This window comes from Cloacibacterium sp. TD35 (assembly GCF_028864635.1).
In the GTDB taxonomy this organism is placed as follows: domain Bacteria; phylum Bacteroidota; class Bacteroidia; order Flavobacteriales; family Weeksellaceae; genus Cloacibacterium.
Genome location: NZ_CP104850.1, coordinates 2,343,162 through 2,400,832 on the forward strand (window position 1 = coordinate 2,343,162; position 57,671 = coordinate 2,400,832).

General features: G+C 33.2%; 54 protein-coding genes (2 of these 54 cut by a window edge). 29 read left to right on the forward strand and 25 right to left on the reverse strand.

Annotated elements, in window-relative coordinates; translation table 11 throughout:
• On the forward strand, nt 1-1,260 hold the 3' portion of the coding sequence (locus N7277_RS10845) for an ArnT family glycosyltransferase (protein WP_274779558.1). It extends 411 nt beyond the left edge of the window; only the last 1,260 of its 1,671 coding nucleotides appear in the window; its start codon lies beyond the left edge, outside the window; the stop codon is at nt 1,258-1,260.
• Here the strand turns inward: N7277_RS10845 and N7277_RS10850 are convergent.
• Genes N7277_RS10850 through N7277_RS10860 form a run of 3 tightly spaced genes read right to left on the reverse strand, consistent with a single transcriptional unit; the run spans nt 1,257 to nt 4,039 of the window.
• Nucleotides 1,257-2,033: an alpha/beta fold hydrolase gene (locus N7277_RS10850; protein ID WP_274779559.1), complete on the reverse strand. Its 777-nt coding sequence runs from the start codon at nt 2,031-2,033 to the stop codon at nt 1,257-1,259. The genes N7277_RS10845 and N7277_RS10850 overlap by 4 nt on opposite strands.
• Nucleotides 2,027-2,746, reverse strand: coding sequence for a pyridoxine 5'-phosphate synthase (locus N7277_RS10855; RefSeq protein WP_274779560.1), 720 nt, complete (start codon nt 2,744-2,746; stop codon nt 2,027-2,029). The genes N7277_RS10850 and N7277_RS10855 overlap by 7 nt, the downstream gene beginning before the upstream one ends.
• Nucleotides 2,747-2,803: 57 nt before the next feature.
• Entirely contained in the window at nt 2,804-4,039 is a 1,236-nt protein-coding gene (locus N7277_RS10860) for a mechanosensitive ion channel family protein (RefSeq protein ID WP_274779561.1), read from the reverse strand.
• Between the two features lie 82 nt (nt 4,040-4,121).
• Here N7277_RS10860 and N7277_RS10865 point away from each other — a divergent pair, with 82 nt between their 5' ends.
• Together N7277_RS10865 and N7277_RS10870 are read left to right on the forward strand one after the other, a co-directional pair.
• Nucleotides 4,122-4,607: a DUF456 domain-containing protein gene (locus N7277_RS10865; RefSeq protein WP_274779562.1), complete on the forward strand. Its 486-nt coding sequence runs from the start codon at nt 4,122-4,124 to the stop codon at nt 4,605-4,607.
• Between the two features lie 3 nt (nt 4,608-4,610).
• Nucleotides 4,611-5,090 (forward strand): hypothetical protein, encoded by a 480-nt coding sequence (locus tag N7277_RS10870; protein ID WP_274779563.1) that lies wholly within the window; start codon nt 4,611-4,613, stop codon nt 5,088-5,090.
• A gap of 1 nt (nt 5,091) precedes the next feature.
• Here the strand turns inward: N7277_RS10870 and N7277_RS10875 are convergent, their stop codons facing one another.
• On the reverse strand, nt 5,092-5,733 hold the full coding sequence (locus N7277_RS10875; protein WP_274779564.1) for a uracil-DNA glycosylase: 642 nt from the start codon (nt 5,731-5,733) through the stop codon (nt 5,092-5,094).
• A gap of 90 nt (nt 5,734-5,823) precedes the next feature.
• Here N7277_RS10875 and N7277_RS10880 point away from each other — a divergent pair, with 90 nt between their 5' ends.
• The gene (locus N7277_RS10880) at nt 5,824-7,974 is read left to right on the forward strand and encodes an endonuclease MutS2 (protein WP_274779565.1); all 2,151 of its coding nucleotides are present in this window, start codon (nt 5,824-5,826) and stop codon (nt 7,972-7,974) included.
• A 10-nt stretch (nt 7,975-7,984) separates the two neighbouring features.
• Entirely contained in the window at nt 7,985-9,178 is a 1,194-nt protein-coding gene (locus tag N7277_RS10885; protein ID WP_274779566.1) for an MFS transporter, read from the forward strand.
• Between the two features lie 38 nt (nt 9,179-9,216).
• Here N7277_RS10885 and N7277_RS10890 read toward each other — a convergent pair whose 3' ends face one another.
• Together N7277_RS10890 and N7277_RS10895 are read right to left on the reverse strand one after the other, a co-directional pair.
• Nucleotides 9,217-10,164, reverse strand: a complete 948-nt coding sequence (locus N7277_RS10890) for an isopenicillin N synthase family dioxygenase (RefSeq protein WP_274779567.1) — start codon at nt 10,162-10,164, stop codon at nt 9,217-9,219.
• A 61-nt stretch (nt 10,165-10,225) separates the two neighbouring features.
• Complete coding sequence (locus tag N7277_RS10895; RefSeq protein ID WP_274779568.1) at nt 10,226-10,813, reverse strand: HD domain-containing protein; 588 nt, start codon at nt 10,811-10,813, stop codon at nt 10,226-10,228.
• Between the two features lie 169 nt (nt 10,814-10,982).
• Here N7277_RS10895 and sqr point away from each other — a divergent pair, with 169 nt between their 5' ends.
• From sqr to N7277_RS10910, 3 genes are all read left to right on the forward strand, one after another.
• On the forward strand, nt 10,983-12,230 hold the full coding sequence (sqr, locus tag N7277_RS10900; protein WP_274779569.1) for a type III sulfide quinone reductase, selenoprotein subtype: 1,248 nt from the start codon (nt 10,983-10,985) through the stop codon (nt 12,228-12,230).
• A gap of 80 nt (nt 12,231-12,310) precedes the next feature.
• On the forward strand, nt 12,311-12,619 hold the full coding sequence (locus tag N7277_RS10905) for a TusE/DsrC/DsvC family sulfur relay protein (RefSeq protein WP_274779570.1): 309 nt from the start codon (nt 12,311-12,313) through the stop codon (nt 12,617-12,619).
• 130 nt (nt 12,620-12,749) lie between these two features.
• On the forward strand, nt 12,750-13,268 hold the full coding sequence (locus tag N7277_RS10910) for a DsrE/DsrF/DrsH-like family protein (RefSeq protein WP_274779571.1): 519 nt from the start codon (nt 12,750-12,752) through the stop codon (nt 13,266-13,268).
• A 128-nt stretch (nt 13,269-13,396) separates the two neighbouring features.
• Here N7277_RS10910 and nifJ read toward each other — a convergent pair whose 3' ends face one another.
• The 3 genes from nifJ to N7277_RS10925 form a co-directional block, all read right to left on the reverse strand.
• A complete protein-coding gene (nifJ, locus tag N7277_RS10915; protein ID WP_274779572.1) occupies nt 13,397-16,972 on the reverse strand; it encodes a pyruvate:ferredoxin (flavodoxin) oxidoreductase in 3,576 nt (1,191 codons plus the stop codon).
• A 13-nt stretch (nt 16,973-16,985) separates the two neighbouring features.
• Nucleotides 16,986-18,623 carry an NAD(P)-binding protein gene (locus tag N7277_RS10920; RefSeq protein WP_274779573.1) on the reverse strand — a complete coding sequence of 546 codons (1,638 nt, stop codon included), beginning with the start codon at nt 18,621-18,623 and terminating at the stop codon, nt 16,986-16,988.
• A 174-nt stretch (nt 18,624-18,797) separates the two neighbouring features.
• Nucleotides 18,798-20,438, reverse strand: a complete 1,641-nt coding sequence (locus N7277_RS10925; RefSeq protein WP_274779574.1) for a CoA-disulfide reductase — start codon at nt 20,436-20,438, stop codon at nt 18,798-18,800.
• 300 nt (nt 20,439-20,738) lie between these two features.
• Between N7277_RS10925 and N7277_RS10930 the strand changes: the two genes are divergently transcribed.
• The 6 genes from N7277_RS10930 to N7277_RS10955 all read left to right on the forward strand — a co-directional run bounded on the left by N7277_RS10930 (nt 20,739) and on the right by N7277_RS10955 (nt 25,562).
• Complete coding sequence (locus N7277_RS10930) at nt 20,739-21,017, forward strand: PspC domain-containing protein (RefSeq protein WP_274779575.1); 279 nt, start codon at nt 20,739-20,741, stop codon at nt 21,015-21,017.
• A 129-nt stretch (nt 21,018-21,146) separates the two neighbouring features.
• Complete coding sequence (locus tag N7277_RS10935; protein WP_069797022.1) at nt 21,147-21,476, forward strand: PadR family transcriptional regulator; 330 nt, start codon at nt 21,147-21,149, stop codon at nt 21,474-21,476.
• Nucleotides 21,477-21,486: 10 nt separating this feature from the next.
• Nucleotides 21,487-23,223 carry a PspC domain-containing protein gene (locus N7277_RS10940; protein ID WP_274779576.1) on the forward strand — a complete coding sequence of 579 codons (1,737 nt, stop codon included), beginning with the start codon at nt 21,487-21,489 and terminating at the stop codon, nt 23,221-23,223.
• A 357-nt stretch (nt 23,224-23,580) separates the two neighbouring features.
• On the forward strand, nt 23,581-24,147 hold the full coding sequence (locus N7277_RS10945) for a 1-acyl-sn-glycerol-3-phosphate acyltransferase (RefSeq protein ID WP_274780833.1): 567 nt from the start codon (nt 23,581-23,583) through the stop codon (nt 24,145-24,147).
• An 18-nt stretch (nt 24,148-24,165) separates the two neighbouring features.
• Nucleotides 24,166-24,594 (forward strand): PaaI family thioesterase, encoded by a 429-nt coding sequence (locus tag N7277_RS10950; RefSeq protein WP_446715108.1) that lies wholly within the window; start codon nt 24,166-24,168, stop codon nt 24,592-24,594.
• Nucleotides 24,594-25,562: a chorismate-binding protein gene (locus N7277_RS10955; protein WP_274779577.1), complete on the forward strand. Its 969-nt coding sequence runs from the start codon at nt 24,594-24,596 to the stop codon at nt 25,560-25,562. Before N7277_RS10950 ends, N7277_RS10955 begins: the two co-directional genes overlap by 1 nt.
• A gap of 29 nt (nt 25,563-25,591) precedes the next feature.
• Here N7277_RS10955 and N7277_RS10960 read toward each other — a convergent pair whose 3' ends face one another.
• From N7277_RS10960 to N7277_RS11000, 9 genes are all read right to left on the reverse strand, one after another.
• Complete coding sequence (locus tag N7277_RS10960; protein WP_213195567.1) at nt 25,592-25,789, reverse strand: hypothetical protein; 198 nt, start codon at nt 25,787-25,789, stop codon at nt 25,592-25,594.
• A gap of 33 nt (nt 25,790-25,822) precedes the next feature.
• Nucleotides 25,823-26,419 (reverse strand): MarC family protein, encoded by a 597-nt coding sequence (locus N7277_RS10965; RefSeq protein ID WP_274779578.1) that lies wholly within the window; start codon nt 26,417-26,419, stop codon nt 25,823-25,825.
• 45 nt (nt 26,420-26,464) lie between these two features.
• A complete protein-coding gene (locus N7277_RS10970; RefSeq protein ID WP_274779579.1) occupies nt 26,465-28,177 on the reverse strand; it encodes a BatD family protein in 1,713 nt (570 codons plus the stop codon).
• 3 nt (nt 28,178-28,180) lie between these two features.
• On the reverse strand, nt 28,181-28,972 hold the full coding sequence (locus N7277_RS10975; RefSeq protein WP_274779580.1) for a tetratricopeptide repeat protein: 792 nt from the start codon (nt 28,970-28,972) through the stop codon (nt 28,181-28,183).
• A 123-nt stretch (nt 28,973-29,095) separates the two neighbouring features.
• The gene (locus N7277_RS10980) at nt 29,096-30,103 is read right to left on the reverse strand and encodes a vWA domain-containing protein (RefSeq protein ID WP_274779581.1); all 1,008 of its coding nucleotides are present in this window, start codon (nt 30,101-30,103) and stop codon (nt 29,096-29,098) included.
• Nucleotides 30,104-30,110: 7 nt separating this feature from the next.
• Complete coding sequence (locus tag N7277_RS10985; RefSeq protein ID WP_274779582.1) at nt 30,111-31,094, reverse strand: VWA domain-containing protein; 984 nt, start codon at nt 31,092-31,094, stop codon at nt 30,111-30,113.
• Between the two features lies 1 nt (nt 31,095).
• The gene (locus N7277_RS10990) at nt 31,096-31,995 is read right to left on the reverse strand and encodes a BatD family protein (RefSeq protein WP_446715141.1); all 900 of its coding nucleotides are present in this window, start codon (nt 31,993-31,995) and stop codon (nt 31,096-31,098) included.
• Between the two features lie 121 nt (nt 31,996-32,116).
• Complete coding sequence (locus N7277_RS10995; protein ID WP_213189630.1) at nt 32,117-32,980, reverse strand: DUF58 domain-containing protein; 864 nt, start codon at nt 32,978-32,980, stop codon at nt 32,117-32,119.
• A gap of 72 nt (nt 32,981-33,052) precedes the next feature.
• Nucleotides 33,053-34,057, reverse strand: a complete 1,005-nt coding sequence (locus tag N7277_RS11000) for an AAA family ATPase (RefSeq protein ID WP_213195561.1) — start codon at nt 34,055-34,057, stop codon at nt 33,053-33,055.
• Nucleotides 34,058-34,263: 206 nt separating this feature from the next.
• Between N7277_RS11000 and N7277_RS11005 the strand changes: the two genes are divergently transcribed.
• The 8 genes from N7277_RS11005 (at nt 34,264) to N7277_RS11040 (ending at nt 42,539) form a co-directional block, all read left to right on the forward strand.
• Nucleotides 34,264-34,734, forward strand: coding sequence for a DinB family protein (locus N7277_RS11005; protein WP_274779584.1), 471 nt, complete (start codon nt 34,264-34,266; stop codon nt 34,732-34,734).
• Between the two features lie 227 nt (nt 34,735-34,961).
• The gene (rlmB, locus tag N7277_RS11010) at nt 34,962-35,669 is read left to right on the forward strand and encodes a 23S rRNA (guanosine(2251)-2'-O)-methyltransferase RlmB (protein WP_446715142.1); all 708 of its coding nucleotides are present in this window, start codon (nt 34,962-34,964) and stop codon (nt 35,667-35,669) included.
• A gap of 211 nt (nt 35,670-35,880) precedes the next feature.
• Nucleotides 35,881-36,933: a DUF6263 family protein gene (locus tag N7277_RS11015; protein WP_274779585.1), complete on the forward strand. Its 1,053-nt coding sequence runs from the start codon at nt 35,881-35,883 to the stop codon at nt 36,931-36,933.
• 3 nt (nt 36,934-36,936) lie between these two features.
• Nucleotides 36,937-37,170: a hypothetical protein gene (locus tag N7277_RS11020; RefSeq protein ID WP_274779586.1), complete on the forward strand. Its 234-nt coding sequence runs from the start codon at nt 36,937-36,939 to the stop codon at nt 37,168-37,170.
• A gap of 69 nt (nt 37,171-37,239) precedes the next feature.
• A complete protein-coding gene (locus tag N7277_RS11025) occupies nt 37,240-39,780 on the forward strand; it encodes a YfhO family protein (protein ID WP_274779587.1) in 2,541 nt (846 codons plus the stop codon).
• Nucleotides 39,781-39,793: 13 nt separating this feature from the next.
• A complete protein-coding gene (locus N7277_RS11030; protein WP_274779588.1) occupies nt 39,794-41,128 on the forward strand; it encodes a glycosyl transferase family 1 in 1,335 nt (444 codons plus the stop codon).
• Between the two features lie 2 nt (nt 41,129-41,130).
• Nucleotides 41,131-41,724: a DUF2202 domain-containing protein gene (locus tag N7277_RS11035; protein WP_274779589.1), complete on the forward strand. Its 594-nt coding sequence runs from the start codon at nt 41,131-41,133 to the stop codon at nt 41,722-41,724.
• A 137-nt stretch (nt 41,725-41,861) separates the two neighbouring features.
• Nucleotides 41,862-42,539, forward strand: a complete 678-nt coding sequence (locus tag N7277_RS11040) for a DUF2202 domain-containing protein (protein ID WP_274779590.1) — start codon at nt 41,862-41,864, stop codon at nt 42,537-42,539.
• A gap of 140 nt (nt 42,540-42,679) precedes the next feature.
• On the opposite strand, the gene N7277_RS11045 is transcribed toward N7277_RS11040, so the two are convergent.
• Both N7277_RS11045 and N7277_RS11050 read right to left on the reverse strand, forming a co-directional pair.
• The gene (locus N7277_RS11045) at nt 42,680-43,663 is read right to left on the reverse strand and encodes a PLP-dependent cysteine synthase family protein (protein ID WP_274779591.1); all 984 of its coding nucleotides are present in this window, start codon (nt 43,661-43,663) and stop codon (nt 42,680-42,682) included.
• Nucleotides 43,664-43,761: 98 nt separating this feature from the next.
• Complete coding sequence (locus N7277_RS11050; protein ID WP_274779592.1) at nt 43,762-44,991, reverse strand: ABC transporter permease; 1,230 nt, start codon at nt 44,989-44,991, stop codon at nt 43,762-43,764.
• A 6-nt stretch (nt 44,992-44,997) separates the two neighbouring features.
• On the opposite strand from N7277_RS11050, the gene N7277_RS11055 reads away from it, so the two are divergent.
• On the forward strand, nt 44,998-46,257 hold the full coding sequence (locus N7277_RS11055; protein WP_274779593.1) for an exo-beta-N-acetylmuramidase NamZ family protein: 1,260 nt from the start codon (nt 44,998-45,000) through the stop codon (nt 46,255-46,257).
• 10 nt (nt 46,258-46,267) lie between these two features.
• The gene (locus N7277_RS11060; RefSeq protein ID WP_274779594.1) at nt 46,268-47,053 is read left to right on the forward strand and encodes a sulfite exporter TauE/SafE family protein; all 786 of its coding nucleotides are present in this window, start codon (nt 46,268-46,270) and stop codon (nt 47,051-47,053) included.
• Between the two features lies 1 nt (nt 47,054).
• Here N7277_RS11060 and N7277_RS11065 read toward each other — a convergent pair whose 3' ends face one another.
• Genes N7277_RS11065 through N7277_RS11075 form a run of 3 tightly spaced genes read right to left on the reverse strand, consistent with a single transcriptional unit; the run spans nt 47,055 to nt 49,006 of the window.
• Nucleotides 47,055-47,261, reverse strand: coding sequence for a hypothetical protein (locus N7277_RS11065; RefSeq protein WP_274779595.1), 207 nt, complete (start codon nt 47,259-47,261; stop codon nt 47,055-47,057).
• 1 nt (nt 47,262) lies between these two features.
• On the reverse strand, nt 47,263-47,829 hold the full coding sequence (locus N7277_RS11070) for a DUF3575 domain-containing protein (protein ID WP_274779596.1): 567 nt from the start codon (nt 47,827-47,829) through the stop codon (nt 47,263-47,265).
• Nucleotides 47,830-47,833: 4 nt separating this feature from the next.
• A complete protein-coding gene (locus N7277_RS11075; RefSeq protein ID WP_274779597.1) occupies nt 47,834-49,006 on the reverse strand; it encodes a thioredoxin family protein in 1,173 nt (390 codons plus the stop codon).
• 328 nt (nt 49,007-49,334) lie between these two features.
• Here N7277_RS11075 and N7277_RS11080 point away from each other — a divergent pair, with 328 nt between their 5' ends.
• From N7277_RS11080 to N7277_RS11105, 5 genes are all read left to right on the forward strand, one after another.
• Nucleotides 49,335-50,885 (forward strand): LuxR C-terminal-related transcriptional regulator, encoded by a 1,551-nt coding sequence (locus N7277_RS11080; protein ID WP_274779598.1) that lies wholly within the window; start codon nt 49,335-49,337, stop codon nt 50,883-50,885.
• Between the two features lie 139 nt (nt 50,886-51,024).
• Nucleotides 51,025-53,499 carry a cation-translocating P-type ATPase gene (locus N7277_RS11085; protein WP_274779599.1) on the forward strand — a complete coding sequence of 825 codons (2,475 nt, stop codon included), beginning with the start codon at nt 51,025-51,027 and terminating at the stop codon, nt 53,497-53,499.
• A gap of 105 nt (nt 53,500-53,604) precedes the next feature.
• The gene (locus N7277_RS11965; RefSeq protein ID WP_446715109.1) at nt 53,605-54,507 is read left to right on the forward strand and encodes a hypothetical protein; all 903 of its coding nucleotides are present in this window, start codon (nt 53,605-53,607) and stop codon (nt 54,505-54,507) included.
• The gene (locus tag N7277_RS11100; RefSeq protein ID WP_274779600.1) at nt 54,504-54,971 is read left to right on the forward strand and encodes a MarR family winged helix-turn-helix transcriptional regulator; all 468 of its coding nucleotides are present in this window, start codon (nt 54,504-54,506) and stop codon (nt 54,969-54,971) included. The genes N7277_RS11965 and N7277_RS11100 overlap by 4 nt, the downstream gene beginning before the upstream one ends.
• 820 nt (nt 54,972-55,791) lie before the next feature.
• Nucleotides 55,792-56,781 carry an IS110 family transposase gene (locus tag N7277_RS11105; RefSeq protein ID WP_274779601.1) on the forward strand — a complete coding sequence of 330 codons (990 nt, stop codon included), beginning with the start codon at nt 55,792-55,794 and terminating at the stop codon, nt 56,779-56,781.
• Here the strand turns inward: N7277_RS11105 and N7277_RS11110 are convergent.
• Both N7277_RS11110 and N7277_RS11115 read right to left on the reverse strand, forming a co-directional pair.
• Nucleotides 56,778-56,918: a hypothetical protein gene (locus N7277_RS11110; RefSeq protein ID WP_274779602.1), complete on the reverse strand. Its 141-nt coding sequence runs from the start codon at nt 56,916-56,918 to the stop codon at nt 56,778-56,780. The genes N7277_RS11105 and N7277_RS11110 overlap by 4 nt on opposite strands.
• Nucleotides 56,915-57,671: the 3' portion of a DNA cytosine methyltransferase gene (locus N7277_RS11115; protein ID WP_274779603.1), read on the reverse strand. It continues 458 nt past the right edge of the window; only the last 757 of its 1,215 coding nucleotides appear in the window; the start codon falls outside the window, past its right edge; its stop codon occupies nt 56,915-56,917. Before N7277_RS11115 ends, N7277_RS11110 begins: the two co-directional genes overlap by 4 nt.

Sequence of the window (57,671 nt, forward strand, 5' to 3'; positions counted from 1 at the left end):
TTATACCAAAGATTTACAGAAAAACAAAATTTCTGGAACGCAGTTTTATTAGGAGTTTCTGTAGCATTGCTTTTTTACAGTAAATACCAAGCGGTTTTATTGGTATTTTTCGTGGTGATTTCTAGCTTAAAAATGCTTACAAAACCTTACATTTATCTTGCAGGAATTGTAACTTCTTTATTGATGCTTCCTCATTTAATGTGGCATATTCAGCATGATTTCCCTACGTTTCAATATCATTTAGTAGACCGTTCAGAAAAGTTTAAAATCAAATATTTCCTAGAATATCTACCGAATCAGTTTGCGGTTTTCAATCCGTTTATATTAATTCCTTTTGTGATTTTACTTTTTAAAAATAAATACCAAAATCTTCAAGAAAAGGCATATTACTTTGTAAGCATAGGCTTCTTGGTTTTCTTTGCTTTAACAAGTCTTAGAGGACATGTAGAACCACATTGGACGGTTGTTGCATCTATTCCCATGGTAATTTTATTTTTACAATTTATCAAAGAAAAACCATCTTGGCAAAAATATGTGCGCACTATCGTTTTTGGCTCTTTGGTTTTGGTTTTCACCACCAGAGTTTTATTGCTCACAGATCTTTTACCAAAAAAACTAGAATTTACAGGTAAAGAACAAAAATACAAAGCTTTAGCTGAAAAAATAGGGAAAACTCCCGTTTTATTTACCGGTTCATTCCAATCGACTTCATTATACAATTATTTTACTGGAAATGAATCTTCAACTCTAGGTTCTTTAAATGTGAAAAAAACACAATTTGACATTTGGCAAAGAGAACAAAATTATTTTGGAAAAAGAGTTTTTGTAGAAAAACCAAACACTCCAAGATCACAAAAAATCATTGATGAAAACAATATTAATTTCAATGGTTTTTATGTAGAACATTTCCAAACGCCCAACCGATTAAAAATAGAATTTGATCTTCCTTCCGAACAACTCAAAAACAATCAAATTATTCCGATTACGATTTATAATCCTACTAAAAATACTGTAGATTTCAATCATCCTGAAATTCCAGTGACCATTACTGCTGTATTTTTGGCGCACAGAGAAACAACGGATATTCCTACAGAAATTGAAAAAATGCCAAGCATTTTAGAACCTGGAGAAAGTTTCAAAACTCAGATTAAAATCAACACGCAAAACCTAAAAGCTGGCGATTACAATTTCGGCATTACCACCAATTGTATTTTGGGGAATGCTTATAATTCGAAATTTGTAAAAGCATCACTGAATTAAGCTAAAAATTCTTTTACCGCTTGATTGAAATCTTTTGGGTTTTCGGCTTGAAGCCAGTGTCCTGCATTAGCAATAGAAACCAATTGATATTTCGGAAACTGTTGGTGCATTAATAATTCATCTTGCGGAAGAATATAATGAGATTTTGCACCTGCTAAAAACAAAGTTTCGCCCTCGAATTTTCCAAATTTTATGGCATTGGCAACAAAATCATTGTATTTTTCTGCCAAAGTATTGATGTTAAAACGCCAATTAAGTTTTTTATCTTCCGTCCAATACAAGTTTTTAGTCAAAAACTGAATCACAAATTTCTCTGGAATGAACTGAGCCAAAACATTTTCCACGTCTTGTCTTGATTTTACCTCATCGAAATTTACCGACTGAAGCGCTTTTATAATCCCTTGATGATGTGGAGGATACGCTTTAGGAGCAATGTCTGCAACAATCAGTTTTTCTACTTTTTCGGGATAAGAAATCGCAAAAGTCATCACCGCTTTTCCGCCGAGAGAATGCCCGAGAAGATTGGCTTTTTCGATGCCATGAAAATTCATATAATTCAGAATATCATCTGCCAAAACTTGATGATTCATCTCGTCTGAATGAAAACTTTTCCCGTGATTTCTTAAATCAAGCAAATGAGTTGGAAACAATTCGCCAAATTCTTTTCCGAAACTTCCCCAATTGTCTAACATTCCGAAAAGTCCATGAAAAACGAGCAATGGCGTTCCGTTTTTTTCTTGTCCGTATATTTTTGAGTGTAAAATTTCTACCATTTCGCTAATCTCTTTAAATATGCTTGAATGGTGTTTTCCAAACCAAGATACAATGCTTCAGAAATGAGAGCATGACCTATTGAAACTTCCAATAAATTAGGAATATTATCGGCGAAATATTTTAAATTATCAAGAGATAAATCGTGACCTGCATTAATGCCTAAACCATATTTTGTAGCTTCTACAGCAGTTTCATAATACGGTTTTATAGCTGCTTCTTTATCAGTTTCGTAATTTTTGGCGTAAGCTTCTGTGTACAATTCAATTCTGTCTGTTCCAGTTTCTGCTGCAAATTTCACCATTGCAGGATTCGGGTCAAGAAAAATAGACGTTCTAATACCTGCATTTTTAAATTCTGCAATCACAGATTTCAAAAAATCTAGATGTTTTTCGCAATCCCAACCTGCATTAGAAGTGATGGCATCATCTGCATCTGGAACCAAGGTAACTTGCTCTGGTTTTACTTCTAAAACCATATCAATAAACGGACGATGAGGATTTCCCTCGATGTTAAATTCTGTGTAAACCAAAGGTTTCAAATCATACACATCTTTTCTGGTGATGTGTCTTTCGTCTGGTCTTGGATGAATGGTAATTCCTTGTCCACCAAATTCCTGAATTTTAATCGCTGCTTCGGTTACACTTGGTGTATCTGCGCCTCTTGCATTTCTAATGGTCGCGATTTTATTGATATTTACTGATAATTTTGTCATTTTTTTTGTTGGTAATTTAATACTTGGTTCTTTTTACTTTCCAATTGACTCTTTTACTTACGCTTTTGCCACTTGCATTATTTCAAGATCAAATTCTTGTGCTGCGGTAAGAATATGGTCAAAAATATCCGCCTGAATTCTTTCATAATCTACCAATTCTGCTTTGTTGGCAAAACAATAGATTTCTAAAGGCATTCCTTGAGGTGAAATTTCTAACTGACGGACCAAAACGATTTCGTCTTGATCTACTTTTGGATTATTTTTGAGGTAATTCAATACATAATTTCTAAAAAGTCCGATGTTGGTTAACTGCTGACCATTGATAATTCTTTCAGCATTTTGAATATTCTTCTTGCTTTCCGTAATCTCACGAAGTTTTCTGTCTAGATATTCAGAAATCAAGTTGATGTCTTTTACTTTTTCATAAAATTCATCATCCACAAATTTGAAAGACTTGATATTAAAATAAATCGAACGCTTAATTCTTCGGCTGCTTCCTTCGTACATTACTTGGTGATTTCTGATTTCCGTAGAAAGCAAATCATAGGTAGGAATCGTGGAAATGGTTTTGTCAAAATTGACAATTTTTGTCGTCAATAAGTTGATATCTTGAATATTTCCTTCAATATTATACTTAGGAATTCCAATCCAATCGCCCACTTTCATATTTTTAGAAGTAGAAACGTGTACACCAGTTACAAATCCCAAAATGGTATCTCTAAATACCAATAGGATAACTGCTGTGATTGCTCCTAAAAAGGTAATTACCGTATTGAGACTAATTCCAAAAATTACAAAAATTCCGATAATGGCGAAAATGACCATTCCAAAAATTCTTAAACTTTCAGAAATTGCTTTAATTGCTGTAATCCTGTATCGATCTTCTTTGTGAGTGTAATAGGCCTCAAAAGTTTTAACAATTCTGTAAGTAAGCATCGCAAAAACTAAAACTTGCCCAAACATTAATAGTCTTTCAAAAAAAGTAAAACTTTTAGGATGTCGCCAAAAAATATCATCTATGAGCCAAAAACAAAATGCTAATGAAAATAAGTGTGCAATAGAACTTTGCACCTTGGACTTATAGGCAAACTTTATGAATTCATTTTTAGAAATTTTGACCAAAACTCTAGAGATGAGAGTAATAATCAATCTCAAAAGAATGTCAATCACGAAAAAAAACGCAAAAAGCAATAGCATTTTTAACCCAATTTGAAACGGTAAAATAAGGCTATCTGTGAAATTTTCTTTCACAAAAAAATGAATCTGCTCACTAAAACTTTTTAGAAATCCCATATTAGAAATTTACGCAAAAATAAAAAATATCATCGGGAATTTGCTTTTATTTATTACTTTTAACCAAACTAATTAAGGATTTATGGAGCAAAGTATTATTACTATTATATCTCTCATCATTATAGGAATAGGGATTTTAGGAACTTTCTTACCTGTTTTACCAGGATTAGCAGTTAGCTTTTTAGGATTAATTCTCTATAAATTCGTAGGAAATACAGATTTTTCTATTTGGTATATTGTCATTTTTGGAATATTAACACTCATTTCATTGGTGCTGAATTACATTATTCCTATCAAAACCACCGAGAAATATGGTGGCAGCAATTATGGAAAATATGGTGGTTTCATCGGGACGATTGTAGGTTTATTTTTTCCACCACTTGGTTTTTTAATTGGCATGTTATTAGGTGTTTTCTTAGGCGAACTTTTGCATGACAGAAACGACAAACAAAAAGCGCTCAAAGCGACCAAAGGTGCTTTCATTGGCTTTATCTATGGAACAGGCTTTAATCTTATGATTGGATTGGCAATGTTTTTGGTAGTAATTATAAATATCTTCAATTCTTAAAATATGAACACTAAATTCTTAATATTAGCCGCAGCTACCTTTGTGGTAACTCAATGCACTTGCCAACAAAAATCTACAGAAATGAAAATGCCTGTAACCAGCTCTCAAGAAGTAAATTCTACCTATCCTACAGAAAAACCAGAATCTGGCGTCACTCGTTTAATCGAAAAACAGAATATTTTTTTAGAAAAAGAAAAAGTAAACATAACCTTCAATAAAGTGACCGAAGACAACAGATGTCCTATGAACGCTCGTTGCGTTTGGGCTGGTTATGCTTCTGCAGAAATTGAAGTGATGAGTGTGGATTCTAGACCTAAAAAGTTCATTGTTTCCACTATAGATGACGCAGAAAAAAAACTCAAAAACTCTTTCGTTTTTGATGGTCACAAATACACGCTTGTTAATTTTTATCCCGCCAATTCTACAGACGTAACCTTTGAAAAACTGAAAGGAAAATACGTGGTAGATATTAAGGTAGAATAATTTACCAGTTTATGGGTTTCTTGTTTTTAGAAATCAGATATTCATTAATTTTAGAAAAAGGTCTGCTTCCGTAGAAACCTCTGTACACCGAAAACGGAGAAGGATGCGCCGACTGAATGATAAAATGCTTCGTTTCATCTATGAGCGAAGCTTTTTTTTGTGCAAAAGCGCCCCACAAAACAAAAACTACGTTTTCTTTCTTTTCGGAAATTTCTTTGATAATAAAATCTGTGAATTTTTCCCAGCCTAAATCTTTATGAGAATTCGGTTGATGCGCACGAACGGTAAGCGTAGCATTGAGCAATAAAACACCTTGTCTTGCCCAAAAATCGAGTTCATTACTGGTTTTTACAATTCCTAAATCGTCTTTGAGTTCTGTAAAAATATTCTTCAAAGAAGGTGGCGCAGAAACCTGATCAGAAACCGAAAAACATAAACCATTCGCCTGAAAATCATTATGATACGGATCTTGACCAATAATCACCACTTCTACCTCGTCAAAAGGAGTAAGTTCAATCGCTCTGAAAATTTGATTTTTCGGTGGGAAACATTTGGTGGTAGCATATTCATTTTTTACTTTTTGCCAAAGCTTCTCAAAATATTCTGTGTTTTTTATTGGGGCAAGAATTTCTGTCCAAGTCATGTTTAAAGTCTATTTTCCAAATTTACAAAAAACATTGGAACGATTATTTTGCATCTTTACAATTCAACGACTTTACATTATCTTTGCATTGTGCAAGTAACCAAAGAAAATTTACAAGAATTAGAATTCCCGAAATTACTCGCGGAAATTTCTCCTTATGCGTATTCGCCGAAAGTGGCAGAAAAAATTCTTCATCTGAAATTATTAAAAATAGATGAAGCGGAAATTACTTTGAAAAAAACTGCCGAATATCTCACAAGTTACGAGAGTTCAAACGCTATTCCATTTAGTGAATACGAAGATATAGAAGCAGAACTGAAGGTGATGCACATCGAAAATTTCAGGTTAGAAAACGCTGCTTTTATCAAGATTAAAAACCTGACCGAACAAATCGGGAAATTGCAGAAATTCTTTCCTGTACTTGCCGAAACCTTCCCTATTTTGCTGGAAGAAGTGATGCAATTGGATTTCAAGAAGGAAATTGTAGATAAAATAGACAAAGTTTTTAACCGTTTTGGCGAGGTAAAATCTGAAGCTTCACCCATTTTAAAATCTTTAAGAACCGAAATTCAGCACGCTAAAAAACATATTCAAGAGAATTTTAGTAAAACACTTTCTCACCTTTCTTCTACAGATTTTTTAGATGAAATTAAAGAAACGGTGATTGACGACCAAAGAGTTTTAGCAGTAAAATCTGGTTTCAAAAAACGTGTTCCCGGTAGAGTTTTAGGCGTTTCTAAAACAGGCTCTATCACTTACATTCAGCCAGAAAGTGTTTCTAGACATTACTTTAAACTTCGTGAAGCGGAGGAAGAAGAAAAGAAAGAAGTGGATAAAATTCTGCGAAAACTTACGGCAGAAATTGCCATTTTCGCGCCTGAATTAGAAGAATATCAAAAATATATATTCGATTTAGATATCACCAGAGCAAAAGCCAAATTTGCTGAAAAAATTGGCGGTGTTTTGCCAAAAATCAATCGTCATAAAACCATGAGATTGGTCAACGCATTTCACCCATTGCTTTTATTGAGAAACAAAGAAGAAAAAAAGGAAATCTATCCTCAAACTTTGACGTTGACGGAGCATAACCGAATTCTATGTATTTCTGGACCAAATGCTGGTGGAAAATCTATCACGCTGAAAACCGTTGGTTTACTTCAACTGATGATTCAGAGCGGAATTTTGGTGCCTGTTCATCCGAAATCAGAAATGTTCTTTTTCAAAAAAATCAGAACGGATATTGGTGACAATCAATCCATTGAAAATCATCTTTCTACTTACAGTTCTCGACTCAAAAAAATGTCTGGAATTATTCGTGAGGCAGATGATAATACTTTGCTTTTGATTGATGAATTCGGGACGGGTTCTGATCCAGAATTAGGAGGCGCTTTAGCAGAAAGTTTCTTGGAATTTTTCTACGAAAAAAAATCTTTTGCCATTATTACCACGCATTATACCAACATCAAACTGGTGGTAGAACAATTGCCAAATGCGACCAATGCAGCGATGCTTTTTGATGAATATTCATTGGAACCTTTGTATAAATTAGAAGTTGGACAAGCTGGAAGTTCTTTCACTTTTGAAGTGGCAGAAAAAAATAGAATTCCAAGATTTATCATTAAAAATGCACGTTCGAAAGTAGAAAAGGATGTCGTAAACTTAGATAAAACCATCGTAAAACTTCAGCAAGAAAAATTTGAAGTTGAAAAACTGAAATCCAACCTTGTTGAGCAAAAAGAATCGGTAGAAGATAAGCGTGAAAATCTGCAAAAACTGAACGAACAGCTTCAACAAAAGCTCTATAATTTTCAAAGATTATATGAAGAAGAACACCGTAAATTACAATTCGGGAATAAGATAGAAGCCTTTATTGATGGTTATTTGAAAGGAAAATCTAGAAAAGATATCGTGAAAGATTTTGTAAAAATTCTGGAGCAGGAAAAATTCCGAAAACTCGGTTCAGACAAAGCAGAATCTGAGAAACTGAAAGTTACCAAACGTAAAGTAGAACAACAACTGAAAAAAGAAAACATACAAGTTCAAATTGCGGAAACCAACCAAAAATTGGAAGAAAAAACCAAGAAAGAACGTGCAGTTTGGATGAAAGTTGGTCAACGTGTAAGAATAGCTGGTTCTACATCAGTAGGAACCATAGAAACCATTCACAAAAACGGAAAAGTTACCGTGAATTACGGACTTTTTAAAACGCAAATTTCTCAAGACGAACTAGAGAGAATTTAAAATTTAAACATTGAAACTTCTTCATAATCAAAATATTAAATCACGCGATTTACAAATTGCCATTGCTGTTTTTTTGGCGGGATTGTCATGTTTTGGGTTGTTGTATTATTATCAAGCGTTGCTTCCTGATTTGGTAGAATATTTCAAAATCAATAAAGCCAAAAGCAGTTTTGCAGTTTCTTCGGCGACTTTGGGAATGGCTCTTGGTTTAATCACTTCCACTTTCGTAGCAGACCGATACAGCCGAAAAAAAGTCATCGGATATTGTTTATTTGCATCTGCAATTTTAGCTTTTACCTCTTCATTTTCTGAAAATTTCAACATGTTAATTGCGCTCAATTTCTTGAAAGGATTTTTGCTTTCGGGTGCTACTTCTGTTTGTTTGGCTTACATCGCAGAAGAAGTTTCAGAAAACAGAAAATTGAGAATTACAGGGTTTTACATTGCAGGAAATGCAGTAGGCGGAATGGTAGGAAGAGTTATTTCATCTCAAATCTCTCATTATAAATCTTGGCAATTTGCTTCAGAATTTATTGGAATTTGGTGTCTTATTTTTGCAATTTTATTTTTTATACTCGCTCCTAAATCACAAAATTTCAAACCAAAGAAAGAATCATTTAAAACTTTAATAGAACCTAACTTCAAACTCATCACGCATCCAAAACTATTGCCTTATTATATTACAGGATTTCTTTTGCTGGGCACTTTTGTAAGTTTGTACAATTACATGGCTTTTTTCTTGGTCAAAGCGCCATTTAACATTTCCAGAAGTTGGATTTCTTATGTTTACGTACTTTATATTTCTGGAGTTTTTGGTTCTATGAATGTCAGTTTTTGGGAAAGAAAACTCAAAAATTCTGAAAATGTTTTAAAAACTATGAGTTTAGTAGGAATTCTAGGAATTCTCTTCTTTTTCTTGCAAAATACAATAGCTGTGATTGTAGGATTGGCGGTTTTTACATACAGCTTTTTCGTAGCGCATACAGTTTGCAGTAAATCAGTGGGGAATTTTTCAAAAGAAAAAAGAACGGTAACAATTGCGTTTTATTTGCTGCTCTATTACATTGGTGCAAGTACTTTAGGAAGTTTCAGCGGAGTAATTTTACAGAAATTAGATTGGCAAATTTTCTTAGTTTCTCTCACCTTTATCTTCGGAATTATTTATTTGATTTTTGCCTTTAAAAAAGAAAAAATCGAACCTTAAAAAAGTTCGATTTCTAAAATTTATCATTTTTTTTCTGATTATTTAATCAATCCTAATTCTACTAATCTTTCGTGCAAGAATTCTCCAGCAGTAGTGTCTTCGTATAATTTAGGATGGTCTTCGTCAATACAGTTTTCTAAACAGTTTAGCGGCATTTCGCTTACTGGATGCATGAAAAACGGAATAGAATATCTAGAAGTTCCCCATAATTCTCTCTCTGGATTTACCACTTGGTGAATCGTAGATTTTAGTTTATTATTGGTGTGTCTAGAAAGCATATCGCCTACATTAATCATCAATTCGTCTGGTTGAGCAATTGCATCTACCCAATTTCCTTCGTGGTCTCTTACTTGCAATCCCTTTCCTTGAGCTCCCATCAGAAGTGTAATTAAATTGATATCGCCATGAGCTGCTGCTCTTACTGCATCTTTCGGCTCGTCCGTAATCGGTGGGTAGTGAATTGGTCTAAGAATACTGTTTCCTTCTGCTACGAATTTATCAAAATAAAACTCATCTAAACCTACATATAATGCTAAAGCTCTCAAGACATAAACTCCAGTTTTTTCTAACATTTTATAGGCTTCTTTTCCTACTTTGTTAAATTCTGGCGCTTCTGCAACTTCTACATTTTCTGGATATTCTGCTAAATATTTAGAACCTTCTGGCAAATACTGACCAAAATGCCAAAACTCTTTTAAATCAGCCGCTTTGAAGCCTTTTGCGGTTTCTTTTCCGAAACCTACATAACCTCTTTGACCGCCAATTCCAGGAATTTCATATTTTGCTTTTACTTCTACAGAAAGGTCAAAGAAATTCTTGATTTCAGCATATAATTGATCTACTAAATTTTGATCTAAGAAATGACCTTTAAGCGCTACGAAACCTATTTCTTCGTATGCTTTACCAATTTCGTTTACAAATTTTTGTTTTCTTGTTTCGTCACCCGAAAGAAAATCGCGTAAATCTACGCTAGGAATTTTATTCATTTTTAAGTAATTAATCGTTAATCTACGGGATGCGAAAATAAAGAAATTTATTGAATTAGTACTATAAAAGTTTTCCTTCGTCAAAAGCCTTTTTAATCAACACCTCAAAGGTATCGAGCATATCTTCTGACGCCAATTCTATTCTTGGGCGAAGCATTTTTTGCACCTTCTCGAACTCTACTCCAGCTTCTATCCAACTCAAACCATTGTTAAAACAATTCATCACAAAAGGAATCATTCTGTCTACAGCACTTGCAAAAATGGCGGTTTCTGTTTCTCCAGCCTCGAATTCTACCCAAAGATTCATAAATTCCGATTTCATAGGTTCAGCCAAAATCCCGAAAATTCTCTCAGCAGAAGCGAGTTCACGCTCGAATTTACCTTCATTAGCTTTTTCATCATAGAAAAAAGTATCTCCTGCGTCTATTTCTACCACATCATGTATAGAAAGCATCTTAATTACTTTTCCTAAATCTATTTTTTCTTTGTTTCGAGCATAGGGAAAAAGAATCTGCGCAAAAACAATCACTTGCCATGAATGTTCTGCTGTATTTTCTCTTCTGGAATTGTCATGATTAAAATTTCTACGGATTACGTTTTTGAGTTGGTCTAAAGTAAGAATGAACTCTATCTCTTTTTCTAAGTACATATTCTAATTTTCTACAAATTTAGCGCAAATAAAAATAACGAATTTTATTTCGATTTTAATGACAAAAGTCATTGATATTGTGTAATATAAGTTACACAACTCCATATAGGGCTGATGTAACTTTGTACTAGAAAATTAAGAATACCAGATTCTTATAAAGTTATAAAATATGAAAAACTTAGTAATCTTAGGAGCAGGAACTGCTGGAACTATGATGGCAAACCACCTTGTAAAAAAGCTCAATAAAAAGGAGTGGCAAATTACTTTGGTAGACCAATTTAAGTCTCATTACTACCAGCCAGGATTTTTATTTATCCCTTTTGGAACCTATCAACCAGAAGATGTAAGAAGAACTATAGATGAATTCTTGCCTAAAGGAATTCAACTTATTCGTGAAAAAATCGACAGAATAGATAAAGATACAGATACCGTTATTTTAGAAAACGGAAGAAATGTAAAATATGACATTCTCATCATTGCTACAGGTTGCAAAATCGCACCAGAGGAAGTTCCAGGAATGAAAGGCGATACTTGGCAAAAAAATATTTTTGATTTCTACACTTTCGAAGGAAGTTGTGCACTAGCTAAGAAATTAGAAACTTGGCCAGGAGGAAAATTAGTAGTTCATATTACAGAAATGCCAATAAAATGTCCTGTAGCTCCGCTAGAATTTTCTTTTTTAGCAGATGATTACTTCACCAAAAAAGGAATGAGAGACAAAGTAGAAATTTCTTACGTTACACCTCTTTCTGGTGCATTTACTAAGCCAAAAACTACTGAAACGCTCAATTATTTATTGAAAGAAAAAAATATAAAAATTGTTCCAGATTTTGCAGTAGAGCATATAGAAGGTGAAAACGGAAAAATGTATGATTACGGTGGCGAAGTGGTAGATTTTGATTTACTAGTAACCATTCCTACCAATATGGGAGATGAATGTATTCTTCGTTCAGGTTTTGGAGATGATCTAAACTATGTTCCAACTGATAAAAACACATTACAAAGTAAAGTAAAAGAAAACATCTTCGTAATAGGTGACGCTACTAATATACCTGCTTCTAAAGCTGGTTCTGTAGCACATTTCGAAGCTGAAATTCTTACTGAAAACATTTTAAAATATATACAAGGAAAACCGCTTAATCCAGAATTTGACGGCCACGCCAACTGTTTTATAGAAACAGGAAAAGGAAAAGCATTACTCATAGATTTCAATTATGACGTAGAGCCATTAAAAGGAAAATTCCCTTTCGCCGGAATCGGTCCACTTAATTTATTAGAAGAAAGTGCTTTCAATCACTTTGGAAAAATGGCTTTCAAATGGGTGTATTGGAACATGCTTCTCCCAGCCAGAAAAATACCTTTCGTAACGCCTACCATGAGCAGAGCAGGAAAGAAATTTGACAAGGAAACAGTATAAAAATGAATAGTGAATTCGCTGGGCTGTGAACGGTGAATTTCTAAAATTTCAAAAAAAATTAACAAAAAAATATTATCAAAATGGAAAAAACTTATGCAGGCTTTACAATCAATGTAAACGACGAAGGATACCTTACAGACATGAACCAATGGAATCACGATGTAGCTCAAGAAATGGCTAAAGAAGAAGGACTAGAATTAGGAAACAGACATTTCGAAGTTTTAGAATATTTAAGAGACCAACAGAAAAAAGATGTAGCATTAACCATAAGAGGCGTAGGAAAATCTGGTGTAGTAGATATTAAAGAATTCTATGAACTATTTCCAAAAGGACCGCTAAAAATTTCAAGTAAATTAGCAGGAATTCCTAAACCAAAATCTTGTATTTAAATAGGATTTAGGGATTAGATTTTAGGAATTAGTGATTGGGAGATATTTTTTGCTAACATTAAAAACCTAATCTATTACACCTAAAACCTATTCCCTTAAACCAAATCCCATAATAAATAAAACAAAAAATATGGAAACTACATTATTAAAAAATCCATTAGCAGATTTAGATAAATCTCTGAAACCCATAGAAAAAGTAATGGTAATCATTTCTAAAGGAACTTTAGAAAGTGTTTACGCAGGTTTTATATTGGCAAACGGAGCGAGAATGGAAGGTATGGAAGCAGAAATTTTCTTTACTTTCTTCGGACTAGATGCTGTAATTAAAGACAGACTAAAAGACATTCACGTGGCTACTGTAGGAAATCCTGCAATGCACATGCCTACCATGTTAGGAGGTTTACCTGGAATGGAAGCTCTCGCTACCAAAATGATGAAATCTAAAATGGAAAAATTAGACATTCCACCAATTGATGAATTCATAGAAATTCTATCAGCTTCTGGTTGCAGACTTTGGGTTTGTAAACTGGCTTTCGAAATGTTTGATTTAAAAGAAGAAGACTTAACTCCAGAAGTGGAAGGCATCTTAACCGTAGGAGATTTCTACGCAAGAGCTGCAGGAGATGCTACGCAAATTATTTTCATCTAAATAATAACTTTTGTGTTAAGAAAATCCCCATTGAGCAATTGGTGGGGATTTTTATTTTTCCTTAATTAAAAAAACCTCCCAAAATTCGGGAGGTTTTCAAATTTCAATTTTCAACTTTCAATTCTCAATTAAAAAGTCGGTTGGAAGTTTTCGGCTCCAAGTGAAGCCATATCTTCATACGTTTTCCATCTTAGGTCTACAATTTCTTGCGCCAACTTCATCAAATGTTCCGCATCTTGCGGTTGCGTTTGTTTTAGAACTCGGTAGCGCAATTCGTTGTACGCATATTCTTCAAACGGAATTGTAGGACGAATAGAATCTAAGATAAACGGATTTTTATTATTTTTTCTCAATACAGGATTGAATCTAATCAATGGCCAATATCCACTTGCTACAGCCATTTTTTGTTGATTTAAGCCTTTTTCCATATCAATTCCGTGTGCAATACAATGACTGTACGCTAGAATTAATGAAGGACCGTCATAAGCTTCTGCTTCTCGCATTGCCAATAATGTTTGTTGAGGATTTGCTCCCATTGCAACGGTTGCTACGTAAACATTTCCGTAAGAAATAGCTTGCATGGCCAAATCTTTTTTGCCAACACGTTTTCCTGCAGTTGCAAATTTCGCAGAAGCAGCTGTAGGCGTTGCTTTAGAACTTTGTCCACCCGTATTACTATAAACCTCAGTATCTAAAACCAAAACATTGATATTTCTTCCTGTAGAAAGGGCGTGGTCTAAACCTCCACTTCCGATATCATAAGCCCAACCATCACCACCAATGAGCCAAACAGCACGGTGAACCAAGTGGTCTGCAAGAGAATAGAGGTGTTTCGCATCTGGATTTTCAGAAAATTGCAATCTATTTTTTAGAATTTCTACTCTTTCTCTTTGTTTGATGATTTGACTTTCTAATTTTTGAGGTGCATTTAGAATTTCATTGATGAAATCTTCGCCCAACTCTGGTTTTAATTTTTCGGCGTAATAATGAGCCATTTGTAATTGCTTATCCGCAGAAAGTCTCATTCCCAGACCAAATTCGGCATTATCTTCGAAGAGAGAATTGCTCCAAGCTGGTCCTTTTCCTTTAGAATTAGAACTCCAAGGTGTAGTTGGTAAATTTCCGCCGTAGATTGATGAACAACCCGTTGCATTGGCTACCATTAATCTATCACCGAAAAGTTGAGTAAGAACTTTAATGTAAGGTGTTTCTCCACAACCTGCACAAGCTCCAGAAAACTCGAACATCGGTTCTAAGAATTGTACGCCGTGAACTGTAGAATAATTCACCATATTTTTATCGTGAATTGGCAATTTCTCGAAATAAGAAATCACTTTTCTATGTTTTTTAAGGTCTGGATTTTTTGGTAAAATATTAATCGCGCGTAATTCTTCATTTTCTTGATCAATTACTGGACAAGCTTCGTAGCATAATTTACAACCAGTACAATCTTCTTCGTACACCTGAAGTGTGAACTTAGTTTCTGGGAAACCTCTTGCATTAATTGGTGCAGATTGAAAACCTTCTGGAACTTCGGTCAATAAATCTTTGTGATAAAATTTAGAACGAATCACAGAATGAGGACACACAAAACTACAATTTCCACACTGAATACAGATATCTGCATTCCAATGGGCTACTTTTTCAGAAATATTACGTTTTTCCCATTTTGTAGTTCCGTTTGGATACGTTCCATCAGCAGGAATAGCACTTACAGGCAAATCATCACCTTTGCCAATCATCATTTTATAAGTGATATTTTTCACAAAATCTGGTGTATTTTCGTCAACAGTTTGCTCCTCTCCTTTTTCGGCAGTTACCGCATTTGGGATTTTAACTTCAAACAAATTCGCCAAAGTTTGGTCTACCGCTTCAAAGTTTTTGTCTACTACAGCTTGACCTTTTTTGATATACGTTTTTTCAATTGCTTTTTTAATTTGCTTAATTGCTTCATCTTCTGGTAAAACTCCTGAAAGCTTAAAGAAACAAGTTTGCATAATGGTATTAATTCTGCCTCGCATTCCTGTTTTTTCGGCAACTTCATTGGCATCTATAACGAAAAATTTAATGTTTTTTTCAATCAATTGTTGCTGAACTTGATAAGGCAATTTATCCCAAACTTCGTCTTTAGAATAAGGCGAATTCAATAAAAATTTCGCTCCATTTTTAGCAAAACTGAGCATATCTTCATTTTCTAAAAATTTGAAGAAATGACAAGCGATGAAATTTGCTTTTGAAATCAAATAAGGTGCTTCAATTGGTTCGTGCCCAAAACGAAGGTGAGAAACGGTTTTCGCTCCAGATTTTTTAGAATCATAAACGAAATATCCTTGCGCTGAAAGTTCTGTATTTTCGCCAATAATCTTAATCGAGTTTTTATTCGCGCCTACGGTTCCATCTGCTCCCAAACCGAAAAATAGTGCTTGGTTCCATCCAGAATCATCTAATTTAAAGTTATAATCTACATTAATACTGGTAAAACTTACATCATCTGTAATCCCTACCGTAAAATGGTTTTTAGAATTTTCAGTTTTTAAATTATCATAAACCGCTTTTACCATAGCTGGTGTAAATTCTTTAGACGAAAGTCCGTATCTACCACCAATAATTTTCGGCATTTTATCTAAAGTTCCATTGGTGAGCGCTTCTGTAAGACAAACCAAAACATCTTGATACATAGGTTCGCCATTGCTTCCTGGCTCTTTGGTTCTATCTAAAACGGCAATTTTTTTCACTGATCTTGGTAAAACCGAAATAAAATCTTCATTTGGGAATGGTCTGAACAACGAGATTTTAAGAACACCTGTTTTTTCTCCATTTTTATTGAGAAATTCTGAAGTTGGAATCACTGTTTCTACTCCAGAACCCATAATTACGATAACATTTTCTGCTTCTGGATGCCCGTAATACGTTACAGGAGCATAATTTCTGCCTGAAATTTCAGAGAATTTCTTCATTTCTTCCTTTAAAATGGTAGGAATTTTAGCATAAAAAGGATTAGAAGTTTCTCTTCCTTGGAAATAAACATCTGGATTCTGAGCAGTTCCTCTTACGAAAGGCTTATCTGGGTTTAGACTTCTATTTCTATGTGCAATCACCAATTCATCATCTATCATTGCACGGATTTGATCATCATTTAAAAGATTAATCTTATTCACCTCGTGAGAAGTTCTGAAACCGTCAAAGAAATGAATGAAAGGAATTCTCGCTCTTAAAGTAGTAGCTTGTGCAATGAGCGCCATGTCATGCGCTTCTTGAACACTTGTAGAAGAAAGCATTGCAAAACCTGTAGTTCTGGCTGCCATTACATCTTGATGGTCACCAAAAATAGACAAAGCTTGCGCTGCCAAAGATCGCGCCGCAACGTGAAAAACTGCACTGGTTAGCTCCCCTGCAATTTTGTACATATTTGGAAGCATGAGCATTAAACCTTGAGATGCGGTGAAAGTTGTGGTTAAAGCACCTGCCTGAAGTGAACCGTGTACAGTACCTGCTGCACCGCCTTCACTTTGCATTTCTATAATTTCGGGAACATTTCCCCAGATATTTTTAATTCCTTTTGACGCCCATTCGTCTGCTAGTTCTGCCATAGTAGAAGATGGCGTAATAGGATAAATGGCACAAACTTCGTTTACTCTGTACGCGATGTAAGCAGCAGCTTCGTTGCCGTCTATGGTTGCTATTATTTTATTTTGATTTTTCATTGTTTTTAATTCATTAATGTTCTAAAACCATATCTAAAGCGTGACAAGGACATTGTTCTGCGCAAACGCCACAACCTGTACACAAATCATAATTGATGGTGTAACCTTCTCCTTTTCCATTTTTGGAAATCGCACCTTCTGGACACGCTCCATAACAACTGTCACACTCGAAACAATTTCCGCAAGAGAGACAACGTTGAGCTTCGTAAACTGCTTCTTCTGTGGTATAACCTGCTACAATTTCGTCAAAAGTTTCTACCGCTTTTTCTAAATCTAAGTGCTGTTGCTGTTTAGCTTGTGCATTGGTTTTAAACCAAATTTGTAACTGCTCAATCGTTACCAAAGGATTATTGGCAGGTTTCTCGTAAGTAGTATTTCTAAGCCAAGCATCAATATTTCTAGCTGCTTTTTTACCATGACCTGTAGCAATCGTTACGGTTCTTTCACTAGGAACCATATCACCGCCTGCAAAAATTCCTGGATAACCTGTCATCATTGATGGATTTACCTCAACTGTAGTTCCATCTTCTTTGAAGGTAATTCCTTCTATGTTTTTTAAGAAATCTGTATCTGCTTCTTGACCCAAAGCTAGAATTAAAGAGTCTGCTTCTAAAGTTTCGTATTCGCCAGTTGGAACCGCTTTTCCGTCAATCACTTGCATTTTTTCAACGGTGATTGAAGAGGTTTCCATGTTTTTAATAGAGCTCAACCAATGGATTTTTACCCCTTCGCTTAATGCTTCATCTGCCTCAAATTCATGAGCAGGCATATGTTCACGGTCTCTTCTGTAAATAATCATGGCTTCATCTGCCCCTAATCTTTTGGCAGTTCTAGCTGCATCCATTGCGGTATTTCCACCGCCATAAATCGCAACTCTTCTTCCTAAAAGTGGTTTATTATCGCTATTTTCATCAGCTTCTTTCAAGAAAGAAACCGCATCTAAAATTTTACTCGCTTCTTGAGCTGGAATATTTACTTTTTTGGCTAAATGCGCTCCAATAGCTACAAAAACCGCATCAAAACCACCATTTTCTTTTTCTTTGAGAATATCTTGTACTTTATAATTCAGAACAATTTTTACTCCGAAATTTTCAATTCTTTTAATCTCTGCCTGAAGAATATTTCTAGGCATTCTGTACGCAGGAATCCCGAAATTCATCATCCCTCCAGCAACAGGTCCTGCTTCGAAAATAGTTACTTCGTGACCTAATTTTCTAAGATGATACGCTGCCGAAAGTCCAGAAGGACCTGCACCTACAATCATAATTTTCTTACCCGTAAGTGTTTTAGGAGGATAAAATTGCCAATTATTTTTAAGTGCTTCGTCTCCTAAGAATCTTTCTACCGCGTGAATACTTACCGAAGAGTCTAAATCTTTTCTGTTGCAAGAATTTTCGCAAGGATGATAACAAACTCTCCCATGAATTGCAGCCATAGGATTTTGCTCGGTGAGTTTTCTCCAAGCGTCTTCTATTTTTCCTTCTTGAGCAAGAGAAAGCCAAGCCTGAATGTTTTCGCCAGCTGGACAAGCGTTATTACAAGGAGGAAAAAAATGTACATACTCTGGCTTACTTTTTCTCACAGAACCCGTTCCCGTGCTATGCGCATGTAAATCAGTGTATTTGGTTAAGTCTTGATTGTAAAATTCCATTTTATTTTTAATTTGACTAACAAATTTATTAATATTAACAGCCAAAGACTGACAATCAAGAGCATACATTTGTCATGTTTTGATGATTTGTGACGAAAATCATATTTTGTATCAATAATCAATAAAAAAGGCCTCAGAAATTCTGAAGCCTTCTTGCTAACAAAAAAACTATTACTATGATTGAACTTTTGACCAAAGATTATACCCTCCGTTTAGGTTAACTACTTTAAAGCCGTTATTTTTTAGAATTCTATTCGCTAAATAACCACGCAAACCAACTTGGCAATAAATGGCATATGTTTTATTTTTATCTAAATTTTCGAGATTTGCTCGTAAATCATCTACATTAATATTTAAAGCACCTTCTATATGCCCACCAGAAAATTCCTTAGAAGTTCTTACATCTAGAATTACAGCATCATTTTCTTTTACAAAATCCCAAAATTCATCATAATTCACCATTTCTAAATCTCCTTTCAAAATGTTTTCTGCAGTATACCCTGCAATATTTACAGGATCTTTCGCTGAGTTAAAAGGAGGAGCATACGTAATTTCTATTTCTGGCAAATCATAAACCGTAAGATTTCCTTTGATGGCCGTCGCGATTACGTCTATTCTTTTATCTACACCAGCTTCGCCAACAGCTTGAGCTCCGAAAATTTTACCATTTTCATCAAAAATTACTTTCAGAACCATATTTTTTGCTCCAGGATAATAACCAGCATGATGACCGCGTGTTACAATGGCTGTTTTATAAGGAATACCGAAACGTTTTAATGTTTTTTCATTCAACCCAGTTGAGGCTACAGAAAGTTCAAAAAATTTCAAAATAGAAGAGCCTAGACTTCCTGTATATTTATATTGATTTCCTAAAACGATATTGTCTGCTACTATTCTACCTTGTCTATTTGCAGGCCAAGCTAAAGGAATCAAAACTTTTTTATTATTGATATAGTGAGTCACTTCTATTGCATCCCCTACCGCGTAAATATCTGGATTCGAAGTTTGCATAAATTCATTGACCAAAATCCCTCGGGTTTCACCAATTTCTAAACCAGCTTCTACTGCTAATTTGGTTTCTGGTTTTACACCGATTGCAAGAATTACAGCATCAGTTTCTACAGAAGTTCCATTATTTAAGAACACTTCTATGGTTTCACCTTTGTCATTGAATTTTTCTACGCCAACGTTTAACAACAATTCAAGCCCTTTTTGTTTGGCTTTTTCGTGAACGAAACTTGCGATATCAAAATCTACAGGTGCCATTACTTGATTGCCGAGTTCTACCAATTTCACAGATTTCCCAGCTTCAATTAGGTTTTCGGCAACTTCTAAGCCAATGAAACCTCCCCCTACAACTACAAAATTCTGCGCATTTTTGGTCTTTGCTACAATTTTATCCATATCAGGAATATTTCTGAGCGTATAAATTTTATCAGAATCAATTCCTTCAAAAGGGGGTTTTATAGGTTCCGCACCTGGAGAAAGCAATAACTTGTCATAGCTCTCTAAGTAAATTTCGCCGGTTTGTAAATTTTTGACAGAGACTTTTTTCTCGTCTGTATAAATAGATAAAACTTCTGTAAAAACTCTTACATCTAAGTTGTATCTTTCTTTAAGAGATTCTGGTGTTTGCAATAAAAGAGCGTCTCTCTTGTCAATCGTTCCGCTGATATGATAAGGCAAACCACAATTCGCAAAACTTACATATTGTCCTTTTTCAAAAATAATGACTTCGTTTTCTTCTGAGAGTCTTCTCAATCTAGTTGCTGCTGTTGCGCCTCCTGCAACTCCTCCTACTATTAGTATTTTCATCTGTAAATCTTTAATGGATTAAAAAACTTCATTTCTTAAGTGAAATAAAATTTATAGTGCAAAATTACGGTTGGTTTTCACCAATTTCGGTAACAGATGTTACAATGAAAACGTGATTTTTGTCAAAAACAAAAATTATCAAAATTCATATGTGAAATTTTTACACCTGATTATCAATGATTTAAATAAATTATTAAAATATATTTACTACTTTGTATTGCATAATACTGAATTTTATATATATCTTTGCATAAGAAAATAATAAAATCATTAAAATATAAAACACTAAAAAAATTGTATATGAAAACTTATCAACAAAACGAAAACCAATATCACACTGGTTGTAGAGCAAAATTAACTCGCGATGGAGACAATAGAAGAATCGCTGGTGTTTGTTCAGGACTTGGAAGATATTTCGGGATAGATGTATCTTTAGTAAGAGTAGCATGGTTCTTACTAGCATTCTTCGGAATATTTTCAGCGGGAATTTCTACGTTTATGGTCGTATTCGTCTATTTTTTACTTTGGTTACTTTTACCAAAAACGAGAACGATTCACTACTTCGAAGAAAGAAAATAGTAATATATTTTTTTTGCATTACTACTTTGCATTGCATATTACTAAAAAATACCTATTTTTGTTCAACAGAAAAAAATTCGTAAAATGAATGTTACAACAAATCATAAAAACCACTAATAACTAAAAAACATGAACACAGAAAATACCAAAGCGCAAATGCGAAAAGGAATTCTAGAGTTCTGTATTTTGAGCCTTATCAATAATAAAGAAATGTATGTTTCTGATTTAATAGACGAACTCAAAAAAGGAAAGCTAGATGTAGTAGAAGGAACTCTTTATCCGCTACTTACAAGATTGAAAAATGGAGAATTTCTTGCTTACAGATGGGAAGAATCTACCAGTGGACCGCCAAGAAAATACTACCAAATTACTGAAAAAGGAAAAACTTTTTTAGCAGAATTACAAAATACTTGGAATGAATTAACAGAATCTGTAAACCAAATCACCAAAACATCATAAAAACTAAACTATGAACAAAACATTATCAATAGGACTTGCTGGTTTTTCTTTCGTAATAGAAGAACACGCATACATAAAACTGAGTGACTACCTCACTGCACTGAGAAGTTCTCTAGAGGAATCAGAAGCAGACGAAATTATGCATGATATCGAAATTAGAATTGTAGAAATTCTAAAAGATAACATGGGAAAAAGAGAAGTGGTAAATGATGATGATATAGAAAAAGTAATTGCCCAAATTGGTAAACCAGAAGTAATAGAAGAACAAGAAGAAGCTTATTTTTCTGATAAAACTGCCAATAAAAAATCAAGACCTTCATTTTCTTCGGCACAGCAAAAACAACTGTTCCGTGACCCAGAAAACATGAAATTAGCAGGTGTTTGCTCTGGTCTGGCTGCCTATTTTGGAATAGATGTAACTTGGATGAGAGTCATCTGGTTTGGTGTAGCATTTTTAGGATTGTTCACTGCCGGGATCTCTACTACTCTTATCATTTTCTTATATGTAGTTTTTTGGATTATCCTTCCTAAAGCAGAAACTGCAGCAGATTTTCTTAAAATGAAAGGTAAACCATTAAACTTCGACAACTTAAAAGAAGAATCTAGCAATATCGTAAAGTTTGCCAATGAATCTACTGCAAAAGTTGGCGAAATGTACAATGAAGCTAAACCTGTAGTAACTTCTGCTGGTAGCGGATTGCTAAATGTTTTAAGAGTTCTTTTTGGTGCTATTTTCGCTTTCTTGGCACTTGGAGCAATCATCGGTTTATTCTTCTTTTTCAATTTATTTGGAAATCCTGATTTTCCTGGTGTAAGCAAAATGAACTTCTTGTTTGACGATGGCGGAATGAAATATATCCTTTCTTCTCTGATTGTATTAGGAACATTATTTCCTGCGGTTCTTTTCAGCTTAATCAGCATCAAATTATTATCTCCTAAAACTAAATTAAGAAACTTAGGATATGTATTAGGTGGTTTATTCTTAGCAATTGTTCTTTTAGGAACTTATTTCGGAGTAAACATGGCAAAAATAGATATGTCTTACAAAGGTGACAAAGAAGAAACTGAAAATATTTCCATCAATGTACAACCTACAGACAGCCTTATCATTGACAAAAAACAAGTAAACATTCCAGCGAATTACACTGCTTATGATGATGATATTTTCTCAGACAAGAAAATGGTTTTCGAAGAAGATTATCCAAATGTAGAAGTAGTAAGAAATGCTAATATTACTCAGCCTTACCTCATCATCAAAAAATATGCGGAAGGTTACAATAAACCTCTAGAACTTAATGTTCCTGTAGAAGTGGTAGGCAACAAAATTTTATTACCAAATTTCGTAAGTTATCCTTACCAATACAGATTCAGACATTACAGTGTAGATTATGAATTGGTGGTACCAAAAGACATGAAAGTTGCAAAAGGAAACGAGCATCTAAATGTAAACGGTGACCTAAATGCAAACGGAATAGATGATGACGAAGAAAATAATAACAATAATAATGGAGATATCGTCATAGAAAAAAATAAAATAAACATCAACGGAACTACTATAGAATACGATTCTGAAAATGCTGACAGTGTAATTATCAACGGAAAAAAATATCCTAAAAAAGTTGCAGACAGCATTTTAGAAAAAGACATCAAAAATATTAACAGTCTAAAAGATTTAGAAAATTTAAAAGACCTTAATATTTCAATTAAAGATGGAGATTCTAAGATAGAAATTAACACTAAGAAATAAATAGTTCTAGTTTAGTTGGGTTGCTGATGATAACAACAGAAACTTCTGCAACCCTACGCTAGAAACTAAGCAACAAAAACGAAGCCTATTTTTGATTTTTTTTAGAAAATTTTAACAAATAAAATATTTTAAAATTAAAAATAATTAATACCTTCGCTAAGTGAATGAAACTCACATAAAACAAACAAAAAACACTAGAAATTATGATACAATTTGTCTTAGAAATCGTGATGAAAATAATGGAGTTCATCAGCAGTCTATTTTAGAAAGATTATAATCTATAAAATAATTATATTTGCAAGTAACCTTTTTGCTAGGGTTACTTGTTTTGTTTTTAAAGAGAAATATATGAAATTTATTAAAAAAATTATCGCAAAGTTTATCCTTTGGGTTTGGGGTTGGAAGATTGTGTTAGAAGGTCCCGCAAGTAATTTAGACCGTTGCGTTTTAGTCGTAGCTCCACACACTGCTAATGATGAATACATTTTAGGAAATCTAGCTTATTGGGTTCTTGATAAGAAATTAAAAGTTATCATTAAAGATGCTCATACTAAGGCTTGGTACGGTTTTATCGTAAAAGCATTGGGAGGAGTTGGAATCGATAGAAGCCAAAGAAATGACTTGGTTAATTTTGTAAAAAATGAATTTGCAAAAGATGATTTCAGCTTAGTGATTACACCAGAAGGAACAAGAAGTCTTGTTAACAAATGGAGAAAAGGATTCTATCACATGGCAAAAGAATCAAACGTTCCTATCGTTATCGCTGCTGGAGATTTTAAAACCAAAAGTATTCATTTAGGTAAACAAATTTCTGCCGAAGACATTCAGACCAGAAGCTACGAAAGCATCATGGAAGAATTACAAGAATATTACAAAAAAATCACTCCAAAATATCCAGAAAAGTGGAATCCAAAAATCTACTAATCTAAAAGTTGAATTTTTATGATAACCAACGAAGAAAAATTAGCACAGCTCAACCTTTGGAATAAAAACACTTTAATGGAAACTTTAGAAATCGTTTTTACCGATTTAGGAGACGATTATTTGGTAGGAACTATGCCCGTAAATTCTAGAGTTCATCAGCCATTAGGTTTATTGCATGGTGGTGCTAACATTGCATTTGCTGAAAGTTTAGGCTCATGTCTTTCTAATATATTGGTAGCTCACGAAGGAAAAGCTGCTGTAGGAACTAATATTAATTCTAATCACCTCAAAAGTAAAACAGAGGGAACAGTTACAGGAACGGCTAAAATGATTAGAAAAGGACAAACGCTCCATTTTCTGGAAATAGAAATAAAAGACGAAAACGGAAGTTTACTGTGTCATTCTACGATGACGAATATGGTGATTAACCGAAAAATAGAAAAGTAATGAAAGCTATTTTCAGATTACCCTTTGACGAAAAATTTATACTGATACATCATCATGAAGCTGCAAGAAATGTGGCTTCTTTTTTTCCTTTCACCAAAGGAAAAACCATTCATTTACAAGCAGATCATCTAGAAATCTGTACTTCAGAAGAGCTCAAATCTTCTTTTTTTGAGGTAGAAAATTTTCTTGAAAACAATGCTGAAATGAATATTCCTCAGCATGAAGAATATCTACAAAAATTAGAAAAAGCGATTGAAATCATCAAGCAAAATAACTTGCCAAAACTGGTTATTTCTAGACCTATTGCTAGAGAAATTTCTTCCATCAATTTAGAAAAAACTTACCAATTACTTTGCAAAAAATATCCCAATACACTTTGTTATATTCTCATTTCTGATGAAGAAATTTGGATAGGTGCAACTCCTGAAATTTTGGGAAAATTCAATAAAAAAACACATGAGCTTTTCACCATGAGTTTAGCCGGAACCCTTCCCGTAGATGAAGAATGGAGCGAAAAAGAAATTGAAGAACAAAAACCTGTTACCCATTATATTTCTGAAATTTTAAAAAAATATTCTTCCGAAATTACACAGAGTGAAACTTATAATCATATTTCGGGAAACATTAAGCATCTCAGAACTGATTTCACTGCTAAAATTGAAGACAAAAGGCTTGAAGAATTAATTGAAGAACTCCATCCTACTCCTGCAGTTTGTGGAATTCCGAAGGAATTTTGTAAAGAAAAAATTATAGAAATCGAACAATATAACCGTGAATTTTACGCAGGCTACATTAAAATAGAAACTGATGAAGAAATTTATTATTTTGTGAATCTTAGATGTGCTAAAATTTACAAAAATCAAGTAATAGCGTTTGCCGGTGGCGGAATTACGGCACTTTCTTCGCCAGAAAAAGAATGGCGAGAAACCGAACTGAAGTCTCAAGCTATTCTTCATCATTTACAATAAAAAAAGCCGCTTCTAGAAGCGGATTTTTATTAACTATTTTTCTGTGAAAGTTTTTTCCAAGTATTCATGACCAGAGTAACTAAAATTCCTATAATAGATGCGACTATGGAGAATAAGAATTTATTGTTATCTGAATGCATAAAACCTAAATTCCAGTCTATTGCATAAAGATTAACTCCTAAAAATATAATAAAAAGCACTAAAAAAACTTTGTAAAAGGTTGTCATTGGTATGAGATTTATGATTTAATATTGATAATTTTAAAATTGTACGTATGTAGAAAATAACTGTGCAAAGTTAGCGGTAAATAATTTAATAGATATCGCTAAAAGGATAATTCCAAAAACTTTTTTGAAAATCATCAGCGTAGCATCTCCTATTTTTTCTTCTAAGAAATTGGCAGATTTTAGAACAATGTAAACCAAAATGGTATTGAGCAAAATCCCTAAAATTATATTCACTACATGAAATTCTGCACGAAGTGATAAGGTAGTAGTCAATGTTCCAGCTCCGGCAACTAAAGGAAACGCAATCGGAACGATAGAAGCTGCCTTCACGTTTTCTACTTTGTGAATTTCTATTCCCAAAATCATTTCCAAAGCAATAATAAAAATAACCAAAGCACCTGCAATAGCAAACGAATTCACATCTATCCCGATGAATTTGAGCATTTCTTTTCCCACAAAAAGAAAAACAATCATTAATACACCAGAAACTACTGATGCTCTTTCTGCATCAATATGCCCGAATTGCTTTCTAAGAGAAACAATAATAGGAACAGAACCTAAAATATCGATTACTGCAAACAAAACCATAAAACAAGTCAAGGTTTCTTTAAAAGAAAACGATTCTAACATAGTGTGATTTTTTTATTATTTTCACAAAAGTATGAAATACTTTTATTATTCCATAATTTCAGAATACATCGCAGTTATAGAGTTGTAAAGCTCTTCTAAATGGGAGTCGTCATGAATAGGCGAGAATTTTTCTATTGAAATTTGCTGCTGTAGATTTTTGAAATCTTCGGTGAACTGAGAACCTTTGTAATTTTCTAAAAATGCTTTCAAGCCCATTCCAAATTTTCGCTGAATATGCTGTTCTGCATCTTGTTGCAATTCTTCATAAGTAGCAAAAAATGCTGAATAGTCTCTATTAGACATAAGCGTTTTCAGATATTCTAAATTAGCTTCAAAGCCTAGTTTTAGAAGATTTTTAATTTTTTCTTCCTCTTCTCTTATCGTAGTTATAGGTTTATTTTCTACAGTAACTAAGGTTTTTTTCTTAGGTCTAATCCACAAGAAGAAAAGGAAAGTTCCCATAACAAGAACCGCCAAACCAGAAAATAGATTTTTAAAATTAAAACGGTAAGACTGAGTATGTTTTTCCTTTTCAATAACAGGTAAAGGAACGCTGTTTAAAACATTAGCAGTATAATCATCAACAATGTCAATCGTTGATTTTTGCGCTGCTATTTGAGCTGAATTTAGAACATTTAATACAATACTTTTCACTCCCAAATCTATGTACTGATTCAGTTCTGGATTGAAAAAAGAAAACGGTTCAGTAGAAATATTAATTTTTCCCTCATGTTTAGGAATCACTACATATTTAGCGGTAATATAACCTTTTACTCCATTTTCATTGGTAGATAACTTACTTATAATCTGAGGCTTGTAAAAAGTATAATCTTTAGATTCTAATAATTTTGGCAATTTATCTTCGTCTAAATTTCCCAAACCAGAAATTCTTACCAAAACATCAATCGGTTTATTTACCTCAAGAGGTTCTGTTTTTGCAATTTCTTTAATCGAAATATGAAACTTCCCTACCGCGTTTTTAAAATTCTCTGGAGAATCTTTTGGCAATGTTTTTACATTAATTTTAACCTTATTCGAAATAATTTTACTGATTTCTGGAGTTTTCACCATTGCCGAAACAGGTTCTATTTCTACGTTACCCGCTTCTTCTGGAAAAATAATAAACATAGCAATCACTTGCGAAGCCATTTCGCCATTTACATTTTCTATGTCTTGTTTTTTGTAACCGATAGGCTTAATTCTCGCGTTATTCTGCTGCGGAAATTTTATATTTTCTAATTTTCTGAAGTTATCAAAATTCTTACTATATGCTCTCAAAACCGCTACAGTTGGCTGATTTTCATAGACTTCCTTGTCTTGAACCTCTAGATTCAAATAAACATCTTTAGAAAGATATTCGGTTTCTGCTCGTGACGTTTCTTTCACCAAAATGTCAAAAGGTTCAGACTTATAGATTTTACCATTCACGGTAAGTAAAGCCGAGCCTATTTTTACTTTTCCTGTAACTTTTGGCTGAAGATATAATTGATAAATGATTTGGTTTACTCTGATTCCTTTTTTCTGGTCAATGAAAGTATTTTGTTCTGAAGCACTTCCCACAATATCAAATTTTGATAAATCAGGAAGACGAAGCGGAGTTTGCTGTTCCATGTTTTCGCCTATCACTTCTTGTACAATGGTGAGTACAACTGGCTCATTTTGCTTCGGCTCTTTGGTATTGACATCAGTCAAAACGGTAACTTGTCCGTAAGAAATTGCAGACATTACAAAAAATAATATGTTGAGAATTTTTTGCATTAATTACCAGTCTTTAGTATTGCTTTCTGGTGAATAGTAACCATTTTTATTGAGTAACTTTTTGGCGGTTTCTCTTTCTTGATTTGCACTTCTTTGCAGAATTAATTTTTGCAAATCTTTAGGAATTTTATTGGGGTCATTAGGATTCTGCGGTTCGTTTTTCTGATTTTGTTTCTCCAATCCTTGATTCCCATTTCCTTTATTCTGATCTCCTATATTACCGTTGGGTTGATTTTTAGTGTTGTTATTTTTATTTTCTTGATTTTGATCTCCTTGCTGATTTTGATTATTATCTTGGTTTTTATTTTGGTTATTTTGTTGATTTTGCTGTTGGTTTTGTTGATTTTGTTTATTGTCTTTTTGCTTTTGCTTCTTCTTGGCGATTTGTAAATTTTTTAAAATCGCTTCATTATCTGGATCATACTTCAAAGCATTTTTATAGGCATTAACTGCTTTTTCTCCATCACCATTTTGCAAATGAGCATTTCCTTCGTTGTAATAAGAAGCTGCTTTTTCATCTTTATTATTGGTGTTTTTTTGTGCTTTTTGATACTCGGAAATCGCTTCATCGTACTTTTTTATTTTGTACAAAGAATTGCCCAAATTATAATGCGCCCCAAAATCTTTTTCATTTTTTTTCACCGCTTCCGAAAATGTAGAAGTAGCTTCGCCATACTTTTGTTTGTCGAAGCTTCGGTTTCCTCTGAAGATTAGGGTGTTTAAACTTTCTTGGGCTTTAACGGCAATTAGACCAAGAAAAAATAAGCTAATATGTACAAAAAACTTTCTCAACATTTGTTGGTACAAAAATATCGCTTTAATTGTTAAAATTTAATCCTAAAAATGTTAAATAATTGATAAAAAAGTGGATTTTTAAGACTAAAATTCAAGGTTTTGCGTTTTCTAAAGTTTTCATTTTTAAAAATTGAAATCTTTTTTAGGATTAAAAAGAAAAATAATGACAAATATAAAAAGCGAAACGCCCAAAAACCATTGATAATAATGCACCGCAGATTGTGTATTTACTAATGTTTCCGAAGCTCCTTTTTGGTTTCTGAGTTGCAAAACAATTTTATTGACCGCTGTGTCTAAATCATTACCATCTACATATTCGCCATTGGTATCAAAAGCGAGAGACATCAATGCTTCTGTTTGTCTTTTGGTAATAATAGTTTCGCCGAGAGCATCTGTTTTATAACCCATTAATTGCCCAAATTCATAAATAGGAATAGGTGCACCATCATCCTTTCCTATTCCTACAGAAGTAATGGTTATTCCTTGTCTCAATGCTTCATCTATAGCAGCTTTGTCATTTCCTTCATTATCTTCGCCATCACTTATCAAAACAATTTTTTTAGCTCCTTTTGGAACGTTTTTAAACTTTTCATTGGCTACTTCTACCGCTTTTAGAAAATCTGTTCCCTGTTTCCCAATAGTAGTAGTTTCTATCGCTCCAATATAAGTTTCGGCGGCAGAATAATCTGTTGTCAAAGGCATTATAGATTGTGCATCTCCTGCAAAAACTACGATTCCTACTTTGTCATCACCCAAATTCTGTATCGTGTTAATTAAAATATTTTTAGCTTGTTCTAATCGAGAAGGTTGCACATCTTGCGCATTCATAGAGTTAGAAACATCCAGCAAAAAAATCACAGAATTTACTTTTTGTTGGATTTTCATTTCTTGTTTTCCTCCTAGAAAATCTACCATTGCTAAAATCAAAAAAACAAAAGCCAATAAATATAAAGCTGGGAAAAATCTAGAAAAATGATAATTTTTTGAAAATAAATCTTCTTGAAATTGAGCTTCAGCAAAAATATTTCTCCTTTCTGATTTCCATTTTTTGAAACCAAAAAGAAGCCACGTTATTACCGGTAAAAGTAATAACAGCAATAAATACCAAATATTTCCTAGACTAAAATTCATTTCTATTTTAATTAAAAATTCTGAAAATTCTCCATCTTAAAACTGAATCTATCAATAAAAACGCCAAAGCAATCCAAAGAAAAACCCTGAAATATTCTTCGTAATTGTAAATTTTATTGGTCTTAATTTTCGATTTTTCTAAAGAATTAATCTCATTATATATATTTTCTAAACTCACGTTAGAAGTGGCTCTGTAATATTTTCCGCCTGTAAGGGTTGCAATTTCAGAAAGCGTAGCTTCATCAATCTGCACTTCTTGTTCAAAAAACTCTATTCCAAAAGGGGTAATCTGTGGAAATAGCGCAAAACCATTCGTCCCGATTCCTATTGTATAAACTTTAATTCCGTAAGATTTTGCCAATTCACCTGCAAACTGTGGTGGCATTGCATTTGGAACCGTATTTACGCCATCAGTCATTAAAATAATGATTTTAGACTTTGATTTACTGTCTTTCAAATGATTTACAGCTACAGAAAGCCCTTCTCCAATGGCTGTTCCCGTAAGTTCTTCACTAGGACTCATGTCTCTAATTTCATCTAAAACCACTTGATGGTCAGACGTGAGCGGAACTTTTGTAATTCCTTCTCCCCAATACTCTACAATTCCTATTCTGTCACCTTCCCTTTTTTTGACAAAATCAGTTGCAATTTTTTTCAAAGCCGAAATTCTGTCTGGCTCTAAATCTTTGGCCAACATACTTGGCGAAATATCAATCGCTAAAAATATATCAATGCCTTTGGTTTCGTCTCTATCGCTAAAAATGGTGTAAGTTCTAGGCCTTGCCAAAGCAATAATGAGCGCGGAAAGAATGATGTATTTAGAAAATTGTAAAAATTTTTGAACCAAAGAAAAACTTCCTGATACAGACATATTTCGGGTAGTCGGAACATTGATTCCCGAATTTTTCTTCTTGCTAAAATCCCTTATCAAAAGCGGAATAAAAAGCAAGAATAGCAATAAAAAATATGGACTATCTATCTGAAAATTCATCTTAATGCACTTCTCTTAAATGTTCTGCTTCAACATCTGTAACCGAACGCTCTACAAATTCATAAATTTCTAAAAAATCACACTCCATTAATTCTTGATTTGGAAGGATTTTAGCAAATTTCACCAAATCTCCTCTCAGAAAAACCTCCTCCACTATTTTTTCATTTTCTGGCGAAATTTTATTGGTATGTTTCATCATATCGATTAAATCATCGGTCAACAAAACATCTGCTGGAATGTGATATTGTTTTACCAAAAACGCTCTGGTTATGTCTATCAATTCTACATAAAACATTCTGTAATTTCCTTTTTCTGCGTATTTTTTCTTTTCAAGATTTTTCAGATCTTGTAATGTTTTATGAATCGGACTTTTCTCTTTACCCGAATTTCTGAAAACCCCATTTTTGAAGAAACTTAAAAATAAAAACAGTGAAGTAAAAATCACCAAACCTCCTAAAATATACCATTTGTACATTTCCCAATAATCACTGAAACCCAAATCAACTTGCTTATTGTTCATAATATCGTTGATTTGATCATCTGCATTAACAGGATTATAAACCGTGATTTCATAAGGAATCGTTTTGATGGTTTCTGCTCCATTTATAGAAAACTCCAGCTCTGGAATGGTAAATTTTCCTTCCTCAAAAACCTGAAATTCTATAGTTCTGGTATATTGATCGTATGTTTTGTTGATTTCGTCTTGTGTTTCCTCTAAATGAAAAGGCAAGAGTTCATTTTTAGGTTTAGAAATCACATCTTTTCCTTCTAAACCATTGATGGTTAATCGAAATGTTGCTTTTTCGCCAAGCGCAATTTTTTCTTTAGACAAATTAGACGAAAGGGTCTGCGCAGAAAAACATTGAGCAACCAAAACAAACACCAAAGCCAATTTTTTAATCACTCCAAAAGCAACAAAAGGCCATTTGAACCTTTTTAGATTTGGCGAAACTTTATCGAGTTGTCGGTCTATATATTGATTGAAAATTTTTAAAAAATTTTTCTTCATTAATTGCTATTTTCTATTTTTTCTGAAAATAATTATACAAAATCTTGGTATAATCTTCCTCTGCTTTTACTTCTACAAAGCTTGCAGAGCTTTTCTCAAAAGCTTCTCTCAGGTGTCTTATTTTTTGTTTTTGAGCTTCTGCATAATTGTAACGCCATCTTTGGTTAGATGTATTCACCCAAATTTGTTTTCCGGTTTCTATATCTCTGAAAAAAGCATAACCTACATCTGGAATTTCATTGTCTTTTTCGTCAAAAACTCTCAAGCCTAATAATTGATGTTTTTTGGAAGCAATTTTCAATAATTTTTCGTCAAACTCATCTGCGAAATCAGAAAAAAGAAACGCCAAAGATTTCTTTTTGAAAACATGCATCATGTATTCTAAAGCAGCATCTATATTGGTTTCTGCCTGCACATAATCTGCAGTCAAAATCGTTGAAATTATGGCTAAAATATGTTTTCTACCTTTCTGTGGCGGAATTACTTTATAGACTTTATCCGCAAACAAAATCAGCCCTACTTTATCATTATTTCCTGCCGCAGAAAATCCTAAACTTGCCGAAATTTCTGCCACCAATTCTCTTTTCAGTTGAATTTTTGTTCCATAATTCATAGAAGCAGAGATATCAACCAAAATCATCATGGTGAGTTCTCGTTCTTCTTCCATCACCTTTACATAAGGTTCTTTGAAACGTGCGGTTTTATTCCAATCAATTCTGCGAATATCATCTCCAAATTGATACGGACGAACTTCTGCAAAAGCCATTCCCTGACCTTTAAAAGCACTGTGATATTGCCCCATCAAAGTATTTTCCGTTCTCTTTCGAGTACGGATTTCTATTTGTTTTACTTTTTTGACGATATCTTTTATTTGCATTTCGAAAATTTAAAAATTAAAGAATTTAAAGATTAAAACATTTTCAACTTTCAATTCTCAATTTTCAACTGATTACGGCGCTTGAACTTTTCCTAAAATTTTATCTACAATTGCATCAGCATCTACATCTTCCGCCTCCGCTTCGAAACTTAGACCAATTCTGTGACGCAAAACATCCTTAGCAATTGCTTTTACATCTTCAGGAATTACAAAAGCTCTTCCTTTTAAGAAAGCATAAGCTCTGGAAGCAATCGCCAAATTAATAGAAGCTCTAGGTGACGCCCCAAAACTGATGTAATTTTTAAGTTCAGAAAGTCCATATTTTTCTGGAAATCTGGTCGCAAAAACCATATCAAGAATGTATTTTTCTATTTTTTCGTCTAAATAAATTTGATTGATGATTTTTTTGGCTTCCACAATTTGTTCCAAAGAAATCACAGGTTTTATTTGAGGAATATCTGAAGTTGAAACCATTCTCATGACTTGTCTTTCTTCCTCAAACTCTGGATAATCAATTTTGCATTTCAGCATAAAACGGTCAGTTTGTGCTTCTGGCAAAAGATAAGTTCCTTCTTGGTCAATTGGGTTTTGAGTTGCTAAAACCAAAAACGGCGTTGGCAATTTCATGGTTTCATCACCAATTGTCACTTGTTTTTCTTGCATTACTTCCAAAAGTGCAGATTGCACTTTTGCTGGAGCACGGTTAATTTCATCCGCCAAAACAAAATTTGCAAAAACAGGACCTTTTTTGATGGAAAAATCGTTTTCTTTCACATTATAAATCTGCGTACCAATAACGTCTGCAGGCAATAAATCTGGCGTAAACTGAATTCTAGAAAACGCTCCATGAACCGCTTCTGAAAGGGTTTTGATGGCTAAAGTTTTTGCCAAACCAGGAACACCTTCCAGCAAAACGTGACCATTTCCCAATAGACCAATCAAAAGTCTATCTACCATGTATTCCTGTCCGATAATTGCTCTGTTAATTTCCTTTTTCAAAAGTGAAAAGTAAACGTTCTGTTCTTTTACTTTTTCGGTGAGTTGTTTAATATCTTCGGCTTGATTAAGTTCTTGCATAATTTTTTGAAAAATTAGACTGTAAATTTCACGATTTTCAAGGAATTGGCAACACAATTAATGCCAAATTTTGGTTAAAGTTTGTTAAAATATTGAGTGCTAGAAGTTGGATGTTTGAAGTTTTCTTAAATTTTCCAAAAACTTCCCTCATCAAGTATAAAATTCCAGCCTTTTTCAGTATTTTTGGAGATTAAAATCAATTTTAAATGAATACTCATTTTCAAAATCATAGAGCAGTAAGAAAAAACCTTCTGAATATTTTGCAAAATACGTCTCACAAAGACTTATTGACCATTCCAGATGGTTTTAACAATAATATTTATTGGAATATTGCACATTGCGTAGCTACTCAGCAACTTTTGTGTTACTATTTAAGCGGAAATCCTTTTAGAATAGACAAATATTGGGTAGATACTTACAAAAAAGGCACTCTTCCTAATCTGGATGTTTCTGAATCTGAAGTAGAAGATTTAGGTTTTCTTTTGATAGAAACTTCTAAAATTTTGATGAAAGATTATGATGATGATTTTTTCCCAGATTATACCGCTTATTCTACAAGTTTTGGAATTGATTTAAAAAACATACAAGATGCAATCATTTTCAACAACATGCACGAAAGTTTACATTTTGGATACGTAATGGCTCAAAAACGTGCTTTAGCAGGAGAACAGTTCTAAGAGCCCAGTAAAAATAACCAAGTAAAAGTAAGACTTGTTAAAAGCAAGTTTAATAAATTTTAAAAATCAAAAAATTGGGAGAATTTAATAAAAAATATAACTCAGGTGAGAGAAGAAGTTTTGGACCAAAAAATTTCGACAGAAAACCTCGTTTTGACAACAATCGAAATTCAGATAACGAATCTAAAAGCGAAAAAGAAGATTTCATTTTCGGTTTGAGACCTGTAATGGAAGCGATAGAAGCTGGAAAAACCATCGACAAAATTTTTGTACAAGGTGGTTTACAAGGTGAGATTTATTCAGAATTAAAAAAATTACTGAAAAAATACAACATCAGACCAAACACCGTTCCTGTAGAAAAACTGAATCGTTTTACGAGAAAAAATCACCAAGGCGTTGTCGCTTTTATCTCAGAAATTCCGTTCTATAAAATCGAGGATTTGTTACCACAGATTTTTGAGGAAGGAAAAATTCCGTTTTTATTGATTTTAGACCGTTTAACAGATGTAAGAAATTTCGGAGCGATTGCCAGAACTGCAGAATGTGTAGGAATAGATGCAATTGTAATTCCAGACAAAGGAGCTGCTCCTATCAATTCTGATGCGATTAAAACTTCGGCGGGTGCACTTTACAATGTGAAAATCTGTAAAGAAAATAATTTGGCTCACGTAGTAGATTTTCTTCAACAATCGGGAGTTACCGTTTTTGCAGCGACTGAAAAGGCAGAAAAAATGATTTATGATGCTAATTTTTCAGAACCTTGCGCCATTGTAATGGGAAATGAAGAAACAGGAATTTCTAAAGAAGTAATGCATCATGCTGATGAAAAAATAAAATTACCTATCACTGGAAAAACACAATCTTTGAACGTTTCTGTAGCTTGTGGAGCTATTCTTTATGAAGCAGTGAGACAGAAAATAGTGGGAGAATTGTAAAAATAAAGAATTTTCAAAAAGATCTAAAAAAAATCAACCCGTGAATAATAGCCCTGATTAAGCGATGTGTTTGAGCTCTTTTTGTTTTTTTTAGATGTTTCGACTCTACTCAGCATGACAAAAAAACAAAAAAGCGAGTCGCGAAAGCAGGACTAAAAGTGAATAAAAAGGCAAGATTCTTGCTTCAAATGATACAAAATAATTAAAATCAATGAAAAAAATTACAGCAATAGCGCTGCTTTCAATAGCAATAGTTTCTTGTCAAAAAGAAACAAAAACCGTAACCAAAGTTGACCCTAAAACAGGAAAAACCATCACCGTAGAAGTTCCTGTGAAAGATAAAGAAACGGCAAAAGTAGAAAATTCTGCCATCAAAGATTCTTTGGGTGTTTACCATGCAACTTTTAAATTAGAAAAAGGAAAAACTTATCCTTTCAGCACTTACCAAAGAGATGTGCAAACGCTTTCTGACGGGAAACAAAACATTTCTGGAACGAATGAATCTACAGACGAAATGACTTTTACGGTAGATAATATCGATGCAAAAGGAAATTACGAAATTTCTATGACGCTGGTTGGGAAAAGAATGTCTGCGACTTCTCAGGGAAAAACCCAATCCATAGACACGAAAGGAAGCGCTCCTGAAGATGCTCAACAAAAATTTATGTGGGCGGTACAAAAAGCACAAACAGGTAATAAATTAAAAATTACGATGGACAAAACTGGGAAAATTCTTTCGATTACAGGTTTTGATCCTATTTATAAAAAAACCAATGATGCTGCTGCTTCTATAATTAAAGATGCTGCACAACTTAAAAATTTCATGGAAGGATTTAAACTAAGTTTCAACGAGAAATTTTTAAAAGAACAATTTGGGAAAAACCTAAATATTCTTCCTGCAAAAGGAGTGAAATTAGGCGGAACCTGGACACAGTCTGACAATGTAACTCCAGATGGAAGCGTAAAAATAAATACCACTTACACCCTAGCAAAAGTAGAAGACGGAATTGCGGAAATTACCATAAAAGGTGGAATTCCTAGAAAAGCAAAAACACAGTCTAAAAACGGAATGACGCATTCTGTAAGCATAGAAGGTGTACAAACGGGAACCATAAAAATAGACGCCAACTCTGGTTGGATTCTAGGCTCTAAAATCCAAATGAACACTACGGAAAAAGAAAGTCTGAGTGACGGAAAACAATCTCAAACCATGTCTAAAAAGACCAACTCTTTAGTTTCAATCAATCCTAGTTATAAATTTTAAAAAATGGCACTGGTCAAATATTTATTCGAATTAGTTTTAGCAACCATCATTATATTCTTTGTTTGGAATATTTTGAAAAGGATATTCTTTAATCAATTTTATAAAAATTTTCCTGGTCTTAATCCTAGAAACCGAGAAAACATTTCACCAAAACCTGCAAAACCTAAAAAAGAACAAGTAAAATGGGATGCAGAAACTGTGGAATATGAAGAAGTAGAGGAAAAAGAAAAAAGGTAGAATAACGACCTAAATCATAGAACCGGAGTTTTTCCGAAACAAACAACAAAAGATAAATTTTTGCAAAATATGCTGAAAAATAAAAACATTCTTTACATCGTCATTTCATTGGCGATTTTTGTAGTTTTAGCTTTAGTTTATAACAATCCTATCATTTCTGGGAAACAACTTTTGCAACATGACATTGTACAATACAAAGGTGGCGCAAAAGAACTCTTAGACTACAGAGCCGAAAACGGCAAAGAAACTTATTGGAGTGATGCGATGTTTGGCGGAATGCCTACTTATCAGTCGGGTTCACAGTTTAGAGGAGACCTCATCAAAAAAATAGATGACACGCTGAACTTTTTGCCAAAACCTGCGAATTTTATTTTTCTGCTTTTTGCTGGATTTTTCTTACTCGGTTATGTTACAACCAAAAATTGGAAATACGCTTTGTTAGGTTCCACATTTTTTGGACTTTCCACGTATTTCTACATCATCATTGCAGCTGGTCATAATGGTAAAGTAGCCACTCTGGTATACTTTGCACCACTTTTAGCAGGGATTTTACTTGTCTATATTCGTAAAAAATATATTCTTGGATTCATTGTAACTGCGCTTTTCATGGGCTTGCAAATTGCCGCTAATCACCCTCAAATGACGTATTACCTTTTCTTGGCATTAGGATTTTTATTCCTGTCTGAGTTGGTAAGAGCAGCTACAGGAAAAACACCATGGAAACATTTCTTCATTTCTTCGGGAATTCTAGCTTTGGCGATGATTCTGGGAATTGGAATGAACAGCCAGAGACTTCTCGCCAATTCTGAATATGTAAAAGAAACCGTTCGTGGAAAACAAATTCTGAAATCTGAGCACAATGCTGCAGATAATGACGGAATGAAAAAACAAGAAATTCTGAACTGGAGCTATGGAAAACTAGAAACCTTGAACTTATTCATTCCAAGAGCAATGGGAGGAGCAAGCGATGAAGAAGGTTCAGATGAGATGATGAAAAAAGTTCAAGAATTGGTACAAGAAAATGTAACCTCACAAGAAGAATATGACCAAATTTCTAAAGGATTTGGAGGAAGCTTAACCTATTGGGGAGACCAACCAGGAACATCTGGACCAGCTTATCAAGGAGCTATTGTGGTATTTTTAGCCATTTTAGGATTTTTCTTCGGGTGGAAAAAATACCGTTATTGGATTTTAGGCGCGTCTGTACTTTCTGTGCTTTTAGCTTGGGGAAGTAATTTCATGCCGTTGTCTGAATTATTCATCAAATTTGTTCCGTTTTATGACAAATTTAGAGCACCAAGTTCTATATTAGTTGTTGTAGAATTATTGTTTCCACTCATTGCAATCATTGGACTGTACAGATTTTTCAATGACGAAAAACTTACAGAAGAATACAAACAAAAAGTTTTAGTTTACGGAAGTGCTTCTGTGCTTGGAATTACTTTATTATTGGTAATTTTCGGGAAAAGCTTACTCGGATTTTCTACTTCAAACGAAACTGCTTATTTGCCTTCATATTTATTAGATTATCTGGTTGGCGAACGCTTCACGATGTTTAGAATAGATGCTATTAAAGCCATAATTTATGTTTCAATCACCGCTTTAGCACTTTATTTTGCATTGAAGAAAAAATTATCTCAAAACATTGCTTTAATCATTATAGGATTGGTAAGTTTATTTGATTTATGGTCTGTCAACAAGCGATATTTAAACAGCGATAATTTTGTAGATAAAGCTTTTGCACAAACTCCATTTGTGACAGAAAATTCAGATTATTTATCTGGAAAAGCAGGCGAAAATCCTCTTTTAAATGATTTGCTTTCTAGAGCGAATATGAATAAAACTTTAGAAGAAATCACTGAAAAAGATAAAACTCATTATAGAATTTTCAACCAACTTTTAGGGCCTTTTAATGAAACCAACACTTCTTATTACAAAGCTTCTGTTGGTGGTTATCATGCTGTAAAATTAAGAAGATATGACGATTTAATCAATCATTATTTCTATGCTCAAGATAGTGTGAAGTCTGCTCAAATTCCGCAAATTCTCAATTTATTGAATACCAAATATGTAGTAGGCGGAAGTTTAGAGGAACCTCAAGTTCAGATCAATCCGAATGCGAATGGAAATGCTTGGCTGATTTCTGATATTAAATTTGTGAATTCTCCGAATGAAGAAATAGATGAAATAGGAAATATTGATTCTAAAAAAACGGCGGTTATTTCGAAGGATGATAAAAAATATTTCGAAGGAAAAAATTTAGCAGCTGATTCTACTGCTTATGTAGACTTAACGAAATATCAAGCCGATGAATTAGAATATAAAACACAGTCTAAAACTCCACAATTGGCAATTTTCTCTGAGATTTACTATCCAAAAGGTTGGAAAATGTTTGTAGATGGAAAAGAAGTTCCATACATTAAAGCTGATTATTTATTGAGAGCCGTTTACGTTCCAGCGGGAAATCACACGGTAAAAATGATATTCGAACCAGAAGTGATAGCCAAAGGAAAAACTATTTCCTTAATTGCTTTTGGATTGTTTGTTTTACTTTCTTTGGTAGGGATTTATTTTCTCATTAGAAAAAAAGAAGTTTTAAAAACTGAATAAATTGTAAAAATCTTTGGAAAAAGAATTAAAAAAAATATTAATCATCTCTTATTACTGGCCTCCAGCTGGAGGACCGGGAGTTCAGCGTTGGTTGAAATTTGTAAAATATTTACCTGATTTCGGTTGGGAACCTACCGTTTTTATTCCAGAAAATCCGAGTTATCCGATTGTAGATGAAACTTTACAAAAAGACGTTCCCAAAAATCTCAAAATGATTAAAACCAAAATTTGGGAACCTTATCAATTGGCAGAAAAATTTGGGAAAGACAATAAAAAATTCAAAGCAGGGCAGTTTGATGTAGGTGAAAATCAATCTTGGAAAGCCAAACTTTCGATTTTTGTTCGTGGCAATTTCTTTATTCCAGATGCGCGTGTTTTTTGGGTAAAACCTTCCGTAGAATTTTTAGAAAAATATCTAAAAGCCAATCACTATGATGTTTTGGTGACAACTGGCCCACCACATTCTTTGCACTTGATTGGTTTAGGTCTTAAAACAAAATTCCCAGACTTAAAATGGATTGCAGATTTCCGTGATCCTTGGACTGAAATTTCGTATTACAAACATCTGAAACTGACTAAAATAGCCGATAAAAAGCATAGAAAATTAGAATCTGAAGTGTTTAAAAATGCAGATATTACCTTGGCAACAAGTTATACTGATGCTAAAAATTTCAGAAAGAAAGGCGCAAATGCTTTTTGCGTTACGAATGGGTTTGATGTAGATGCTTCTACTACGCTCAGCATGACAGAAGAGAACTCTAAAACTCTACCACTCTCCAATTCTACCGCTAAATTCACATTAAGTTACATCGGTGTCTTGGAACAACTCAGAAATCCTGAAATTCTGTGGGAAACATTAAATGATTTCATTCAAGAAAATGCAGACTTCAAAAATGATTTTCAACTGAAATTTGTAGGAAGATTAGACGATAAAATTTTAAAGAAAATAGAAAGTTCAGCTCTTAAAAATAACTTAACCAATTTGGGTTATCAAACGCATGATGTTGCGCTAAAACACATGCAAGATTCATCAGTTTTATTGATGACCAATTTCCCTCAAGAATCTTCAAAAGGAATTATTCCAGGAAAAATTTTCGAGTATTTGGCAACGGGAAAAACCATTCTTTCTTTCGGTCCAAAAGATGCTGATGTAGAAAAAATCTTGAACGAAACCAAAGCTGGAAAACATTTTAGCTACGAGGAAAAAGAAAATCTAAAGAAATTTATTTTAGAATCTTACGAAAATTGGAAATCAGGAACGCTGAACCAAAACGCTGAAAATATTGAGCAATTCTCTAGAAAAAATTTGACTCATAAATTAGTCGATTTAATGAATAAATGGTTTTAAAAATGAAATTTATCTTCGCTTTTTCACTTTCGATATTGTTCGTTTCTTGTTCATTAATGCAACCGAATACAGCTAGAACTTCATCTCAACTTTCTGAAAAAGAAATCACTAGAATTACACAACTCATTGGCAAAGAAAAAATTGCAAAAGAAGTTTACGAAAATTTTCATAATCAATATCAAAACAACCTTTTCGGAAATATTGCCAAAAGAAAACAAAAACATATTGAAATCTGGAAAAATATTCTTGCAAAGCAGAATATCAATGTTCTAGAAAATGAGACCATAGAAGAAACGGAAAATCTTAAAAAGCAACTTCTTTCTGATGCGACAGATGAAATTTCTGCACTGAAAACCGCCATAGGAATAGAGGAATTAAACCTAAATGATATTTATATCGTAAGAAAAAATAGTCAAAAATCTAGCATTAGAGAAGCCGCAAATGGTATAGAATGTGGCACTAGAAATCATCTTTTTGTTTTTTACAGAGCATTGAAAGAAAAAAATGAAAACTACAACCATCAAATTATTTCTGGTAAAAAATTTAAAAATATCATTAGCGGCGCGGTAAATCCTTGCGGTTTACAATATGATTAATCACTCTTTCTTTAATTGGTAATATTTCATCTAATTATGGTAATATTTATTGACATGTCATGATTTACCTTATTTTTTTGTAAAAATCAACTTAACTTTCTGTAATGATTTTTGTCTAATATAAAAATCTCACAGAAATGAAAACCAAATCTTTTACCTTAGTTTTTCTCATTATTTTTGGAATGGTAATTTTCACTAATTCTACTCCTAAAAAAACAATAGAAAATGACACTTCTTCTCTCCTATTTATGCTAGAAGAAGAAAAATTAGCACATGATGTGTACACTTTTTTATATTCGAAATGGGAAACTAGACCTTTTGCTAATATTAAAGAAAGTGAAAAAGTACATATGCAAAAATTACAAGAACTTTTAGAACAAAATAAAATTCCTTACGAAATTCTTCCCGAAGGAAAATTTAAAAATCAAAATCTTCAAAAATTATATAACGACCTTACTGCAAAAGGAAAAACTTCTGAAATTGAAGCTTTAAAAGCAGGAGCAACGATAGAAGATATAGATATTTACGACTTGCAAAGATTAACCAAAGAAACTCAAAATCAAGACATCGCCAATGTTTACAAATTTCTAGAATGTGCTTCTAGAAATCATTTGAGAGCATTTTCACGTAATTTAGAAATGAGAAATACCAATTATATTTCTAAAAATATTTCTAAAAATGAATATGAAAAGATTATCAGCGCAAAACAGGAACAATGCGGTATGCAAAATGGTATGCAATGCCAAAATCAAGGAAAAGGTAGAGGAAATAGAGGTAGAGGAAACGGTTTTGGAAATGGAAATTGCATGAATTGATAAGAAATATTTTATGTTCCTCATTTATATGCTATGGTTCATCAACTAGTTTTAAATAGAGGAAAGTAATTTTGATTTGATATGAAAAATCGGGAAGATTACTCTTCCCGATTTTTTTATTTTGAATTGATTATTTCGTACTAGTCTAACCAGCCCATTTCCTTCATCCAATCATCATTGTAGATTTTCCCTACATATCTAGAACCATGGTCATGAAGCAAAACTACTATAATATCATCTTTGGTAAATTGATCTTGCATTTGCTTAATTGCAGCAATAGCACTTCCTGCAGAATAACCACAGAAAATCCCTTCTTCTTTAGCTAATTTTCTAGCATAAATCGCACCATCTTTATCGGTAACTTTCTCGAAATGGTCTATTACAGACATGTCATAGTTTTCAGGCAAAATATCCTCACCAATTCCTTCTGTGATGTAGGTATAAGCATGATCATAATGGATTTCTCCTGTCTCATGAATTTCTTTCAAAATAGAACCATAAGTATCTACACCGATTACTTTGATGTCTTTACTTTTTTCTTTGAAAAAAGTTCCGCAACCTGTAATCGTGCCTCCTGTTCCTGCTCCTACTACAAAATGAGTCAACTTCCCTTCGGTTTGTTTCCAAATTTCTGGTGCAGTAGATTCATAATGCGCTGCTCTGTTAGAAAGATTATCATATTGGTTTACATACCAAGCGTTTTCAGTTTCTTCGGTTAATCTTTTTGCAGTTTGGTAATAAGAACGAGGATCGGTAGGTTTTACATCAGTAGGACAAATCACTACCTCAGCTCCTAGAGCACGTAAAATATCTGCTTTTTCTTTTGATTGTTTAGAATTGGTTACGAAAATACACTTGTAACCTTTTATAATTGCTGCTAAAGCCAATCCCATTCCTGTATTTCCAGAAGTTCCTTCGATGATGGTTCCTCCAGGTTTCAGACGACCGTCTTTTTCAGCATCTTCAATCATTTTAAGTGCCATTCTGTCTTTTACAGAATTCCCAGGATTGAAGGTTTCTACTTTTGCTAAAACCAATGCTGGAAAATCTTCTCCTAAAACTTTATTTAGCTTTACTAGCGGTGTATTCCCTATCGTTTCTAAAATATTTTTTGCGTAGTTCATTGTAAAAATTTGAGCCGCAAAAATACGATTTTTATTTTTAGAAAATGACCAAAAATTAAAACCTGACTTTTAACTATTGATTAAATTTTAGAAAATAATTAATTATACTTAATCGCTTTTACAGGAGAAATTTTAGAAATTAGATAACTAGGCAAAATAAGAGCGAAAGCAGATATCGCCAAAATCCCAACAGAAATTCCCAAAATGTAAACAGGGTTTAGATCAACAGGAACTGTGCTTACATAGTAATTTTCTGGATTGAGTTTGATAAATCCGAAGATTTTTTGAAGCACCAAAAATCCTAAACCTATTACATTCCCCATAATTAATCCAGGAATCATAATCAGCAAAGTATAGTTGATAAAAATCGCTCGAATTTGTCCGTTGGTTGCACCCAATGTTTTCAGCATCCCGATAGAATTAGTGCGCTCAATAATGAGAATAAGCAAAACCATAATGATATTAATAACTACTACAATCAGCATAATCGTGATAATCAGTCCGATATTGGTATCAAAAATATTAATCCAATCTACGATTTGCGGATATTTATCTGTTGCTTTTTCTGCGTAATTTTTGTAACCAATAAGTTTTTCAATTTTTGGATAAATGGCATCCATATCATCACTGTCTTTCAAGAAAATATCTATTCCTCCCACATCAGTTTTTGCCATATTCTGAATTTTTCTCACGTGATTAATATCGCCGATGATAAACAAATCATCTATCATTTTGATGTCTGTCTTGTAAATTCCAGAAATTTCAAATTTTCTATAAATGGGCTGTTGGTCTTCTTTAGAAAAAATCGCTACAATGCTGTCTTTGGGTTTCAGATGCAAATCATTTGCAATTTTATCAGAAAGAATGACTTGATTATTATAGCCTTCTTCGTTGAATTCCGGGACTTCTCCAGCTACCATAAAACTCTGAAAACGTTCTGCATCAAAATCTTTGGCAACGCCTTTTAGAATAACCCCTGCAAAGTTTTCTTCGGTTCTCAGAATCCCAGAAACCGTAGCATACGATTGCGTATTAGAAACGTCTGGTAGATTTTGAATTCCCTTTACGTTTAATCCCTCTTTGTGAAGTACCGAAGAGTTATAGGAAGAATTGCTTTTAGTAGATTTCACAGAAATGTGTCCCACGAAATCTGCCATACGATTTTTAATGGCTTTTTTGGAGCCTAAACCCGTAGAAACTGTCACCAATGAAACAATAATTCCCAGCGCTACAGAAAGCCTTCCGATGAAGACAATCACGCGTGAAAGATTATTTTTGTTATCTTTGGAGAACGCTATTTTTTTAGAAAAATATATTGGAAATTTCAAAATCAAATGAATTTAAGTGTCAAAATTAAAGATTTAGTTCTTATTATGCTAATGATTTTTGGGTTACAAAGTTGTAGCACTCAAAAAAACAATGCAAATCCCACTCCAGAACCTGTAAAAACGGTAGAAATTGCCTTAGAAAAACCAAAAAATAAAGAAGAAAATTGTTTTAAAAACGCTGCAGACAGACCAGAACTCTATTTGCCTCTTCTGAAAAACAAAACTATAGCAGTAGTCGCTAATCAAACGAGTTTATTAGCTGACAAAACACATTTGGTAGATTTTTTGGTTCAAAACAATATCAAAATCAAACATATTTTTGCTCCAGAACACGGGTTTCGTGGAACTGCAGATGCTGGTGAACATGTAAAAAACGGAATTGACACCAAAACAGGTTTACAGATTATTTCGCTTTATGGCGACAATAAAAAACCAAAACCTGAACAATTACAAGGAGTAGACATTGTACTTTTTGACATTCAAGATGTGGGTGTAAGATTTTACACGTACATTTCTACACTCACTTACGTAATGGAAGCTGCCGCAGAAAATGGTAAAGAAATCATTGTTCTAGACCGCCCGAATCCTCATGATGGTTATACAGACGGACCTGTTTTAAAAGAAAAATGGACTAGTTTTGTAGGATTGCACAAAGTTCCTGTAGTATATGGATTAACAATTGGGGAATACGGAAAAATGGTAAATAGCGAAAAATGGATGAAAAATGCAGTACAAGTAAAATATACGCTCATTCCAATGCTGAATTATCATAAAAATAAAAGATATCCTATTTCTGAAAAACCTTCACCTAATTTACCCAATGATCAATCCATCAACCTCTATCCTAGTCTTTGTTTCTTCGAAGGAACACAAGTTTCTGTAGGAAGAGGAACAGATTTTCCATTTCAGGTGTATGGAAGTCCTTGGTTAAAAAATCAGGAATTTTCTTTTACTCCGAAACCTACTTCTGGTGCAAAAGACCCTTTCTTGAATGGTAAAATATGCTTTGGAAAAGATTTACGTCAATTTCCAGAAATTAAAGCAAAATTAGATTTAAGCTTCGTCATTGATGCGTATCAAAATTTTGACAAAAAAGTTCAAGATTTCTTCTTGAAAAACCTTTGGTTTGATACACTAGCAGGGACAGATGAATTGCGCAAGCAAATTATATCTGGAACTCCAGAAGCAGAAATTAGAAAATCTTGGCAAAAAGATTTAGAAAATTTCGAGAAAATCCGTCTCAAATATGTTCTTTATGAAAACTAATCAACTTTAAATGGATTTTTTCTCTGATTACAGTCTTTATACGCTATTCTTTTTAGCAGCATTTGCCTTTATTGCAGGTTTTTTAGATGCAATAGTTGGCGGTGGTGGTTTGATACAATTGCCCGCTTTGTTGATTCAATTTCCTCAATTGGCATTGCCAACACTTTTTGGAACCAACAAAATAGCCGCACTGTCTGGAACAAGTATTGCAGCGGTGCAATACGCCAAAAGAATACGCTTCAATTGGAAGGTTTTGCTTTCCATATCGATTTTTTCCTTTCTGTTTTCATTTTTGGGAGCCAGAACGGTGAGTTACTTAGATTCTGAAGCATTAAAACCTTTAATTTTAATTATTCTGATTGCGATTGCTATTTATACTTTCATCAAAAAAGATTTAGGAAATGTTGCGACCAAAGATTTAAGTACAACCAAAAAAATGATTTTCGGAGCATTAATTGGAGCGGTAATTGGCTTCTACGATGGATTTTTTGGGCCTGGAACAGGGAGTTTCTTTGTCTTGGCGTTCGTGGTAATTTTAGGATTTGATTTTCTTTCGGCTTCTGCCTATGCTAAAGTGGTGAACTGCATCACCAATATTTCAGCGCTTTTGGTTTTCATCAGCCACGGAAATTATTTGCTAGAACTGGCTATCTTAATGGCGGTTTTTAATATTGCAGGAAACTTTCTAGGAACAAAAATTGCCTTTAAAAAAGGCAATGGATTTATCAGAATTGTATTTTTAATCATCGTAATGCTGATGATTTTACGATACAGCAAAGAAGTTTTTTGGCCGTAATTTAATCGAAATGTTGCGGGCCAGATTTATCGTTTTTGCTTCGGTTGTAAATAATCATCCCGATTGTAAGACCTACCATTCCGCCAAGTCCATTAAGGATAGCACTTTGTAGTTTATCTGGCTGTGTATTCCCGATGTAATTCATCAAAAATACAATTACGAAAGTAATTATCAAAGCTGCTAAAAATTTTACACTTTTTATTTTCATATTATTTTATTTGATAAGAAATCATTACTCCTCCTTTATAAGGAATCCATTCTCCGCTTCCGTTAATAGAAGCTCCTTCTTCTTTGTCTGCTCTTATATCTGGGAAAGCATTATAATAAGATCTATATCTAGATTGTGCATTGCCACCACCTAAAAATATATCTAAATTTATTTTGTCATTTACTTTTACTACATAACCTACTGTTCCGCCTAAAAGTATAGAATATCCTTCTTGATGAATACCTGTGTTGAGATGGTTATATTTTTGCATTCTATAAATCGCTACTCCTGTATTAGCAGCCACATACCAATTTTTAAAACTTTCGGTAAAATAATAACGATATTCTAAAGTACCAATAGCAAAAAGCATTCTATTTCCAAAAACAGATTTCCAAGGAGAAACGAAAACATCTGCTTGAAAAGTAGTTTTATCCGTAAGTTTTGTCTCTATTCCTGCATTTAACATCAGAGCAGGCAAAGTGAAACCATTGACTTTTACATAAGTTTGAGCATTATAATGAACAAATAAACTCATGAAAACGAGGAAGAAAAACTTTTTAAACGCCATCCTTTTACTTTATCTTTTTTAATAATTCTTCAGTTGATGCGTATTCATCTCCTTTCGCTTTAGCAATTTCGATAGATTTTTTCGCCCAAAGTTTAGCATTTTTATTATCTCCCAATTTATAATAAATATTGGCTAATGTATCTGTATTCTGGCTATTTTCTTCTTTTTTAATGCCCTCTAAACACAATTGCGTCACTTGAGTCAACAAAGTTTTATCTGTAACGTAGAGGTAAAAATTCCAAGCGACATTATTGAGTTCATCGGTGGCAAAATCTTTAGGATTTTGATAATAATTCAAAGCTGATTTTGCGTAATCATCATATTTTTTTTGAGTAAAAAATAAATCCATATTGATTTTATTCAAAAGTTGCTCTGCTTCTTTTTCACCATAAATTTTTGTTCCTTCAGCTAAAAAAACTTGTTCATTAATACTTTGTGTATTGGCATCGAAAGATTTTTGTAAAACCTTGTTCAATTTGAGTTGCTTATCATATTCCTCCAAATAACTTTCTGGAATTTGCGTAGAAAGTTCTGCCTTTTTTGCCGTGAAGATTTTATACAAATCATCATCTATGGTTTTGGTGAAAAACAACAACATTCCTGCTTCTTCTTTAGAATATGTAGCGTCTGTTCTCGTTTGGAAATAACGGGTAGCCACTTTTTGAGCCAATGAAAAATCAGTTGCATAGGTATTTTTAATCAATCCCATCAAAAATTCCGGGTCTTTTTCTCCTGCTTCAAACTTCGCAATTTTATTTTCTAAAGTATTTTCAGGATTCACGGCTTCTTTGGCAATACTAATGAGTTCTTGCGGACTCATGTAACCTGCAGCTTTGTAAACTACTTTTCCGTCTCCATTTATGAATAGCAATGTAGGATAAGAATAAATGCTGTATTTTTTTGCAATTTCTATTCCTTCTCCTTTTTCCATGTCAATGTGAAGGTTCAGGAAATTGGCATTGAAATAATCGCCCACTTCTTTTTTAGGAAATACATTTTTGTCTAACAATTTACACGGACCACACCATAAAGCAAAAGCATCTAAAAAAATGAGTTTATTTTCTTTTTTGGCTTGTTCTAGGGTTTGAGCAAAAGATTGCTTTCCGAATTTTATTCCATCTTGAGAAAAAAGTGCTGTAGAAATCACCAAGAAAAGGAACGGTATAATTTTTTTCATTATCATTTAAAAATTGAGCTACGAAGATAAAATTTTTTAAGGGAACAAAAAATTAAAAACCAATAATTAAGATATAGCTTTTTACTATTAAAATCTTCATCTTCATTTATTTAATCTCTTTTATTTCATTTCCCATTAAAAATATATATTATCTAAGGATATTCATAAAATTTATTCTAATATTGTATGATAATAGTCTATTTACATTTTCATGAAAAAGATTTTTTTTATTTGCTTTTTAATGAGTTTCTTTATTTCGGTTTTTTCTCAAAAACAATATAAAGAATTTTATAATCGCTTCGACAAAATCTTCCCAAACGAACCGGTTATGATAAAAGCTAAAGAAGAATATTACAAGGCTTTCAAAAAAAATGGAAACAGTGATGATTTAGCTTTTTCAAAAATCATTGACATCATTTACTTAACGCCAAAAGACTCAATACAAAATCTAAAAGCGGCATATGATATCATAAATTATTCTTCCCCTCAGACCACAGCAAAAGCAGAAGGATATTATTGGGCTGCAATTTATCAGGAAAAAAACTCTTTGGATCTCAGCAGAGAATATTTAGAAAAAGCAATAAAAATAAATCTAAAAAACAAAAACTCTTATTTACTTCCTAAAAACTATCATATTTTGGGAAGAAACTACTACAAAAAAGGTGAATATCAAATTGCCCTAGGATACTTCAGAAAAGCATTGAACTATTTCACAAAACAAAATGAAATTACACAAATGAGTTCTATGTATAATAATTTTGGACTCACCTATGCTAAAATGAAAAATTATCCTCTAGCGATGAAAAACACTTTAATCGCAAAAAATCTGTTAGAAAAAAAACAACATCTTTTACATTATGAAAATGTGTTTTTAAATAGTATAAAAGTAAATTTAGGAACTTATAGTTATGAACTAAAAGATTACGACAATGCTTTACACTATTATGAAGAGGTATATCAGTACACTAAAGAATACCCCAATAACAAGCAAATTACAAGTAAAATATTAACAAATCTATATACGTTTTACCTTAAAAACCCTACAAAACTAAATGATTTTATTCTCTGGCTTCATAATTCCTTAGATGAAAACTACGAAAGCCCATTCAATATAGACATTTTAAGAATTCTTCAAAAAGATGCCATCAATAAAGGTAATATTAAAAACATTCAATTAATTTCTCAAAAACTGAATTATTATGAAGACAAACATAAATCTTTCATGCTAAGAGAACAAAGTGAAACCACAAAGGAACTTAATAAATATCTTGTCAACTCTATAGAAAATGAAAAGTTAATTATCAAACAAAAAGAAAAAATTAATTATCTTATTTTTTATTTCATCCTGATTTTAACCCTTACTGGCAGTTACTATCTTTATAAAATTAATCAATTAAACAAAAAAAAGGCAAAAATTAAAAATGATTTATTGATAAAAGAAAAAAATATTATTGAAGAAAGAATGAATAATCTGAGTCTAAATTTAGAAATTAAATCAAAAACCGAAAAAGAATTTCTTCTTAGACTAAAAAAAATAAAAAAAGATAAAAACTACGAAACCGAAGAAATCATAAAAGACCTTCATTTAAGCATTTCTAGTCTACTTAATATTGATAAAAAACAATATTTAGAGCTTGAAAAAAATAATAAAATCAATGATTCTTTTATTCAAAAAATAAAACTAGATTTTCCCCTTTTAACTCCTCAAGAAATTCAACTCTGTGGCTACGTTCATCTTTCATTATCAAACAAAGAAATTGCCCTTCTAGAAAACATTACAGCCCCTAGTGTTAGGGTTTATAAAACAAGATTGAAAGCCAAACTTGGCCTTTCTAAAGAACAAGATTTAGAAACATTCTTAAAGACTAATTACTTGTAGAAAATTAAAAAATCTACTTGATAATTTTAAAAATTTCAAGTTTGAAATTTCAGATAAATTACCTAACTTTAGCATACACAAGTTTAAAAAAATTAAAACTTGTAAGTTTCTTATTGCTAAATAACAAAACTCTAACACCATGACACAAGGAATCACTCAAAAAAAAGCAGCAGAACTTTTGAAACAATACGGCTTCAATGAGCTCCCTTTTGCAAAACCGAAAAACGTTTGGAAAATTGCCCTAGAAGTGATTCAAGAGCCCATGTTTATCTTGCTTATGTTTTGTGGTCTCGTCTATGTTTTATTGGGAGATTATACCGAAGGAATGATTCTGTTGTGTTGGGTTTTCGTTATTATTTTCATCACTTTTTATCAACACAGAAAAACCGAAAAATCATTAGAAGCATTGAGACAATTGTCTTCTCCACGAGCTTTGGTGATTCGTGATGGGCAAGAAATTAGAATTCCTGGAAGAGAAGTCGTTCCCGAAGATGTAGTGATTTTAAATGAAGGAGATAGAGTTCCTGCAGATGCTGTTTTATTAGAAAGTCAACATCTCACAATAGACGAATCTTTATTAACTGGCGAATCTGTTCCTGTCATTAAAACCGAAGGAAAAGAGGCTCACGTTTTCAGCGGAACTCTAGTAGTACAAGGAAAAGGCAAAGCAAAAGTTACGCATACAGGTTCGGAAACACAGTTCGGGAAAATTGGTGTTTCTCTACAAAATATAGAACAAGAAAGTACCAGACTGCAAAAAGAGATGAAAAGACTCATTAGAAGTCTATTTCTTATGGGAATCGCCATCAGCATTGGGGTAATTCTGGCTTTTTACTTTACTAGAGGGAATTTCCTTAATTCTTTACTGAATGGTCTGGCTTCTGCTATGTCTATTTTACCTGAAGAATTCCCAGTAGTATTGACCATTTTTTTAGCATTAGGAGCTTGGAGATTATCCAAAAATAATGTCTTAACACGTAAACCTTCTGCTATAGAAACGCTAGGTTCTGCTACCGTGCTATGTAGTGATAAAACGGGCACCATTACCCAAAACAAAATGGAAGTTGCAGCACTTTATCAAGAAGAAAAACTCTATTTCAAGAAAGATTTTAAACATTCTTTAGAAAATATCAGTAATGTTTTAACGGTTTTAGTTCATGCGTCTCAGCGTCATTCTATAGACCCTATGGAGAAAGCGATTGGGAATGAAATCAGCAGATTACGTATAGCAAAAGAAGAATTTGATTTAGTGAAAGAATATCCACTGAGCAAAGAATTATTTGCCATGACTCGCGTGATGAAATCTAAAAATCATCCACAAAGTCATGCCTATTGTAAAGGGGCTCCAGAAGCCATTTTCCAATTGTGCCATTTTTCTGAAGAAGAAAACGCTCGTTATACTCAATTGGTGCATCAATTGGCTGAAGATGGCTATAGAGTTCTTGCAGCAGCTCATTGTGATATATCTTCTGCTGAACTACCTGAAAAACAAGAAGAATTTCCTTTTATTTTCAGCGGATTAGTTGCTTTTGAAGACCCAATTCGTGAAGAAGTTCCAGGAGCCATCAGCGAATGCAACAAAGCAGGAATTAAAGTCATTATGATTACGGGAGATTTTTCTGCCACTGCCAAAAGTATCGCCAATCAAATTGGTTTACAGCACAATGAACAAGTTTTAACGGGTGCAGAACTTCAAAATATGAGCGATGCAGAACTAAAAGAAAAAATAAAAACTACCCATCTTTTCGCAAGAATTGTTCCCGAACAAAAACTCCAAATCATCAAAGCTTTAAAAGCCAATGGAGAAGTAGTAGCGATGACTGGAGACGGCGTAAATGATGCACCTGCGCTGAAAGCTGCCGACATCGGAATTTCAATGGGAATGAAAGGAACAGATGTAGCCAGAGAAGCGTCTTCCTTGGTTTTGTTAGATGATAATTTTGCGTCAATTGTTTACGCTATTCGTTCTGGAAGAAGAATTTTTGACAACCTTCAAAAAGCCATGTCTTATATTCTCGCTATTCACGTTCCGATTATTGGTTTGGTTTTATTGCCTGCATTTTATTCTTCCTTGCCTATTTTATTGATGCCAATGCATATTGTATTTATGGAACTGATTATCGACCCAGTTTGTTCTATTGCTTTTGAATCTGAACAAGAAGAAAAAGGCATTATGAACAGACCACCCAGAAATCCTGACGAACTCTTTTTCGGTTGGCGAAAAATTGCTTTTAGCTTGGTGAAAGGATTTTTACTTCTCGCAATGGTGGTAGTGGTTTATTTTCTTTCTCTAAAAGAAGGACATTCTGATAACGCAGTGAGAGCCATCGCATTTTCTTCACTCATTGTAGGAAATGTATTTCTTATTCTCACTTCATTGTCTGACACCCGAAATTTTGTTTCTGTGATTTTAGAGAACAATAAAGCTTTGGTGATAATATTTACCATAGCGTTTACCTTATTATTTCTCACCATCGGAAACCCAATGTTACAAAAAGTTTTCAGTTTTGAATATCCGGGTCATCAACATTTTATTACGTCTATCATAGGAGCGGTAAGTCTTTTATTTATCTTAGAAATGATTAAGCTATTGAAGCTAAAACTTAAATCTTAAATTAAAAATCATCCTTTATTACAATCAAATTTTTAAAAAATATTGATTTGTTTCAAAGTTTTTGTACATTTGCATCGTGAACGATTTAATTTTAAACGATACTTTATGAAGACTAACCTTATACAGACCATTTTCAGAGTCATCCTAGGTTCTTTTATGCTACTGGCAGGAATAGGTCACCTCACTTTTCAGCGTACAGAATTTCTAGCACAAGTTCCTAGATGGTTGCCTAGTCATCCTCACTTTATGGATTTTATTGTTTTATTATCTGGTGTAGCAGAAATTTCACTAGGTTTAGCGATGATTTTTTGGACTCGCAAAAAGGCTAAAGTGGGAATAGCATTGGCTATTTTCTATGTGCTTATTTTCCCGGGAAATATTTCACAATATACCAATGGAATATCTGCTTTTGGCTTAGATACTGACGAAAAAAGATTTATTAGATTATTCTTCCAACCTGTGCTTATTCTTTGGGCATTATGGTCAACTGGAGCGCTTCAACTGCTTTTGAAAAAGAAAAAATCTAAGACTTCTGTTTCATTTTTTGATTTAAAAGCACAATTATTGAATGGTGATACCATTTCTATGAATCAGTTCCGAAATATGACCATCATCGTGGTCAATACTGCAAGCAAATGCGGACTTACCCCACAATATGAAGGTTTAGAAAAACTTTATCAACGATACAAAAATGAGGGATTGGTGATTTTAGGATTTCCTTGCAATCAATTTGCAAAGCAAGAATCTGGAAGTGCCAATGAAATTCAAGAGTTTTGTCAAATAAACTATGGCGTAAGTTTCCCAATGTTTGACAAAATAGAAGTTAATGGCAAAAACGCTCACCCTATTTTCAAATATTTAAAAGCTGAACTAGGAGGATTTCTAGTGGATGATGTTAAATGGAATTTCACCAAATTTGTCATCGACAAAAACGGAAAACCTGTTCGTAGATTTTCGCCGACTACTCCACCAGAGAAAATGGAAAACTACATCAAAAGTATCTTATGAAAACAGAAAAAGATTTCAGCGCACTCTATTTAGAAAGACAATTGTGCTTTCCACTGTATGCAGCATCTCGATTAACCACCAAGATTTATGAGCCTTTTCTCAAAAATCTAGACCTTACCTATCCACAATATTTGGTGCTTATGGTCCTTTGGCAAAATGACGCCATTACCGTGAATGAAATAGGGAGCCGACTTTTTTTAGAATCTAATACGCTCACTCCATTGCTCAAAAGATTAGAACAAAAGGGATTGCTTACCCGAAAACGCTCTGCCGAAGACGAAAGAAAAGTAGTGATTTCTCTTACCCAATCAGGAATAGGACTCCGAGAACAAGCAGTAGAAATTCCCACAAAAATTATTAGTCATTTCTCAGACGAAAGCATTTCTGCGGAAGAAATCATACAATTCCAAAAAACCTTGCATAGTTTGATAGAAATTCTTCATCAAAAATCTGAAAAACAATAGAGTATTTACAGATAATTATATATTCAAGCCTATTTTTAATAGGCTTTTTTTATGGAAAAAAGCTGTGAAAACTTATATTGCTACATGGACATACCTTGCTCTAATTTCCCTATGTTAAAGCTATTGCAAAAGTCATTTAAATGTTATATTGATTTTAAAAATAATTGAACGAAGAAATAATACTTAGAATTTAAATAGTATAAAAAAAAATATCTTTATCATGCACTCCTCATGCACTATCTATGGAGTATCTATGCACCATCTATGCTATACCCAAATTTATGTATCGACCTGGTGTCGTCCTAAAATAACTATATAGGTTACTTTATGAAAAATTTATTATCAAGTAAACCACACGAAAGGATTTGTGCGGTAACGGGGACAGCTCTCTGTAGCTAGTCAGTGCGTATAATGTTCATTATGTTACTTGCTGCGGACAGCAGTGTTTTTGGAACCTTGACGATGTTATTAAGAACTGAACGTTTTAGTGTGTTTAAGGTCACGGATTAGAAATCCGAGGCATTTGGGTTTTATACCAACCTATAGCTTCAACATAAACAATTTTCTTATCCCCTACCCTGACTTCGACAAGCTATTAGATTTGCAAAAGAAAAAGTAACTTTAAATATTAATTTAAGTTATACTGATACCAGAGGCGCTATGGTGAACTAGTTCGACTAATAAATAAGACTTATACTGAGCATTAGACCTTAGCGCCTTTTAGGTTCTTGAACCATTTAGAATTTTAAGTTTCTAGACTTAGTAATAGCGTTAGTTAGAACCTTGCTGGAAATCAGAATGACCTTTCAATTGTAAATTTATGAAAAATCTATTTATTGGAATTGATATTTCCAAAGAGGTATTTGATTATTGTGCTATTGATGAGCAAAACCAAATAATCATCAATAAACAAGTTGCCCCAAATTCCAAAGATGGAATTGAAAAATTTTGTCAAAAACTTGACCAATTAAAAGAGTATTCTATCTGGATTGCCATGGAACACACTGGGCATTATGGAAGTTTACTATGTTATGAGTTCTCTATTCGTCAACTTTGTTATTCCTTAATCAATCCTTTAGAAATGAAACATGCTACTGGAATTAGCAGAGGAAAAACTGATGCAGTAGATGCTTGGAGAATTGCAAGTTATGCTTTAGCTAATAAACATAAACTAAAACCATACATATTACCAGCAAAAGAACTTAGAAAACTCAAAATATTAATGAGTTCTAGAGAACGTTTGGTTAAAGTCCATGTACAAATGAAAAACGGCTTAAAAAGCTTAGAGATAGAAGCAAAAATAATCTCTCTAAAGTCTCACACTCAAGAAATGGAGCGAATTATTCTTCAAATAGAAAAATCTATATTGTCTACGGAAAAACAAATGAGAGAATTTATTAAACAAAACGATGAATTGAAAAACAACTTTCAGAAAATAACTTCTGTTATTGGTGTAGGAGAGATTACTGCTATAAAATGCATTCTTGAAACGGATAATTTTACCAAATTCAACAACCCAAGAAAGTTCAGTTGTCACTGCGGTTTAGCCCCTTTTAAATATCAATCTGGAAGCAGTATTAGAGGGAAAACTAAAACAAGTTCGCTCTGTGACAAATCCCTTAAAAGCATCCTTTTTAAAGCTGCTTGCTCAGCTATACAGCATGACCCTCAACTGAAAAATTATTACTTAAGAAAAACTTCTGAGGGAAAACACAAATTATCTGTAATAAACGCTGTAGCAAGTAAAATTGTGCTAAGAATTTTTGCCGTATCTAAAAGAAAACAAAATTTTGTAAAACTTTTTAACTAAACTCTTGTTTTTATCTTAGAATGCTCAACAATTGCTGCATATTTATCTTTTATAAGATCTTTGCCAATTGTAATGATATGTCTTCCAGCAGGTCTTATTTTATATAAACCATCTTTAATTTTAAATTCTTTGCTCATAATAGATCTTTCATTTTTTTTGCAATAGCATATGCCATTAACGGTGGAACGGCATTACCTATCTGTTTAAATGCGGCAGAACGCGAACCTTCGAAATAGAAATCATCAGGAAAAGACTGTAATCTGGCAGCTTCTCTCACCGATATAGAACGACATTGCTCTTCATCAGGATGTATGTAGTAATGTCCGTCTTTTGCAATATGTGCTACAACTGTATGTGAAACTCCTGTTCCATTGACAACTTTAAATCTATCAATAAATGAAGATTCATTTTTATGTGTTTTTAATTCCTCCGGCAAATCTGGGTATTTCATTCTTATCTGCTCGTGATTCCACTTGCGAATAGCAGTTTTATATATAGCTAAATCCCTTTTGTTGTGAGGCCGAGAAATATGCTGGGTAACAAAATCAATCCCATTTCGTAAATTGAATTTTTCAAGATACTTGTTTTTTTGTTCTTTGTAATTTATATACTGATACCCCTCGCCAGGTTTTAATTTAGGTAAATCCTGAAATGCTTCATTTACGGTATATTTTTTTTCTGATTTTTCAAAATCGGGAAATCCAAAATCAGATTCTTTTTTCCATCCAATAATTATAATTCTCTTTCTAGCCTGTACAACTCCATAATCTGATGCATCAAGTGTATCGTGATACACTTCATAACCAAGCTTTCTGAAATATGTTTTTAAGTTTTTAAAATGTTGTCCTTTATTTGCACTTAAAATTCCAGGAACATTTTCAAACACAAAT

What these genes read in the sequence shown, in the direction of transcription:
- N7277_RS10850 (WP_274779559.1), bottom strand. Translation starts at nt 2,033, where the DNA reads ATGGTAGAAATTTTACACTCAAAAATATACGGACAAGAAAAAAACGGA.
- N7277_RS10855 (WP_274779560.1), bottom strand. Translation starts at nt 2,746, where the DNA reads ATGACAAAATTATCAGTAAATATCAATAAAATCGCGACCATTAGAAAT.
- N7277_RS10860 (WP_274779561.1), bottom strand. Translation starts at nt 4,039, where the DNA reads ATGGGATTTCTAAAAAGTTTTAGTGAGCAGATTCATTTTTTTGTGAAA.
- N7277_RS10865 (WP_274779562.1), top strand. Translation starts at nt 4,122, where the DNA reads ATGGAGCAAAGTATTATTACTATTATATCTCTCATCATTATAGGAATA.
- N7277_RS10870 (WP_274779563.1), top strand. Translation starts at nt 4,611, where the DNA reads ATGAACACTAAATTCTTAATATTAGCCGCAGCTACCTTTGTGGTAACT.
- N7277_RS10875 (WP_274779564.1), bottom strand. Translation starts at nt 5,733, where the DNA reads ATGACTTGGACAGAAATTCTTGCCCCAATAAAAAACACAGAATATTTT.
- N7277_RS10890 (WP_274779567.1), bottom strand. Translation starts at nt 10,164, where the DNA reads ATGAATAAAATTCCTAGCGTAGATTTACGCGATTTTCTTTCGGGTGAC.
- N7277_RS10895 (WP_274779568.1), bottom strand. Translation starts at nt 10,813, where the DNA reads ATGTACTTAGAAAAAGAGATAGAGTTCATTCTTACTTTAGACCAACTC.
- sqr (WP_274779569.1), top strand. Translation starts at nt 10,983, where the DNA reads ATGAAAAACTTAGTAATCTTAGGAGCAGGAACTGCTGGAACTATGATG.
- N7277_RS10905 (WP_274779570.1), top strand. Translation starts at nt 12,311, where the DNA reads ATGGAAAAAACTTATGCAGGCTTTACAATCAATGTAAACGACGAAGGA.
- N7277_RS10910 (WP_274779571.1), top strand. Translation starts at nt 12,750, where the DNA reads ATGGAAACTACATTATTAAAAAATCCATTAGCAGATTTAGATAAATCT.
- nifJ (WP_274779572.1), bottom strand. Translation starts at nt 16,972, where the DNA reads ATGAAAAATCAAAATAAAATAATAGCAACCATAGACGGCAACGAAGCT.
- N7277_RS10920 (WP_274779573.1), bottom strand. Translation starts at nt 18,623, where the DNA reads ATGGAATTTTACAATCAAGACTTAACCAAATACACTGATTTACATGCG.
- N7277_RS10925 (WP_274779574.1), bottom strand. Translation starts at nt 20,438, where the DNA reads ATGAAAATACTAATAGTAGGAGGAGTTGCAGGAGGCGCAACAGCAGCA.
- N7277_RS10930 (WP_274779575.1), top strand. Translation starts at nt 20,739, where the DNA reads ATGAAAACTTATCAACAAAACGAAAACCAATATCACACTGGTTGTAGA.
- N7277_RS10935 (WP_069797022.1), top strand. Translation starts at nt 21,147, where the DNA reads ATGAACACAGAAAATACCAAAGCGCAAATGCGAAAAGGAATTCTAGAG.
- N7277_RS10940 (WP_274779576.1), top strand. Translation starts at nt 21,487, where the DNA reads ATGAACAAAACATTATCAATAGGACTTGCTGGTTTTTCTTTCGTAATA.
- N7277_RS10950 (WP_446715108.1), top strand. Translation starts at nt 24,166, where the DNA reads ATGATAACCAACGAAGAAAAATTAGCACAGCTCAACCTTTGGAATAAA.
- N7277_RS10955 (WP_274779577.1), top strand. Translation starts at nt 24,594, where the DNA reads ATGAAAGCTATTTTCAGATTACCCTTTGACGAAAAATTTATACTGATA.
- N7277_RS10960 (WP_213195567.1), bottom strand. Translation starts at nt 25,789, where the DNA reads ATGACAACCTTTTACAAAGTTTTTTTAGTGCTTTTTATTATATTTTTA.
- N7277_RS10965 (WP_274779578.1), bottom strand. Translation starts at nt 26,419, where the DNA reads ATGTTAGAATCGTTTTCTTTTAAAGAAACCTTGACTTGTTTTATGGTT.
- N7277_RS10970 (WP_274779579.1), bottom strand. Translation starts at nt 28,177, where the DNA reads ATGCAAAAAATTCTCAACATATTATTTTTTGTAATGTCTGCAATTTCT.
- N7277_RS10975 (WP_274779580.1), bottom strand. Translation starts at nt 28,972, where the DNA reads ATGTTGAGAAAGTTTTTTGTACATATTAGCTTATTTTTTCTTGGTCTA.
- N7277_RS10980 (WP_274779581.1), bottom strand. Translation starts at nt 30,103, where the DNA reads ATGAATTTTAGTCTAGGAAATATTTGGTATTTATTGCTGTTATTACTT.
- N7277_RS10985 (WP_274779582.1), bottom strand. Translation starts at nt 31,094, where the DNA reads ATGAATTTTCAGATAGATAGTCCATATTTTTTATTGCTATTCTTGCTT.
- N7277_RS10995 (WP_213189630.1), bottom strand. Translation starts at nt 32,980, where the DNA reads ATGCAAATAAAAGATATCGTCAAAAAAGTAAAACAAATAGAAATCCGT.
- N7277_RS11000 (WP_213195561.1), bottom strand. Translation starts at nt 34,057, where the DNA reads ATGCAAGAACTTAATCAAGCCGAAGATATTAAACAACTCACCGAAAAA.
- N7277_RS11005 (WP_274779584.1), top strand. Translation starts at nt 34,264, where the DNA reads ATGAATACTCATTTTCAAAATCATAGAGCAGTAAGAAAAAACCTTCTG.
- rlmB (WP_446715142.1), top strand. Translation starts at nt 34,962, where the DNA reads ATGGAAGCGATAGAAGCTGGAAAAACCATCGACAAAATTTTTGTACAA.
- N7277_RS11015 (WP_274779585.1), top strand. Translation starts at nt 35,881, where the DNA reads ATGAAAAAAATTACAGCAATAGCGCTGCTTTCAATAGCAATAGTTTCT.
- N7277_RS11020 (WP_274779586.1), top strand. Translation starts at nt 36,937, where the DNA reads ATGGCACTGGTCAAATATTTATTCGAATTAGTTTTAGCAACCATCATT.
- N7277_RS11025 (WP_274779587.1), top strand. Translation starts at nt 37,240, where the DNA reads ATGCTGAAAAATAAAAACATTCTTTACATCGTCATTTCATTGGCGATT.
- N7277_RS11035 (WP_274779589.1), top strand. Translation starts at nt 41,131, where the DNA reads ATGAAATTTATCTTCGCTTTTTCACTTTCGATATTGTTCGTTTCTTGT.
- N7277_RS11040 (WP_274779590.1), top strand. Translation starts at nt 41,862, where the DNA reads ATGAAAACCAAATCTTTTACCTTAGTTTTTCTCATTATTTTTGGAATG.
- N7277_RS11045 (WP_274779591.1), bottom strand. Translation starts at nt 43,663, where the DNA reads ATGAACTACGCAAAAAATATTTTAGAAACGATAGGGAATACACCGCTA.
- N7277_RS11055 (WP_274779593.1), top strand. Translation starts at nt 44,998, where the DNA reads ATGAATTTAAGTGTCAAAATTAAAGATTTAGTTCTTATTATGCTAATG.
- N7277_RS11060 (WP_274779594.1), top strand. Translation starts at nt 46,268, where the DNA reads ATGGATTTTTTCTCTGATTACAGTCTTTATACGCTATTCTTTTTAGCA.
- N7277_RS11065 (WP_274779595.1), bottom strand. Translation starts at nt 47,261, where the DNA reads ATGAAAATAAAAAGTGTAAAATTTTTAGCAGCTTTGATAATTACTTTC.
- N7277_RS11070 (WP_274779596.1), bottom strand. Translation starts at nt 47,829, where the DNA reads ATGGCGTTTAAAAAGTTTTTCTTCCTCGTTTTCATGAGTTTATTTGTT.
- N7277_RS11075 (WP_274779597.1), bottom strand. Translation starts at nt 49,006, where the DNA reads ATGAAAAAAATTATACCGTTCCTTTTCTTGGTGATTTCTACAGCACTT.
- N7277_RS11080 (WP_274779598.1), top strand. Translation starts at nt 49,335, where the DNA reads ATGATAAAAGCTAAAGAAGAATATTACAAGGCTTTCAAAAAAAATGGA.
- N7277_RS11085 (WP_274779599.1), top strand. Translation starts at nt 51,025, where the DNA reads ATGACACAAGGAATCACTCAAAAAAAAGCAGCAGAACTTTTGAAACAA.
- N7277_RS11965 (WP_446715109.1), top strand. Translation starts at nt 53,605, where the DNA reads ATGAAGACTAACCTTATACAGACCATTTTCAGAGTCATCCTAGGTTCT.
- N7277_RS11100 (WP_274779600.1), top strand. Translation starts at nt 54,504, where the DNA reads ATGAAAACAGAAAAAGATTTCAGCGCACTCTATTTAGAAAGACAATTG.
- N7277_RS11105 (WP_274779601.1), top strand. Translation starts at nt 55,792, where the DNA reads ATGAAAAATCTATTTATTGGAATTGATATTTCCAAAGAGGTATTTGAT.
- N7277_RS11110 (WP_274779602.1), bottom strand. Translation starts at nt 56,918, where the DNA reads ATGAGCAAAGAATTTAAAATTAAAGATGGTTTATATAAAATAAGACCT.